Origin of the sequence: Zunongwangia mangrovi (assembly GCF_900112105.1) — a bacterium.
Classification (GTDB): domain Bacteria; phylum Bacteroidota; class Bacteroidia; order Flavobacteriales; family Flavobacteriaceae; genus Zunongwangia; species Zunongwangia mangrovi.
This window is the reverse complement of sequence record NZ_FOKV01000001.1, coordinates 1,035,999-1,093,669: the sequence shown is the minus strand read 5'-3', so window position 1 is coordinate 1,093,669 and position 57,671 is coordinate 1,035,999. Positions and strand designations below refer to the sequence as shown.

Here is a 57,671-nt window from a genome sequence, read left to right as displayed (position 1 = left end):
CAACCAACACCACTCATATTTACATGACTAAAACCGGTTAAAAACTGATTTTCGTGAACGTATGGATTCGATAACCACTGACTATCTTTCTCTAACGGATTTAGATCTATTCTCCCGGCAACGTTGAACGGCGATACACTTGCCATACCTCTTGGCGCAATTGCACCGGGATTTGTAGCCCCATAATTTGAAGTTCCTATAAAAGGATTCACATAAGGAAGCGGATCGAATCCTGTTTGTGCCGAAGCTATCTGAACACCAATTAATACAACTACTACTGAAAGAATATTTCTTACTAAAAACATCGAATTTTATATTTTAAAAAAAGTATTTCACTGCTCATTTCTTTTGTCACCCTGAACCTGCCCGTCCAACGGGCGGGTTCAGGGTCTCACATAGAAACTTCAACTACAATTTCTGTGAGATTCCGGATCAGGTCCGGAATGACGTAGAGTCGCAAAGAAAACTATATTATTTTACCTGAATTTCATCTAAAAACAACCACGCACCGCCTCCATTAGGAGTTTTTGCTAATGGTTCTATACTTACTCTTACAAACTGAATATTTTCCTGAGTCTCAAATTTCAACTCAAAATTCTCGATTTTCGCCCCGGGATTGGTTTGATAGTCTCTTTCTAAGGAAGCTACTTCTTCAAAGGTTTTTCCATCTTTAGAAACTTCCACTTTTAAGTGCTGCGGAAAATAAATCCCGGTTCCCTGTTCCTCTAAACTTCCTACAACCACTTCATTTACCGTCGTTGTTTCTTCCAAATCGATAGTTACAATCGCAGGATTTCCTATCCATCCCTGCCAGCGGCCATCTTTAAAATACTTACTCCCTTTTAAAACATTTACAAGCGCTGTTTCGCCTGTAGAAGCATAACTTTTATTAAAAGGATATTTGTAAGTCACCGGTTTTCCAACAGCTTTGTGAAATTGAAAAGTTTTATCCATTACCGGCCCCATAACTTTAGAATTACTAAAAACAGCAGCTTTAATTTTAGTATCGGTATCTACTTTTATTTCGCTTTCGTAAAGACTGGATTCGGCAGTAAGTTCTTCTTCGTTTAGGGCATACCTAATTTCAGTATTTGGAAACTCAGATTTTAATTTGATTGTAATTTCTCCGGTTCCCAGATCAATATCAGATTCTGGCTGAATTGCATAAGCACTTTTCGCATAATTAATACCCATCACCTCAAAACGCTCCATCATTCTGCGTATTCTTACTGAAAAACCTTCCCAGTCTAGTTGTTCTTCAGGACTCCAAACCACTTCAGCCAAAGCCGCTAATCTTGGAAATAACATATATTCAGAATGTTCTTCTGTAGGCACATATTCTGCCCAAAGATTGGCCTGCCCACCAAGCACATGTTTTTTCTGCTCGGCACTCATCGAATCTAAAACTGGTCTAAATTCATAAACTCGCTCTAGCGGAGTGAATGCGTTAAAAGCCACCGGCTCGTGATCTGGGCTTCCCTGGTAATAATCGAAATACAAATGACTGGTTGGCGTCATGATCACATCGTGACCTTCTTTTGATGCTTCCCATCCTCCTTCAAAACCACGCCAGCTCATTACCGTTGCTTCTTCTGGTAAACCACCTTCTAAGATCTCGTCCCAACCAATCAGCGTTCTGTTGTTTTCATTTAAAAATTTCTCGATACGCTTCATAAAATAGCTTTGTAGCTCATCTGCATCTGCAAGACCTTCTTCTTTAATTCGGCGTTGGCAGTCGGGACAGGTTTTCCAATTGGTTTTAGTTGCTTCGTCACCACCAACATGAATATATTCTCCCGGAAACAATTCCATCACCTCGGTAAGCACTTCTTCTAAAAACTCGAAAGTCGATTCTTTCCCGGCACAATAAATATCTGTAATTGGCCAAACTCCGCCTGAAGGAACCGCAATTGGTTCTCCCGTGCATGATAACCATGGATAAGCCGCGATCGCACTCATCACATGCGCGGGCATTTCGATCTCTGGGATTACGCGTATTCCTTTTTCCTGAGCGTAAGCCACAATTTCTTTAATATCTTCCTGAGTATAAAATCCGCCAAAAGTTGCTTCGGCATCAGGATCATTTTTGGTTCTCGCGTTCCAGTGGCTATCTTCCTGGTCGACTCTAAATCCGCCGACTTCAGTTAATTTTGGATATTTTTTGATCTCAATTCTCCAGCCCTGATCGTCCACTAAATGAAAATGAAACGTATTCAGTTTTAAAAACGCTAGTCTATCGATATGTTTCTTGATGTAATCTTTTCCGAAGAAATGACGTGAAACATCCAGCATATTCCCGCGATAAGAATATTGCGGCGCATCGCTAATTTCAACATTAGGGATATACCAGTCGATATTCGATACTTTCGAGCCACTTTCTATTTCCTTCGGAAGTAATTGACGAATCGTTTCTAATCCATATACAAATCCCAGTTTAGAATTTGCCTCTAAAATCACGTTTTCTGAAGTTACTTTAAGTTGGTAAGCCTCTTTAGCGATTTCTGAATTGATTTTTAGCTGAATACTATTTTCTGAAGTTGCTTCTGCTGAAGTTTCCAACTCAAATCCGGCAGCTTTTTTAAAAAGATCGTTCAAAATTGAAGAAACTGAGGCTAAACTATCCTGCGGAATGACAATTTTGGTGCTTTTGGTCACTTCGAAGCTTCCGTTATTAAGTTTTAGTGACTTTGGCTGAGGAATTAGCACTAAGTCATCTTTAGCATATGAAGGATTTTCTTTCTGTGCACAACCAATTGTGGCCAGCGCTATAAAAAGAAGTAAAATTTTAACCAATTTCATATCATCTTGATTTAAAGTATATTTTATTTATAAATGATCGTACTAAACCAAACTTTCCGTCAGTCATGCTTGATTCAGAGTGACATTTACTTTTTGTTTTGAAATCAATATATCTTATTAGGCTGCGGAGTTTCTAAAACACTGTCTACAGGTTCGCTGCTCATTTCGAATAACAATTCGCCTCCATCAACAATTTCTTTATGAGTGATGTACGCACGATCCAGCTCTTTTCCGTTCAATTTCACCTTTGCAACAAACTGATTTTCTTCAGCGAAATTCGATGTTTTTATACTGAATTTTTTACCGCCCGGCAGATTAATTTCAGCAGATTCAAATAAAGGAGCGCCCAACATATAAGTTCCCTGCGCCGCATTTACAGGGTAAAATCCCATCGAACTAAAAATATACCAGGAAGACATTTGTCCACAATCTTCATTTCCGCAGTGTCCGTTTGGTTCATTTTTATATTGCTCGGTTAGAATTTGCCGAACCAGTTTTTGTGTTTCAGAAGGTTTTCCCAGGTAATCGTACAAATACGCCACGTGATGACTTGGCTCATTTCCATGCGCATATTGCCCGATCATTCCCGTACTAAAAATTGGCAATTTATCGTCTGCAGCCGGATTAAAACTAAACATCGAATCCAATTTTTGCGTAAAACGCTCTTCGCCTCCGGTAGTTTTTATTAAACCCGGAATATCCTGCGGCACAAACCAGTAATATTGCCACGCATTGCTTTCACTAAAATAATCGGAGTATTCCTTGCTATTAAATCCAGCGATAAATTCACCATTTTCGTCTTTTGCTCTAAAGAAACTGGTTTTAGAATCATAGGTATTTTTCCAGTAGCCAGAGCGTTCTAAGAAATATTGATAATCGTCTTCTTTCCCAAGATCTTTAGCAAACATAGCTATACACCAATCGTCGTAAGCATATTCTAAAGTTTTAGAAACGCTCCAATCGCCTTCCTTTTCTTCAGCCGGCACATAGCCTTTTTCAGCAAAAACATCGATTTTACGTGTGCTGGTCATGGCACTGGCTTTACAGGCTTCGTAAGCTAGTTCAGCATCAAAATCAAAACCTTTAAAATAAGCATCTACGATCACGGGAACCGAGTGATAGCCCAGCATCATATTAGTTTCGTTCCCCTGCATCGACCACACCGGCAGCAAACCGGTTTCCTGGTAATGCGCCAACATCGATTTTATAAAATCTGGCACTCTTTCCTGCTGAATGATCGTATAAAGCGGATGCGCCGCTCTAAAGGTATCCCAAAGCGAAAAGGTATCGTAACGATTAAAACCCTTTGCATTTTCGATGCTATCATTCGCGCCTTTGTAATTTCCGTTAGGATCACTTAATAAAGTTGGCGCCAACATTGATTGATACATCATCGTATAGAATATTGATTTTTGATCGTTATTTGATGTTTCTATTTTTATCTTCTGAAGTTCTTTTTCCCAGGTTTCATTGGCCTCTTGACGGTAATTGTCAAAGTTAAAGTCGAGTGCTTCCTTCTCTAAACTTGCGTAAGCGCCTTCAATATTTGCTGAAGAAACTCCGGTTTTAACCACTATTTGCTCTTCTGAAGTGGTCTCGTAATTCAGGATGATTTTGGTATTTTCAGCAGTGATTTCTTTTGCTGAAATTTTCGCTCCGTTTTCTAAAATTTCAAAATTCTGAAAGGCTTTAGAAAACTTCATCACAAAATATACACGCTGATCTTTTGCCCATCCTGTGGATTTTCGATAACCTTCGATAACCGAATCATTTACTACTTTAAGATGAGTTTCTGTAGCGCGATCCCAGTTTAAAGCATAACCAAGGTCGACATGAATTTGTGATAAAGAATCCTCTGGAAAAGTAAATCGCTGAATCCCGGTTCTTGGTGTAGCGGTAAGTTCAGCTTTAATGTCGTAATCTAAAAGTTGCACCGAATAATATCCCGGTGAGGCTTCTTCCTGTTCGTGATTAAACTTTGAAAATGGCTTATGATTATTTTCCGGAATACGTTCTGAAAACTTACTATTGGTTGGCATCACCAAAATATCATAAAGATCGCCGGCACCCGTACCTGTTAAGTGCATATGTGAAAAACCGGTAATGATCGAATCCTGATAAAAATATCCGGCGATACGATCCCAGCCGCCAACACCAATATCCGGACTTAACTGCACCATTCCGTATGGAGTGGTCGCACCGGGATAAGTATTTCCCGGCCCATCTGTCCCGATAAACGGATTTACAAATTGCGTAAGTGGCTCTTCTGATGTTTTACCGACTTTAGTTTCCTCTGTTTTACAGGAAAAAATCGTCATTAAAACAGCGATTCCTAAGAATTTTAATTTCATTTTTTTAAGCGATTAGCCTATATTTTAAGCAGTAAGCTGACAGCTTTTAGCCATCAGCTTCTAATTTCCCTTACTTAAGTAAGTTTTCTGAAAGTGTAAAGCTACAAACCGAGAAACCTCAGCTTATAGCTTATTAATTTGTTTAATAAAAGCAAGTAGCTAAAATTCAAAATTCAGCATTCAAAACTTAAAATGATAAGTCCTGGTTCTTGCTTCCTATCTCTTCTCTAGTCTAGTTTCTATAATCTAAATTCTAACATATAACAGCGAAGCGATCTAAAATCTAACTTCTCAATTCTAATTATTCTTCACTTGCTGCTTTAACCGCTGCCAGTTTTTCTGGAGTAAATGCATTTCCGTCAAAGAAAGAAACACCTTTTGCTCCGTTTGCTTTTGCCTGGTTGATGGCTTCGGTCACTTCCTCAGGAGACATTTCAGGAATATAGATTCCGGTATGTAATTCGGTATTCTTAGCTTCCAGATCCTGTACACCTTGTTTTGTAGCAAAACCAATCCAATCTATTTCTTCGTTATAGAAATTGTTGTAGATCATTGGCAGCACATAGTCGATATCCCATTTATCCCAACGCTGGCGAACCATATGATCTGCCATTTCTGGATAAGGGAATACTGCCGCGCTAAGCTCTTTGTTATTTTCGTGAACGATTTTATAAGCATCGTTTACCAGATCTCTTATTCTGTTTAAACGGAATTGTTTCCACTCCATATCGATCTGAGGATCGTCTGTATCTCTAGGATCTTTGTGATGCATCTCTTTAAACTTAGCTATACAAACATCACAATAACAGAAATCATATTCTGGCATTTCCGTAGTTTGATCCAAATCATACTTAGGTAGCAAAGCAATCGGAAGGAAGATATCCGGGAACCTTATATAATCTAAATGTACCGTTTCTACATCTTCTACTTTTGCCAGTCCTTCTACCAAACTTAAAATATGGTTTCGTGATTCTTCTTTGGTTGGGCATAACCACTGGTAATAATCTACATAAGGGCGATTATCATAACAAGATTCACCATTACGGCTTACCTGGTACCAATCTGGATGTTGTAAAGCAACTTCGTCCCCCGGGCGATTTACTGCCATGATCCAGGCATGAACTTCTAAACCTTCAGCTTTGGCAAGTGGCGTTAAACGAGAAAGTAATTCTGGATCTGTATCAGTATTAATTAAAACTGCATCCAATCCATTCTCTTTATATTTTTTGAATTCTTCAGTATAAGATTCATCTGTTCTGCTGGCATCTGCGGTGATCCATGTCCAGTATTTAAAATCTGAATCTTCAGTAGTTGTTTCTGCAGTTTCCGCGTTAGCTTCCGCAGTATTTGCTTTCGCCTTTTGCATATTATCTAAACACGAAATGGTCGAGAAAGCGACCAATATCGAAAACAATAAAAATCTAAATTTCATAGGATTAAGGTTTGTTGAAATCGCCCAATCTGAGCGGTAATTATTTGGTTAATTGAATAAAGGATCCATCTTCTTTAATTAGGTATTTTTCTCCTGAAAAAGGACTTTCTACACTAATATTATATCCTGAAGAATGGACTTCTATTTTCGGATTTAATTCTTTATTTAAAACTGAAACAGGCGAATCCTGAAGTTTACCTACAGTATTTGCCCATTTTTGATGTTTTGAGTAATAATTTTTTTGTGCTCTGTACAACGAATACATCGCCCAGCGAATATGCTCGTCTTCAGGGATCTGGAATTCGATATTTTCTGAAGCTTTTTTGTCGCTAAAAAACACATATCCCCAATGCTCTGGCTCGTGCATATTAATTACACCCTGTGGTGACCAAACCCAGTTATATTCTGGCAGATATTGGCCATTTTCACCTTTCTTTCTTGAATAGCGACCATCTCTAAGATCGTGATCCCAGTTTACACGAGAAAAATTAACACGCCAAAAGTCATTCTTCGGAATTTTACCATTTGCACTCGCTTCGGTTAAAGCATCCCAGGGCATGGCAATTTCTACTTCCCAATATTGATCTTTATCTGAAGCATCGTTTAAAGTACCTTCAATATTTACGGCAGATTTAATTCTGTTAATATCCCAATGATCGATCGCCGGCCCGCCTTCGCGATATGCCTCGATAAGCATTAAATCCCAAACAGTATTTAAAGCATTTACTTCAAACTCCATGTATTTTTGGGTATCACCATCAGGATCTATAAAAACTTCAAAATCGTTATTATAGAAAATCACCGTATCACGCTGCTTTAAAGTTCCCCAAATATGTGGCTCTTCTAATTTGGCGTAGATATAAAAATACTGGTCGTCCCAAAGCATTTTTGCATTGGTTTTATACTTTGGGACCTTATCACCTTCAATATCTATAAAATCGGCTGTCCATTTAGCCTCTTTCCAGCTTGCTTCATCTGCTTTACCGTCTATAACAATTTCTTCTGAAGTTTTATAGGACACGTAAGAACGTGGCGGCTCTTGCGCAAAAGCATTTATACAAAAAAGAGATCCAAAAATGGCTAAAATCGATTTCATTTTATAAGCTGTTATTTTTTACAAAGTCTACTACTTCGCTAATTTTACCATAAGCAACGCCTGTGCAGGTATCTGCTGCCCCGTAATACAAAGCTAACTTATCCTCTTCATGAGAATGCAAGGTAGCGCAAGGAAAAACTACATTTGGCACATCCCCTGTCATTTCGTAAAGTTCAGCTGGAGCTAATAAATAAGGCTGCGAACGGTATTTTACTTTATTTGGTTCGTTTTCATCTAAAATGGCTGCACCAACCGAATATCTAAATCCGTTACAGGTAGCGATAACACCGTGATAGAATAACAACCAACCTTCATCTGTTAAGATCGGCACCGGGCCAGCGCCGATCTTTGTGCATTGCCATGCACTTTGTTCAAACGGAGCAACTTTCATAACACAACGATGTTCGCCCCAGTATTTCATATCTGGGCTGTAGCTAATGTAAATATCACCAAATGGCGTATGTCCATTATCACTAGGGCGGCTTAACATTGCATATTTACCGTTGATCTTTGTAGGGAACAAAACTCCGTTTCTGTTAAAGGGCAAAAAAGCGTTTTCACACTGAAAAAATTCTTTAAAATCGAAAGTGTAAGCGATACCAATTGTAGGGCCGTGGTAACCATTACACCAAGTAATCCAATAACGATCTTCGATAAAGGTAACACGAGGATCGTATTTATAATCTGAATCGATCATTTGGGTATTTCCTGCCTGCATTTCGATAGGCTCGTGGTTAATATCCCAATTGATACCATCTTTACTAAAGCCTGCAAAAATATTCATTTGCACAGCTTTGTTATCACATCTAAAAACCCCGGCAAATCCATCTTCAAAAGGCACAACAGCACTATTAAAAATACTATTTGAAGTAGGGATAGCATATCGATCGATAATAGGGTTTTCGCTATGTCTCCAAAGTACATCGTTACAATTCTCAGGTTTATCCTGCCAAGGTATATTCTTCATCATCTGCTTTATTTTGCTCGAATCTTCGAGATTTCTATTATTTTCTTCCTGATGTCTTATCAGGATACTTTTACTTCTTAATTAAATTTCTTCTTCGCTGGTCTCCAGATTTTTCACTTTATCCAGCCAGGTAAACTTCAGTATTAAACTGGTTAATACAAAAACGGCTACAGCCATCCAGGTTTTACTATAATCTCTCACCACCAAAAATATTGGCAATAAGATCATACTCGATTGCCAGATGATCCCAATTATACAATTGAACATATCCAGCCAAAATTCGTTGTTTTTCTCTATTTTTTCTTCGGAATAGTGATCTCTAACCGGCTTCCACCAACCCCAGGGATGTACATTAGTATAAAATGAATTTAAGGTCGCCATATCTGTAGGCTTAGTTAAGAAAGTTCCTAACAAAGAACCTAATAGCGAGAAGCCAAGAATTATTGGAAATAAATAGATCGCTGGAATTTCTGAAAGGTCATGCAGTAAAGTTCCTGCTTCTAAGTTCGCTTTATTTTGATCTAAGAAAAACTGAAGCGTTGCGATAATCAAACCTGCTAACATTCCCCAAAAATATCCCCAGCCATTAAAACGCCACCAAACCCATTTTAAAAAGTTTGCGGCAACGTAACCACCATAAAGTGCACTGGTGATCCAAAGCGTAATCGAGTTTATAGAATCTGCAAAAAAGCCCATAATAACTCCTAGGGTAACTACACCAAAAGATGCAATATGACTCGCTTTTACATAATGCCTGTCTGAAGCTACCGGTTTAAAGTATTTCTTATAAATATCATTTACTATATATGCTGGCCCTGCGTTAACAAAAGCAGAGAATGTAGACATGAACGCCGCTAATAATCCTGCAAGCAACAATCCTTTGATCCCAACCGGAACATGATTATTGATCACTTTTGGTAAAACAACTTCCAGGTCGTTACCGGTTACTGCTCCAGTTCCTACCATTTGTGGCGCGATAAATACCAGCCCGATCAAAACGATACCACCTATTAAAAGATAACGCGGAATAAATAAAACCAGGTTTGTAAAACCACTCATATATGCTGCATCTTTTACATTTCTGGTAGAAAGAATTCGCTGCATATCGTAACCCGGTGTTGGCCCTGCTACACTCGAAAAGAAACCTTTAAAAAGCGTCATCCCAATAAAAGCACCAAACATTTTATAACCCTGTGTATCTATAAGTCGGTTAAATTCTTCGTAATCCCCAGACCAAAACCCGGTAAGTTCATTTCCGAAGAAAACATTTTTCCACTCATCAGGAATCAATTGATTCACCTCTGTATCTGTAAATGCATAAAACGTATACCCGGCAACTAAAATTCCGGCAACAACCATAATTAGATATTGCAAAACTTCAGTAGTAACTACAGAGAACATTCCTCCTTTTATGGTATAGATCGTTGTAAAAAAGATGATCAATAACGCATAAGTTTGTTCTGAAGTTAGCAAGGTAGTTTCAGCAATAGAGAGACTCATATCCCAAGGAAGGATCACGGTCATAAATTTCCCGGCACCTTCAAAAAAATAGGCAATAAAACCTATCGAAGCGACTACAGCAAAAATGGCTACGATCAAATGCGAAGCTCTTCCTGCTTTATCGTCACCAAATCGGGTTAAAATCCACTCAGATCCCGTCATTACTTTAGATCGCCTAATCCAAACCGCCAGGAACATCATTACAAAAACCTGGTTCCAGATAGGCCACATCCACATAAACATGAAACTTTTCACCCCGTATAAGAACAGGATTCCTACCATCCAGGCGGTACCGGAAACATCGAACATCCCAGAACCATTACTTAATCCCAGATAATACCATTTTATAGTTTTTCCTCCTAAAAAGTAAGAATCTAAACCTTTGCTGGCTTTTTTAGAGACCCAAACACCTACTCCCAATGTTAGCAGGATATAAAGGACAATTATAATTACATCTACTATATGCATTAATTCTGTTTATTTTTTGGCTACACCCCAGTTTTTATTCGGTTCGCTTCCCATTACAAATTCTAAAGTTCCACCAGCAAGGATCTGCTCGTGAGAAATTGTGGTAGTATTAAATTCTTCTCCGTTAAGTTTAGCCGATTGGATATAAAAATTTTCTGGAGAAACATTTTTAGCTGTGATCACAAACGTGCCACCATCTTTAAGATTGATCGTTGATCTTTCGAAAATTGGTGTTCCAATTTCGTAGACCGCACTAGCTGGACTAAAAGGATATAATCCCATAGAACTTAAAACGTACCATGCAGACATTTGCCCGGCATCTTCGTTACCTGAAAGTCCGTTTGGAGTGGTATTGTATTGTGTATTTAAGATCTCGTGAACATAATATTGAGTTCTCCACGGTTTACCTGCTTTATTGAATAAATAAGCGATATGATGACTTGGCTCGTTACCATGAGCATATTGCCCAATTAATCCTGAAATATCCGCGGAAGTATGCTCTCCCGTAATTTCTGAACTTTCGTTAAAAAGCTGCTCTAATTTTTCAGTAAATGGCTCGGCTCCACCATGAAGTTCAATTAAACCTTCTGGATCGTGAAGTACGAACCAGCTGTGCTGCCAGGCATTACCTTCAGTATAATCTGTATTTACACGGTGCTGCGAATGCTTAGGATCAAATGGTAAATGCCATTCTCCTTTAGCAGACTTTCCTCGCATAAATCCGGTTTCAGGATCAAAAAGTTTTTTATAAGATTCTGCTCTTTCAGAGAAATACTCATAATCTTCCTGCTTATCTAAAGCTTTGGCCATTTGCGCCACACACCAGTCGTTATAAGCATATTCTAAAGTGCTGGTCACAGATTCGTTTCCTAGATCGAACGGAATATAACCATGCTCTTTTAGTTCTTTAAGTCCGCGTTGATCTTGCATCATTGTAGATTTTAGAGCTTCAAAAGCACGCTCTGGATCGAAACCTTCGATTCCTTTAAAATAAGCTTCAACAATAACGGGAACCGAGTGGTAACCGGTCATGGTATTAGTCTCGTTTCCATAAAGCGTCCAAACCGGTAAAGTTCCGCTTTCATCATAATACGCCAACATAGAGTTGATGATATCTGAAACTTTTTCTGGCTCAGTAATCGTTAGTAAAGGATTTTCTGCTCTAAAGGTATCCCAAAGTGAAAGTGTAGAATAAGTTGTTCCTTCAGCACTGGAAATACTATCGTTCTGTAATCGAAATTCGCCATTTTTGTCACTAAATGTTACCGGCGATAATTTGGTGTGATAAAGTGCAGTGTAGAACATTTCCTTTAAAGAATCTACCGGAGTCTCTACGATAATATCTGAAAGTGCTGCGTTCCAGGTTTCTTTAGATTCGGCTTTAATCTCTTCAAAATCGAAATTAGCATCGCTATCAAGGTTCTCTTTAGCATTTTCTAAGCTTACTGAAGATAAAGCTACTGCAACCTGAAGATTTTTATCTGCTGTATCGAAGAATAGTTGCGCTGAAGTTTTCTTTCCTTCAACTTCAGATGCTTCAGAAAGTTTAGCTTCAGCATACATTTCAGAATTAATTATCGGCTTAGAAAATTTAGCTACGAAAAATACTTTTTGATTTTTTGCCCAACCTGTGCTGTGACGATATCCAGTAATGGTAGTTTCGTCTTCAATTTTTATTGAAGTCTCTGTTGGCTCGTCCCAGTTAATTGCAAACCCAAGATCGATCACTACAGATTGTTCTTCTCCTTCTCCATAAGTATAATTATGGTATCCAGTTCTTAACGATGAAATAAGTTCTACATTAATATCGAAATCTTCTAAAAACAACTGGTAGTAACCAGGTTTAGAAGTTTCGTTATCGTGAGAATATTTAGAAAGATAAGGAATATCGTTTCGTTCTTTTACCGTTGTTGTAAGGTCGATCTTTTTATTTACCGGCATAAAAAGAAGATCGGCAAGATCTCCAATCCCTGTTCCCGATAAATGTAAATGACTAAAACCTGCGACTAAAGAATCTGAATAATGATAGCCAGAGCACCAATCCCATCCACTTGTTCCGTTATCTGGACTTACCTGTACCATCCCAAATGGCCGGCTGGCTCCCGGAAATGTGTGACCATGTCCTCCGGTGCCTATAAATGGATTTACAATACCAACTAAATTTTCATTTTTTGACGTTTTTTTTAGATTTTCTTCTGCCTCATTTTTACAGGAAATTAAGAGTAGAAAAGAGGCGGTTAGTGTGCAAAATCGTTTTATCACAACTTTAGTTTTTTCGGATTAATCGTTGAGTTACCCCAACTTCTAAGCTAAATATTTATATATTCATCAATTATTAAAAAGATATTAGACCAATGACATATCTGAACGGACAAACAACGAAATAGTTAAGAAAAATATAAAAATTGGCTGACACAAAATCCATAAAAAACCTGTTTAGGCTTTCTAAATTTTCTGATTATGAAATAAAGAGCGTACATCATCTCATATTTTGGAGTACCTACTTTATGTTCAACACTTTAAGATGGGGAAGCTACTACGAAGATTATGCGCTTTCTATAAAAGGAAATCTACTAGGATTCCCTATCCATATGTTTTTGTGTTATTTCACCATCTATTTCTTAATTCCCACGTTCATTTATAAACGCAAGTTCATACTTTTTACTATCACGCTAATAGCTACAATTTTTTGTATGGTAATCATCAAATTTGAGCTTACCTACTTTTTAATTAGCAATAACGTATGGCCAGAAGGGCCAGAAACACATTCGCTCACGGCCAATTATGTAATCCAAATGATGCTGGGAGAGCTGTATGTTATTTCTTTTGTGACTGCCATAAAGATCACTATCGATTATATTTCTACTAACCAAAAAGCAGCAAAACTAGAGCAGTCTAAATTAGAAACCGAACTTCGATTCTTACGATCCCAGATCTCTCCGCATTTCTTTTTTAATACTTTAAATAACATTTATGCGTTAACTCTGGAAAAATCGAATAAAGCTCCAGATGTGGTTCTCAAACTCTCAGAGCTTATGCGCTACCTGCTTTATGAAACAAAAAATAAAAGACAAAGCCTAGAAAAAGAAATTTTGTGTATCCAGAACTATCTAGACCTGGAACGCATTAGGTACGGAGATAATCTTGATGTAAAAATGGAAATCTCTGGAGACATTCAGGGTAAAGAACTTTCTCCCATGTTATTGATTCCTTTTGTAGAAAATGCATTTAAACATGGGGTTAATGAAAATATTGGTAATGTTTTTATTAAGATCATACTGAAAATCGAAGAGGATTTTCTTTATTTTGAAGTCGCGAACACTATTTCTCAAAAAAGGAAGAAGAAACTCCCAAAACAACTTAAACCTAGCGGAGGAATAGGCATAGCAAACGTGAAGAAGCGTTTGGAACTTGGGTACACCAAGGAAGAATACAAGCTTGAAATTGGTCAAAATAACGGTCAATTTTTAATTCAATTAAAACTGAAACTAAAATGAGTCTTTCCTGTATCATAATTGATGATGAACCTTTAGCAATAAAGGTGATAAAAAACTATGTGAAACAGATCAAAGAGCTTTCCCTACAAGCTACATTTACAAATGCTGTAGACAGCATGAATTTTATAAAAGAGAACGAAGTAGATTTACTTTTTCTAGATGTAAATATGCCGCTTTTGGATGGATATAGCTTTTTGGAAAGCCTGCCACACAAGCCAAATGTAATTATCACAACAGCACATGCAGAGTATGCTGTAAAAGGCTATGAATTAGAAATACTGGATTTTTTAATAAAACCCATCCCATTCCCTCGATTTTTAAAAGCAGTAAATAAAGCTTTAAAACTGAAAAACGAGAGTCAAAATTTAACAAAATCGAATACTGAAACGCTAGAACATATTTTTGTAAAGGTCGATAAAAAACGCATGCATAAGATCTACCTAAAGGATATTCTAGTGATCGAAAGTTTAAAAGACTATATAAAGATCATCACCGCTACAGATAAACATATCGTTCATCAAACCTTAAGCAGTTTTACTGAAAGTTTACCACAGGATCGATTTATAAGAATACACCGTTCGTACACGATAGCAATTCCAAAAGTTGAAGCTATAGAAGGAAACAGTTTAGAAATTGGCGGAAGTCGCTATACGATTGGTAGAAGTTACATTAATGAAGCCAAAGAGGCGATCTTAAAAAATGGAGATCGGGATTAATCTAGATCTTGTTTAGAACCCGACTTTAAAAAGTACTTGGGACTTACCCCATATTTCTCTTTAAAGATCTTAGAAAAATAGCTTCGGTTATTTAAGCCTATGGCCACCACGATTTCAGAAATATTCTTATCGGTGCTCATCAACATTTGCTTAGCTGCTTCTAGTTTTCTATGCTGAATATATTTATTTACCGTAAGATCGTAAACATGCTTAAAACCTTCCTGTAATTTATTTACGTTGGTACCGGCTTCTTTCGCTAAAGCTTCAACGGTAAGATTAGAAGCCAGATCCCCTTCAATTCGTCTTGCTACATAATTTACTTTTTCGATATCAGATTTTCTAAGGATCTGTGGTAATTTATCTTCAGCTTCATCATCCTGATATTGGGCAATTTGCACCACCAACATTTCAAAAGCTTTTCCTTCAAGAAAGATAGAACGTAAAAATCCGGTAAATTCTTTAGTGGCGATCTCATCCATAAGATCAGCCGATTTGATACTGTAATTTCCCTGATAGAAAAATTCTTTTTCAGAAACCTGATCTTTAAAGATCTCTTTTAGCTCTGGCTCTATATCCTGAAACTGATAATTATCTCGATGCGAAAAAATAGAGCGTATAATCTCTAAACTAGAGACATGGGTTGCTACATTTTTTTTAAAACTAAGCACATGCCCCCTGTAACCACTACTGGACACAATGATATTTTGAAAACTATCTATCTTGACTACATTCTCTGAATTTTCAAAACAATGATCTACACTTCCCTGAGAACAAAAAATAAACTTTAAAGGATGAACACTATTTAAGGTAAAATGAATATTAATATCCTCGTAGAACTTACAATTATAAGTAATAATACCAATCCCAGAATCAAAACTGCATCCTCTAATATAACCTTCTCCCAATTCTGACGGAATTTCGAGCATAAGTTCACCTGCTCCATTTTTTACAGGTGCATCTATACATTTTGAAATATCGCCTATTATGTCATTAACCGGTAAAGTATTAACGTCTATTCTCATAAATCTGCAGCTCTTTTAAAAACAAGCAGCCCGTGTTTTGATGGTTAGTTTTCTATTTGTAAACGCTTAAATAAGCGTTACAACAGGTAAAATTAATATTTGAAGACAATTATTCTTAGCGTTTGTTAAAGTTGTGTGTTATCAACTATTAGTTATGTGAAAAACGTTATTCATCGCCATATGTCAATAATACCGGCACATAAGCCGTCATCTTGACGAAATCTATTCTAATGATGTTCGATTTGTATTCTTGTCTCCGCTCTAATATAGTTAAAATTAATCCAACATTAACAGTTTTAGTGCAGCTTTCATTAACTTTTACTTAACGGTTTACCATATTTCTGCTTATCAAAGCATCAAATTTTATTGAATTCTGAATAAATTTTCAAGACCTGTGTTTTATAATTTCCCATTGCACTTTACTGTTAATCTTGATATCGAGTTGCTCTTTTTAATGATGAGAATGCATAAATTGTATCTTTACGCAAACTAGCTCGAGGCAAGCCCTCGACGCACTCGTTGGAAACAAATTTTTAATTTCGAGGCAGGCCTTGGGGCATTAAACCCTTTGGCGGTGCCAATAAAAACTATTTTATGTCTAAATCTTATTATGATCCGGCCGACTTAAGGAAATTTGGTGAAATTACAGAATGGAGCGAAGAGCTTGGGAAAAAGTTTTTTGATTACTACGGAAAAGTTTTTGAAGAAGGAGCACTTTCTGCCCGTGAAAAATCACTTATCGCTTTGGCTGTTTCGCATGTGGTAAAATGCCCCTATTGCATCGATGCCTATACCAAAGATGGCTTACAACGCGGCATTACAAAAGAAGAAATGATGGAAGCCGTTCATGCCGGTGCTGCCATAGAAAGTGGCGCGACTCTTGTGCATGGTGTACAAATGATGAATAAATACAAAAAGCTTAGCATGTAAACCAAAGCTAATCTTTTCGTCTAAACCAGCGTACAACATTTTTATATGTCTCTAAAATCCCTAAAAGCAAGAGAAGACGATCTATCCAGCCCGCAACGACAACTGGAACTATTAAGTGAAGGAATTTTTGAAGAAGGAGAGCTTCCAACTTTTAAAGATAAAATTGCAGAAAGTGGTCATTTTCCGCTTAAACCCAAAAAACTGGAAATATTGCAACTAAACCTTGGTTATATGTGTAACCAGGTTTGTTCGCATTGCCATGTAGATGCCGGGCCAGATCGTAAAGAAGTAATGACGAAAGAAACCATGCAGCAATGCCTGGAAGTCATTAAAAATACCGGAGCGCATACTTTAGATCTTACCGGCGGTGCGCCAGAAATGAATCCCAATTTTAGATGGTTTGTAGAAGAAGCTTCTAAAGCAGGGATCAAAGATTTTATCGCAAGATCTAATCTTACCATCATTTTAGCGAATAAAAAATATCACGATTTACCCGATTTCTTCAAGAAACATAATGTTCATGTGGTTTCTTCTCTTCCTTTTTACAAGCGGGAGAAAACAGACAAACAACGCGGAAACGGAGTTTTCGATAAATCGATAAAAGCGCTTCAGCTTTTAAATGAAGTGGGTTATGCACAACCGGGCAGCGATCTCAAATTAGATCTGGTTTATAATCCATCAGGTGCATTTTTACCTACCAACCAGGCAGCGATGGAAAATGATTTCAAGAAAGCGCTAAAAGAAGATTTCAATATCGATTTTAATAGCCTTTTTGCGATTACGAATCTTCCGATAAGCCGATTTTTGGAATATCTAATTGCTTCAGAAAATTACGAAGATTATATGTATTCTTTGGTAGATGCTTACAATCCCGCTGCAGTCGAAAATGTAATGTGTACCAATACGATTTCGATTAGCTGGGATGGATGGCTTTATGATTGTGATTTTAACCAAATGTTAGATCTAAAGGTGAATTCTAAAGTAAAACACATTAGCGAGTACAACGAAGATTTGCTAAATGATCGAAATATCATTATTTCGCAGCATTGTTACGGTTGTACCGCCGGTGCGGGAAGTAGTTGCCAGGGATCCACGATCTAATTTTTTTGAATTAATTAAAGAAATATCTCCTGAATTTCTCTGATGTAATTTAATCCTGAAATTGTATAAAATCGGCTTCTTTTTCTTGGCAAAACGAGCAAGTTCAATTTCTAAAAATTAAGCTGAATATATACAATCTCGGCCTTTATAAATTTCACAAAAAATTAGTCGAGATTTTCATATAATCATAGTATATTGCTAGGAATGCAATACATCTGAAGGCTTTGTAAAAAGCATTAAAAATCAGCTTTTCAGATACAAAATATGATTTTTTGAGAGAGACAAATACTTCAAAAAACTTACTTTTAATTTTTACTCGTAATCCCAAATTTGGCAAAGTAAAAACCAGACTTGCCAAAGATGTTGGAGATCAGGCTGCACTAGATATTTATAAATTTTTGCTGGCGCATACGGCAAAGATTTGCGCTCCGCTAAACACTGATAAAACGGTATATTATTCCGAAGAAATAAAAGAAAATGATCTATGGGATAATGCTATTTTTAAGAAGAAAAAACAAAAAGGAGAAGATCTGGGCGAGCGAATGAAAAATGCTTTTGCTGAAGGTTTTAAAGCGGGTTACTCGAAAATCGTCATTATAGGATCTGATCTTTATGATATTAAAACCGAAGATTTAGAGCAGGCTTTTAAAATGCTGAACGAAAATGAAGTAGTGATTGGCCCGGCTGAAGATGGCGGCTATTATTTATTGGGAATAACCCAACTTCAGGAAAATCTCTTTCAAAATAAAAACTGGGGAACCTCAACGGTACTTCAGGATACATTAAACAATCTTACAAAATCAAATTATAAATTATTAGAAAAGCGGAATGATGTAGATCTGTATTCAGACATTAAAGATCATCCTGCTTTTATTCCATTTTTTACAGAACGACCATGACCATGACAGACGCAATTCAGGAATCAACCGATTATCTAAAATCTAAAGGATTTGAGGCTCCAGAAATCGGAATTATTTTAGGAACCGGACTAGGAAAACTTGTAGACGAAATAGATATCGAACACGAAGCCAGTTATAATCACATTCCATATTTTCCAACCGCTACGGTAGAGTTTCATAAAGGAAAATTGATCTTCGGAAGCCTTGAAGGCAAAAAGGTAGTGGTGATGCAGGGACGTTTTCATCTTTACGAAGGTTATACATTACAGGACGTCACTTACCCGGTGAGAGTAATGAAAAGACTGGGAATAAACAGATTATTGGTTTCTAACGCGGCAGGATCTATAAATCTGGATTACAAAAAAGGAGAGTTAATGTTAATCGACGATCATCTTAATTTTCAGGGAGGATCGCCATTAGCTTTTAAAGGCGTAGCGCAACTTGGGGAACGATTTGTGGATATGGCGCAACCTTACGATCCAGACATGAATGCCGAATTAGAAAAGATCGCAAAAACAAACAATATCAACCTACATAAAGGAGTATACGCTTCAGTTTTAGGGCCACAATTAGAAACCAGAGCTGAATATCGCTTTCTTAAGATCGCCGGAGCAGATGCTGTGGGAATGAGTACGGTTCCAGAAATTATTGTAGCGAATCACTTAAACATTCCGGTTTCGGCAGTTTCAGTAATTACCGATGAAGGAAATCCAGACGATTTGAAACCGGTAGATATTAGTGAAATCATTGCCATGGCTGAAAAAGCCGAACCTCAAATGATCGTTCTTTTTAGAGAACTTATCAAAACGCTTTAGTACAAATGAGCAGTTATTTAGAAACCACAAAAAACGTTTATAAAGATGCAGCACTTACTCCAGATGTTGGGCTTTGCTGCACAACAAATCCTATTTGGGAACTGCCGGGATTAAAGATCCCAAAGATCATGCAGGAAATGAATTATGGCTGTGGAAGCACTGTTCATGCACGTGATCTTTCTAACAATCCGCGTATTTTATATGTTGGTGTTGGCGGCGGAATGGAATTATTACAATTCGCTTATTTCTCAAGACAAAAAAATGGCGTAATTGGGATCGATACCGTAGATGAAATGTTGGAAGCCTCAAGAAAAAACTTCAAAATTGCTGAAGAACAAAACGAGTGGTTCAACTCAGATTTTGTGGATTTGAAAAATGGCGATGCGCTTCATCTTCCGGTAGAAGATAATTCGGTTGATGTTGCTGCTCAAAATTGCCTGTTCAATATTTTTAAAGCTGAAGATCTTAAAAAAGCGATCGAAGAAATGTACCGTGTTTTAAAACCACATGGCAAACTGGTGATGAGCGATCCTACCTGCGAGCAGGAAATGAATAACGAGCTTAGAAATGACGAGCGATTAAGAGCATTATGCCTTAGCGGAAGTTTACCAATTAAAGATTACGTAAAAGCTTTAACCGATGTTGGCTTTGGAACCATAGAAATTAGAGCCAGAAAACCATACCGTATTCTGGATCCAAAACATTATCCAACCAACGAATTGATTTATATTGAATCTATAGAAGTTGCCGCCATTAAAGATCCCATGCCAGAAGATGGACCTTGTATCTTTACAGGAAAAGCAGCAATCTATTATGGAGAAGACGATCATTTTGATGATAAAGAAGGTCATATTCTTCTAAAAAATCAGCCTTTAGCGATTTGCGATAAGACCGCAAAAGCTTTAAAAGATCTAGGCCGAGACGATATTTTTATTAGCGAATCTACCTTCCATTATGATGGTGGCGGTTGTTGCTAAACACCAAATTTAAACTGAAAAATGCGCAGCATGAAAAATTTCAACCTACTTAAACGAATATTGATAATGGCCATTTTCCCTATTGGTTTAAGCAGCTGCGCGTTATTTTCAGCGGCTGGATTTTCCAGTAAGGGTTTACCCCATACACGGGTAAAAGGCGAGTTAATTTCAACGATTTCTAATACTTCTACCAATATTGATCATTCTACCTGGCATAATTTGCTTCAAAAATATGTAGATGAAAGAGGACTGGTAAACTATGAAGGCCTGAAAAAAGACCGAAAAGCATTCGATAAGTACATCAAAATGCTTTCAGAAAACAAACCAGATCAATCCTGGTCTGTTCAGGAACAATTAGCTTATTACATTAATACTTACAATGCCAATACTGTAAAGATCGTTCTGGATAATTATCCTTTAAAAACCATTCAGAATGTCGATGGTGCAACCACAAAAGAATTTGTTAGCATGGGTACAAAGCAAATTTCTTTGGGCGCTTTAGAAAACAGTATTTTAAGAAGAATGAACGAACCCCGAGTTAATTTTGCAATTTGTAAAGCGGCAATTTCCAGCCCAAGATTATTAAACGAAGCCTACACCGCCGGAGCTATCAATGAGCAATTAGAATTTGCAACCCGATCTTTTATAAATTCATCTAAGAATCTTATAAAACCAGAATCAGCCCATCTTTCTAGAATTTTTGACTGGTATAGTGGCGATTTTACCAACGGTAGTATCACTATTGGTGAATACATAAATCGCTATAGCGAGGTAAAAATGAAGAATTGGAATAATATTTCTTTTAGAGATTACAACTGGAACTTAAACAAGCAATCCTAACCAACGAATATCGTTAATTCACATACTTGCCGTAATTCACTTTTACGGTTTTTTCGGCCAGTTTATTTTGTGGAGTGAAACGGTCATTTTGTTTTCCGCCGGCACGCTCGTGATCGTGATGCCATTTCCAAAGAAATCCGCCGGCAAACCAATTCTCTTGCCAAAATTCATCATAAATTACCTGTAAAGCCTTTGCTTGCAATTCTTCATTTAGATTTTCAGGAAGCTGATCACCTCTTCTCCTTGTAGAAGCCTGCCAGGGTTCTTTTGTGGCAAAATCGACATTTCTATAACCATATTCAGTAAATAATATCTGCTTTTTATATGTTGAAGATAATTGCTGAAGCATTTTTTTATGTGATTTCCAACCGGCGATCAATTCGGCTTCTGTTGGATCTTTTGATTCACTTACCGGGAAATAAGCATCTACGCCAATAAAATCGAGTTCGTCCCAAAGTTCAAACTGATCTACTTTATCCCAGTTTTCAGCATAAGTGATTTTTCCGGAATAAACTTTGCGCACTTCTGCGATCATCTTTTGCCAAAATTCAGGTCTTTTTTCAGTAAAATTATAAAGCTCGGTTCCTATGCAAAAAAGTGAAATTTGCTCTTTTTCGGCCAGTTCAGCATACAATAAAATATATTCCAGATAGCTATTTTCGAAAGTTTGCCAGTGTTCTTCTGAAGTCATATTAAGATCCCCGGTAAATTCGCCATGCCAGATCCAAATTTGAGGTTTTAGCATGATTTTTATTCCATTTTCCTGAAGTACCTGGATATTTTGCTGAACACCATCTACACGTTCTCCCCACCATTGCCGCTCGTGATTAAAATGCAACTCGGGACTATTTAAATCCTGAAGAAATGCAAAAGGCATTAAGGCCACGGTATTCGCATTTACGTTTTTAAGCGGAAGAATATGCTCGATTTTTAACGAATCTCGGGAAGCAACTAAACTTGATCCGTTATATTTTAGTTTAGGGAAATCTGGCTGGCAGCTGTAATGAAAAAGAGTAACCGCGATAATTAACCAAAAATTAAATTTCATTGAATCCAACCTGTTTTTTTGAGCCTAAATTAAAGAAAATCAGCATCTGTCTAAAAAATTAAATAAACATACTCAATTTTAAAATTGCTTTTCGACATTATAAGTTAAGATACTTCTTTATTTTCGACTAACTTTTAAATTGCACTTCGAATTGAAATCATAAAGCAATATCTGCAAAAGTATGGAGCACATCGTTATTCTTGGTAACGGAATTTCTGGAATTACCGCTGCACGGCATATCCGCAAGCGATCGGATAAAAAGATCACGGTAATTTCTGCGGAAAGTGATTACTTTTTTTCTCGTACTGCGCTGATGTATGTTTACATGGGCCACATGAAGTGGGATCACCTGAAACCTTATGAAGACTGGTTTTGGGAGAAAAACCGAATCAATCTAAAAACCGGCTGGGTACAGCAAATCGATTTTAGCGAAAAAACGCTTCATTTTAAAAATGGCGACAGACTTAATTACGACAAACTGGTATTGGCTACAGGATCGACCCCCAATAAATTCGGGTGGGAAGGTGAAGATTTAGACGGAGTGCAGGGATTGGTATCAAAACAGGATTTAGAATTACTCGAAAAAAACACGAAAAACTGTAAAAAAGCAGTCATTATTGGTGGCGGATTAATTGGCGTAGAACTTGCCGAAATGCTTCGCACCAGGAATATCGAGGTAACGATGCTGGTTCGAGAAAAAGCTTTCTGGCATTCAGTACTGCCTTTTGATGATGCGAATATGATTTCTGAACATATTAAATCTCATGGCGTTGACTTACGAACAGCAACTGAACTCGATAAAATAATTCCGGATGAAAACGGGAAAGTCAGTTCTATAATCACCAAAACTGGTGAACAAATTGATTGCCAGCTCGTCGGACTTTGTGCCGGTGTACACCCAAATATTGAATTTTTAAGAACATCTGAATTAGCGATAAATAGAGGAATTTTAGTAAATCACTACCTAGAAACCAATATTCCAGATGTTTATGCTATTGGCGATTGTGCTGAGCAAAAGAAGGTAATTGGCCAACGAAAACCCGTAGAAGCCGTTTGGTATACCGGCCGCATGATGGGCGAAACTCTAGCACTAACGCTTACCGGAGAACGATCTCGATATAACCCGGGGAATTGGTTTAATTCGGCTAAATTCTTTGATATCGAATATCAAACCTATGGTTGGGTTTGGCCTGTCCCTAAAGAAAATGAGCAGCATTTTCACTGGCAGCATGAAGAAGGTACCAAAGCCATAACGATAAGTTTCGACAAAAACACGAAGCTTTTCTTAGGAATAAATAGCTTCGGAATCAGAATGCGACACGAAGTTTTAGATCGTTGGCTTACCGAAAATCGAGAGATAACTTACGTATTTGCTAATCTAAAACAAGCTAATTTTGATCCTGAATTTTATACTCGGCATGAGGCAGCAATATTTGAAGGCTTTAAGAAAAATCTCCAAAACGCATAAACTACATGAGTAACATCGAACATAATATGTCTATCACCGGGGATGCTCCAAAAAGTATTTCCACTACTCAAAAAATAGCAAGCGCTGTCGGCCTTACCGGTCTATTGATTTTGGTGCTTGCCATCGCAAATTTCAACTTTCCGAATAAAAGTTTATTTCTAAGTTTATCGCTAGGACTGATTACACTGGGAACGGTAATTTTTTCTATCGACGCCTATTGGGGAAAGCATGCAGGAATCAAAAACGATGGCGTTTGGTTTAAATCCCTAAGTGGCAAAGGTTTTTGGGCCTGGATTCTTGGGATTAGTCTAACCTTATTTTATGTAGTTTTATATTGGTTTCCGCAGTATTTGGGATTAAACAGCGAAGGTACGAATAGAGGAATTATCGCCTTATTCGATCCTTTAAGTAAATTTATTAATGGCGGTCCCGCCAGCCAATGGTTCGTTTACGGAACTTTGTATACGGTTGCGATCTGTATATTCGGATTCAAATTTATCCTGAAATATCGCCATAATCGCTACGAGATCATTAGAACCTGTTCAGTGATGTTTTTTCAGTTAGGTTTTGCGTTTTTAATTCCTGAAATTCTTGCCCGACTCAACAAACCTTATTTTGCACCGGCAACAATTTGGCCTCTCAACTACGATCTTTTTGCCGGCTATCGATTAGATTCATTTTTATCTACCGGGAATTTAGGTGTGGCCATGCTTATTTTTGGTATCATTTCGATCTTTGTGATCACTCCTATCCTTACTTACAAATACGGAAAAAGATGGTATTGCAGCTGGGTTTGTGGTTGTGGTGGTCTCGCCGAAACTGCCGGTGATCCTTTTAGACAACTTTCAGATAAATCTCAAAAAGCCTGGAAGATCGAACGTTGGGTAATTCACAGTGTATTGGTTTTTGTTACCGTAATGACCATCGCCGTAGTCTATTCCTATCTTGGTGAAAATTCAGATCGATTTTGGTTAACGAAAGATGTTTTTCTTTGGGGAAGCGCAGGATTTCTTACGCTGATTTTTGCCCTGATCATGATCTTTAAACGCGACCAGATCCAAAAGGATGCGAAATATGGAGCGATTGGATATTTGGTGGTGATATTAGCGATTATTGGCATTAATTATTTTAGCGGAAACTGGAATATCTTTTTCTTCCCTGCCTACAAGCTTCGGGAATGGTATGGTTTCTTGATTGGCGCAGCGTTCTCTGGAGTAATTGGTGTTGGCTTTTACCCGATTTTTGGAAGTCGCGTGTGGTGCCGTTATGGTTGCCCAATGGCGGCAATTCTTGGGATGCAACAAAAATTGTTTTCAAAATTTAGAATTACGACAAATGGCGGACAATGCATTAGCTGCGGAAATTGCTCGGCTTACTGTGAAATGGGAATCGATGTAAGAGCCTACGCTCAAAAAGGACAAAATATTGTACGCTCTAGTTGTGTGGGCTGCGGAATCTGTTCAGCGGTTTGTCCTCGTGGGGTTTTAAAATTGGAAAATGGCAGCACCAAAGGCAGAATTAATGAAAATGAGGTTTTACTTGGGAACGATGTAGATCTTTTGGATCTTTTAAATCAGAAATCTCAATAAAAAGACGTGATAAACCTCACAGGTTTTAAAAACCTGTGAGGTTTCGAAATTGATTAAAAAGCCTAAAGAATTTGGAGAAAAATTCAATCATAAAAGTTATTATCCCTGCCTATAACGAAGCAAATTCGATTGCAAAAGTTATTGCTGAAATCCCCAATATCGTTGATGAAGTTATTGTGGTAAGCAACAATTCGACTGATGATACCGAGAAAAATGCTTCAACTGCCGGGGCGACCGTTCTTCAGGAAAAACGCAAAGGTTATGGGTATGCCTGTTTAAAAGGAATGAATCATATCGCTAATCAACCTCAAAAACCTGAAATCATTGTATTTCTGGATGGCGATTACAGCGATTATCCTTCAGAATTAACGAATATCATTGCGCCCATTCAGCAAAAAAATATCGATATGGTGATTGGTGCCCGGGTTAAAAAATGGCGAGAAGATGGCTCGATGACGCTTCCGCAGATCTTTGGAAACTGGCTTGCCACCACTTTAATGCGTTTATTTTTCGGCGCAAAATTTACCGATCTTGGTCCTTTTAGAGCGATAAAATACGAGAAACTGCTTCAGCTAAATATGCAAGATAAAACTTATGGCTGGACGGTAGAAATGCAACTTAAAGCCATAAAACAGGATTTTACGTATGTAGAAGTGCCCGTGCATTACAAAAACAGGATTGGTGTCTCTAAAGTTTCTGGAACGCTAAAAGGCGCTATCTTTGCAGGCGTAAAGATTTTGGGGTGGATTTTTAAGTATAGCTTTAAATAGATTAGAAAATAGATTGGATTTAGCGATTATCATAATATACACACTGGCGTTGCTGGTGATCTTCTTTTACAGTATTTCAGAATTACAATTATTGCTGAATTACTTAAAAGCGAAGAAAAGTGTCGATAATGCTGAAAAGTTCGATCTAAATAATCCTGCTGAAATCCCCAAAGTAACCATACAATTACCGCTGTACAACGAAATGTATGTGGTAGAACGATTGCTGTGGAATATCGCGAAGATCGATTACCCTAAAGACAAACTTGAAATCCAGGTTTTGGACGATTCTACCGACGAATCGGTTTTAAAAACCACTGAAATTATTGCTGAAATTCGGCAAAACGGAATTGACATTCAGCATATCCAACGTGAAAACCGAAGCGGATTTAAAGCTGGCGCACTAAAAGAAGGATTAAAAATCGCCAAAGGAGAATTTATCGCCATTTTTGATTCCGATTTTATGCCGAATCCAGATTGGTTGCAACACACGGTTCCTTATTTTAAGGATTCTGAAATTGGCGTGGTGCAAACGCGTTGGGCGCATCTAAATCGGGATTATTCGCTGCTAACAAAAATTCAGGCTTTTGCTTTAGATTTTCATTTTATATTAGAACAGACCGGCAGAAATTTTGGTAGGCACTTCATTAATTTTAATGGAACGGCCGGGATTTGGCGCAAGGAATGTATTCTGGATGCCGGCAATTGGAGCGGCGACACACTTACCGAAGATTTAGATCTAAGTTATCGCGCTCAGCTTAAAAAATGGAAATTCAAATATTTGGAAGATGTTGAAACTCCGGCTGAACTTCCTGTAGTGATCAGTGCAGCGCGTTCGCAGCAATTTCGATGGAACAAAGGTGCAGCTGAAAATTTCAGGAAAAATTATCTAAGATTGGTTAAAGATCCTAATGTTTCTTTGGGCACAAAATTTCACGGATTTTTCCATTTGCTAAATTCCAGTATGTTTTTGATCGTGTTGTTACTGGGAATTTTAAGTGTTCCCGTTTTATACATTAAAAATAACAATCCTGCATTTAGCTGGTATTTTAATGTGCTTGCCGGGTTTGGAATTAGCACGATCATTTTCTTTTTCTGTTATTATATTCCCTACAGCAAAATCTACGGAAAAGGGATCAAATCTTTTTTTAGTTTTATCGGAATGTTCATCACTTTTTTTGCGGTGGCAATGGGGTTTTCTGTACATAATTCTTTAGCGGTTTTAGAAGGCCATTTTGGAAGAAAATCGGAGTTTATTCGCACGCCAAAATTCAACGTGAATACACTTAAAGACTCCTGGAAAGGCAATAAATATTTATCCAACAAATTTTCTGCGAACATACTTATCGAAGCTTTGCTTTGCCTCTACTTTGCCTTTGCATTGTACAGCGCTTTTGCGCTAAATGACTTCGGATTAATTGTTTTCCACCTTATGCTTTTTGGCGGATTTGGTTTTGTGGCTTTTAAGAGCATGTTTTCGAAGGGTTAGATTTTAGACCGCTGCGCTGCGAGATATTAGAATATAGACTAGAGACTGGTAGAATCTAAATACATCGGGAAGTTTATCTCAATTCGTTTTTTTTGTCATTCCGGACTTGATCCGGAATCTCATCTTTTACTGAAAAAACATAACATTGTAATAAAACCCTGAGCCTGAATGCAGGAAGGGCAGGTTCAGTGTGACCACTTCTCTTGAGAATATATTAAGGACAGACTTATTAGCTTTTCTATAACTACATCTACAGAGAAAAGCTGAAATTATATTCTTACCCCTATTTTTAAACCACCCCAATCTTCAGGATTACCCGATTTGAACTCACGAGTCATGGAAGTTTGATAATATTCCAAATAGAAGAAACCAGATTTAATTACCAAGCCATAATAATATTGAGCTGTAAAACGATCTACATCATTTGCTGAAATAGTGTAAGGGCTGTTTCTATTAAATACACCTCCTTGCAACAATGAATTATATCCAACAAGATTGGTTATCCCACGAGCAAATAAATAAACCTGAAAATTACTGCTACGAGAATTTCGTATTAGTGGCGAATTCACCAAGCCCAAAGTTGCACTAGCTCCCACATTAAAGTCTGTAAACATTGTACCTAACCTCACCCTTGATTCACCATAAAAAGAAAAATAATTACTAAGCTTAATAAGTAATTTTTCAACACCAATACTATAATTTAATATTACATCATCTTTTATTTGATTATCCCAACCTCGTGGCCTCCAATTTCCGGTAGCTTCATGTATCCAGATTTGTCCAGCACCTCCCAGCGATGAAGGCCCAATAATTCCTAACCAGAATGAAGATTTAAGTCGTAAACCTTTACTCTTCCAATCGCTAACCTTCATCGACTTCAAAGCCAATGCAGATGCATATGGCCTATCTCCGTATCTTATCTCTTCATCACTTATGACATCTGGAGTAAAAGCCGAATGTTCTACAACCAATCCAAATTTATCTTCTGTATCTTCAGTTTTTAAGAAAAGATGATTTATTGGATTCTTTTTTAGCCACGGATTGAAAAACTCAAAACTTAAACCCTGAGTATAATCATCATCGGAGTACATGAAAAAATCATTGTCATAATTTAGCCTGAAATAACGCTTGCCTTCGAAATCGTGGATAACGCCATTAGAATTGATGGCCTGGCCAAATAATACAATTGGCAACATCACTAAAAATATACTCCAAAAATAATGCAACCTAAATTTTTGAGGATTTTTTATCAAGGTCAGAGAGTTTGAGAATTTTTAAAAATATAAAATTATAATTTATTATTATGTTATCTCATAATTCCGAAAAAAGATATCTCTATCCATTTCATTTGTACGGATAGTCTACTATAATTTTCTCTATTTTCGTAATCTCACTTAAAATCTCCGGCTGTTTTGCTCCAATTCCTGAAATTCCATAAAATTCCGTTGCTTTTATTTTTAACGGCGGCTGTTTTTTACTGGAGTTTTGTTTACGATTTAGATCGTGCTGATTTCCCGAAAATGCTTATGCTATATGCGGGTTTGTTTTTTCTAAGCTTTAAAATCATTCAGCTTTTAAAAACACGATTTTGGCTTTTGGCAGGTGCAGCATTGATTTTCAGGCTTATCTTTTTAATTGCTTTGCCCGATCTTTCTCAGGATTTTTATCGCTTTATATGGGACGGTAGATTATTAGCCAACGGAATTAATCCATATCTATCGACTCCGGATCTTTTAATGAAATCAGCACATTTTGGCAATATTTCTCAGGCTCAGGAATTAGTAAACGGCATGGGTGCTTTAAGTGCTTCTAATTACACAAATTATCCGCCTATAAATCAGCTGATCTTTGCTGTTGCAGGTAAGCTTTCAGAAAACAGTATACTATTTTCGGTGACCATTTTCAGAGTTTTTATTCTTTTAGCTGAAATCGGAATTCTTTTCTTCGGAAGAAAACTTTTAAAGAAACTTAATTTACCCGAACACTATATTTTCTGGTTTATACTGAATCCTTTTGTGATTATCGAATGCTTCGGGAATCTACATTTTGAAAGTGTGATGGGCTTTTTTATTCTGCTGAGTTTTTATTTTCTATGGAAACGAAAATGGATAATTTCAGCTATAATTTTAGGAATATCGATTTCAGTAAAGTTGCTTCCGCTTATGTTCTTGCCGCTTTTCCTGAAGTTTTTCAGCAGTAAAAAAAATGATTCAGAAAATATCGAAAATCGACATTCAACCACTCAGTTTTCAGAAAAAATAACCGATCTAAAATCGATAAAATGGGCAAAACTCATTGGTTTTTATGCTATTGTATTGCTTACTGTAGTTTTAAGCTTTCTTCCATTTTACAATTCGGCTTTTCTGAGTAACTTTTCTGAAAGTGTCGGACTTTGGTTTCAGAAATTTGAGTTCAATGCCAGTATTTACTACATCGTTCGCTGGATTGGCTTCCAAATTAAAGGTTACAACATTATTGCAGATGCAGGTAAAGTTCTTCCTGTTGTAACTTTTATCATTATCCTTACGATTAGTATTTTCAGAAAAAATAATAGCTTAAAATCGCTAATTTCGGGTTGTGTTTTTGCACTTGCTTTTTACTTTTTGCTTTCCACAACCGTGCATCCATGGTATATCGTAACTCCGCTTTTACTTTCAGTATTTACGAAATATCGATTTCCTATCATTTGGTCTTTTATGGCAATTTTGAGCTATAGTGCCTACGGAAATGCAGAATTTCATGAAAATTTATGGCTGGTGGCTTTAGAATATATAGTCGTAATTAGCTTTGCGATCACTGAAGTTTTCTTTCCGAAGAAATTAAGCTTTAGCCTGCTTTCTTGATTTTTGAATCAAAAACAAGTTTCTAACATATACGATTCCGCCAAAAAAATGTGCCGATAATAACACGGGATCTGTTCTAAAACAGGCATATGTAAATATAATTGCAGACCCGGTTAAGCTCATGATCCAGAACCCCCATGGCAAACTGCTTTTATCATGCTGCTCTGAATACCACCATTGATAGACAAATCTACCGGTATAAATAATTTGTCCAACAGTCCCCAGTATCACCAACCATATCGCAATATTATCTCCGGTAAACAGCCTTCCCCAATCGAGATCGCTGAAAAACACTAAATAAGCTGCTATAACTATTGGCGATAAAATAACCGCAAGCTTAAATATAATTTTTGAAGGTTTCCATTTTCCCTGTAGCTGTAAATTTCGAAAATAGATATAATAAATAAGCGCCTGGCCGATCATTATCGATAGATCTTTCCGTAAATAACCGTAAACAAAGAACAGTATGGCACCCAGTAAACTTAATTGCCAGAATAGGGTTGGAGTTTGTACTTTATTTTTTTTCTCTGAAAGTATCCATTGATTTATAAGGCGAGCAGAGAAGCATAACTGCGCTAAAAATCCAATACCATAAACTACCCACATATTCATACTTCAGGATTAAAATAAAAAAGCTGTCCAAAATACGCCAAAATCGACTAGAGGACAGCTTTACTCTTTTGTAAATCTTTGTTAATACTTTTGTCTACAAAACTAAACAGCTTACATATCTAACAAATAGGCAAAAATAAGTGGCGCTACAATAGTCGCATCACTTTCGATTATATGTTTAGGTGTATCGATATCTAATTTTCCCCAGGTAATCTTTTCATTAGGCACCGCACCAGAATACGACCCGTAACTTGTGGTAGAATCTGAAATCTGGCAAAAATAACTCCAAAACGGCGTATCAGTTCTTTCAAGATCCTGATACAACATAGGCACCACACAAATTGGGAAATCGCCGGCAATACCACCACCTATCTGGAAGAAACCAATTCCGTTTTTAGAATTTTCGGTATACCAATCTGCAAGGAAGGTCATATACTCGATTCCAGATTTCATTGTGGTTGCTTTTAATTCGCCTTTAATCACATAAGAAGCAAAAATATTTCCAAGCGTAGAGTCTTCCCATCCTGGCACTACGATAGGTAAGTTTTTCTCTGCCGCAGCATACATCCACGAATCTTTAAGATCGATCTCGTAATATTCTTCTAATACTCCTGAAAGTAACAATTTATACAAATATTCATGCGGAAGGTAACGTTCTCCCTTATCATCTGCATCTTTCCAGATTTTATAAATATGCTCCTGAATTCTTCTAAAAGCTTCTTCTTCTGGAATACAGGTATCTGTTACCCGGTTTAAACCACCTTCTAAAAGCTCCCATTCTTCTTTAGGCGTAAGATCACGATAATTAGGAACACGCTTGTAATGTGAATGCGCCACAAGGTTCATCACGTCTTCTTCCAGGTTTGCACCGGTACAGGAAATGATCTGTACTTTATCCTGGCGAATCATTTCGGCAAAGATTTTTCCAAGCTCGGCAGTACTCATTGCTCCGGCAAGAGAAACTAACATTTTGCTGCCGCCTTCTAACTGCTTTTCGTAATCTTTAGCAGCATCTACAAGCGCTGCGGAGTTAAAGTGTAAATAATATTTTTCTATGAATTGCGAAATCGCTCCTTTATTCATCGTCGTCTTCTTCGTTATAATTTTGATATTTGAACTTGTAGCTTAGCATTTTGTAATAAAGTTTTGCTGCCAAAAAGTCTGAAGATTTCTCATCTTCTTTTGGGCAAAGCTCTACAATATCAAAACCTACTACATTCTTTTTCTTGAACATTAATTTTAGAAACTCTAAGGTTTCGTACCAAAACAAGCCTCCAGGCTCTGGAGTTCCAGTAGATGGTAAAATGGAAGGATCAAAAGCATCCAAATCGATCGTAATAAATACGTTAGGCGTCATCTGGCCAATGGCATCGTCCATCCAGTCTTCGTAAAGATCGTGACCAAAATACACCTGATTTTCGTCCATATGCTCTGTTTCAGAAATATCCATAGAGCGGATTCCTACCTGAATTAGGTTGGTCTTTTTACTTGCTTCGTGCATTGCACAGGCATGATTACATTTAGAACCTTCATATTCTGGTCGTAAATCAGCATGTGCATCAAGCTGAACCACCGTTAAATCGGCAAAGCTTTCGCTAAAAGCTTTAATACTACCAATAGAAATGCTATGCTCCCCTCCAAACAAGGTCACAAATTTATCCTGTGCGATATAGTTTTTGGTCGTTTTATAGACCGCTTCTACCATTTTTTCTGGTGAAGAATCTTCGGTAACAGCTGGTGCTAAATACACGCCTTTTTTATAAACTTCAGATCTGGTTTCGATATCATAAAGCTCCATATTTTCTGAAGCTTCTAAAAATGCATCTGGTCCTTTATCTGCTCCCTTTTGCCAGGTACTCGTCCCATCATAAGGAACGGGAATTAATACCACTTTTGCCTCGTCGATACGAGCATATTTATCTGGTATCCCGGCATAATTCTTTTTACTCATTTTAATCTAATTGGTTTAATAAGAAATAGTTGATTGTATTAAAGATAAAAATTTTAATGATCATAATTAGTCATAACCTAAAATATCCAACATATCCTCTGCCTTTTGCTGCTCTTTAAATAATTTGGTTACAATTTTACCATTCTCATCTTTATCGATAAGCAAATGTTTTGGCTGCGGAATTAAACAATGTTGTAATCCTCCAAAACCTCCTATGGTTTGTTGATAAGCTCCTGTATTAAAGAAGCCGATATATAAAGGTTTATCTTTTTTAAACTTAGGCAAATAAATAGCATTGGTATGCTGTTCACTATTGTAATAATCGTCGCTATCACAAGTTAATCCTCCTAAAAGAACACGCTCGTATTCATCATTCCAACGGTTTATCGCCAACATCACAAATTTCTTACTGATCGCCCAGGTATCTGGCAAAGTGGTTATGAAAGAGGAATTGATCATATTCCATTTCTCACGATCGTTTTGCTGTTTTTGATACAGGATCTCATAGATCGCTCCACCGCTTTCTCCAACTGTAAAGCTTCCAAATTCAGTAAAGATATTAGGAACATCAACATCGGCCTCTTCACAGGCTAGTTTGATCTGATTGATTATTTCTTCAACCATATATTGATAATCATAATCAAAGGCCAAGGAGTTCTTTATAGGAAATCCTCCACCAATGTTCAAACTATCCAGCGTTGGGCAAATTCGCTTCAGATTAATATAAACCTTAAGACATTTGTTTAATTCGTTCCAGTAATAAGCCGTATCACGAATCCCGGTATTGATAAAAAAGTGAAGCATTTTAAGATTCACTTTATCATTATCTTTTATTGACTGATTATAAAACGGAACAATATTTTTATACCCAATACCTAATCTTGAAGTATAAAACTCGAATTTTGGTTCCTCTTCTGAAGCAATTCTAATCCCAACTTCAAAATCATCATTTATTCGATCTTCGAGTAAACTTAATTCTTCATAATTATCAATGATCGGGATACAGTTCTTATGCCCGTTATTGATCAATCGGCCAATATTCGCAACATATTGATCGCGTTTAAAACCATTACAGATCACATACGCATCGTCCTTTAGTTTGCCAGAAGCCTTTAGCTTTTCTACAATATTGATATCGAAAGCTGAAGAAGTCTCGATATGAATATCATTTTTAAGCGCCTCGTTCATCACATACTGAAAATGCGAACTTTTAGTACAATAACAATAATTGTAAGTTCCTTTGTAATCGAGGTTTTTCATGGCCGTGTTAAACCAGCCCTTGGCGCGATTAATGTTTTCTGAAATTTTTGGCAGATATGTAAATTTTAATGGTGCACCGTATTTTTTTACCAGCTCCATTAAATCTATATCATGAAATTGAAGCTCACTACCCTCTAATTTAAATTCTTCCTGAGGAAAGTAGTAAGTCTGATCGATTAAATCCCTGTACTTGGTATTCAATTTTATAAAAGTAGATTGGTTAAAAATTAAAAATTAGACATTAAATCAACGGTCTGAAAATTCAGATTGATAAAATATTGTTAAGAAAATAATTCGAATAAATTACAAATAGGCTAGAATAACTTCTAAACCCAACAACCGACTGACTTAGCGGCAAACTGAAGAAATAAATGTTTTTCAATCTAAAAACACTAAAAAATAAAGCAATTAATCAAAATTTTTATCGCCGAATGGCCATTGCAAAATTGCTACCACCCGTAACGAAACAGGTGGTAAATGTAAATAAAAAAGTAATTGAAAATTTCAAAAAAATCGACTACAAATTTCCAAGGTTAATCACCTCTTGTTTGGTAAGTGTTCTAAACCTTCCTCGTGGCAGGTCTTTCTTGGTTAAGCCTCCATAAACCACACGATCCAGATTCAATATTTCGTATCCTAAACTCTTAAATATCTTTTGTACAATATGAGATCTTGTACTGGTAATTTCCATACCAACTTCAGATTTAGGGCGATCTTTCACATAGCTAATATCTGTGGTATTAACTTTTTTACCTTCGATAAAAACTCCTTCTCTAATCTTTTCCAGATCACCTTGTGATAATGCGTGATCTAATTTTATATGATAAATCTGGCGAATTCCGTTTTTAGGATTAGCCAGTTTTTTAGCTAATGCGCCATCATTCGTAAAAACAAGCAATCCTGTGGTTTGAGTATCTAATTTCCCGATAGGATCTAATTTAGACTTAGATGCTTTTGCCATAATATCCATTACGGTTAAACCACCTTTATGTACACTTCCGGTCACAAAAACACCTTTAGATTTATTCAGCACAAAATATTCTGGCTTATCTGGAGTGATGCTACGACCATCAAATTTCACCTCATCTGTTAACTGTACTTTATATCCCATCTCTGTAACAACTTCACCGTTTACAGAAACATTACCAGAAGCAATATAAATATCGGCATCTCTACGCGAGCAAATACCAGCATTAGCAATGTATTTATTTAAACGCATCCCGTCTTCACGCTTTTCTAAAGCCGTGTTCTTAGGTTTTATAGGCGCGTTGCCTCGAGCATACGATTTCTTACGACCACTGCCGCCCTGTCTTCCACTAAACTTTTTTCCTGAAGAATTATCCCTTCTGCTCATATCGCTAATTTTTTGCAAAGATACTGGTTCGTATCGGTGTTAAAAAATGATTATTAAAAGATTTTGATTTATTTTGAAGTCAACTTACTAAAATCTAGTAGTTTGCTTTTAGAACACTCTATTTAAAAGCGTGTCTGGATCGATAAGTAAGATACTAAAAACCCCAGCTACAATGATAAACTTCAGGATATTGTGTAGTATCAGATATTGCCATTTTGCCTTGCTAAAATATAGTATCAGCATAAATAAAATTAGCAGTAAAAAGCTGGCATAGAAGTAATAATCCATATAACCAACATCAAATTTTTGCGTAAGCAGCAGGTTTGGAAGTATCGATATTATAAATAGTATCCCTAAAAAAAGCTTACTCCACTTCTCGCCATAAACCACCGGAATGGTGTGATAATTTAAAGCAAGATCACCTTTAATATTTTCCAGATCTTTTACCAGTTCTCGCATCGCGATCATTAAAAACAGGAAGGCAGCATGGATAAAAATCACGGTTTCGGTATTACGATAATATACAAATACCGCAAAAAAAGGAACGATCGCTATGATCGATGCCACCAAATTTCCTACGAACAATATTTTCTTCAGTCGGTGCGAATAAAACCAAATAGCAAAAATATACAGCGAGAAAAAGACAACGGTTTTAAAAGAAACATAGCTGGCAAAAAATACCGCAAACATATTCAGAATAAAGTATACTGAAAGTTTTGTTCTTTGCCCCACAATCCTGTCTAACATCGTTTTTTTAGGCCTATTGATCAGATCTTTTTCACTATCATAAAAGTTATTTATAATATATCCTGAAGCAATTACGGTTGCTGTGCTAAGAATTAAAAAAAAGAGATTATCATCAAAAAACACTTCTCGTAGCGGAAGATCTGGAGCCAAAATAAAAGCTGATGCCAGATATTGCGCGATAACGATCATAAGAATATTATAACCGCGCACCACAGAAAAGAGGCTTAGCATCTTAAGCAAGAAACGCTTATTCATTAGCGAAGCCATAGGCTGTAAATTTTCAGGTAAACTTAGAAGTTGTAAACTACTTCCAGATTGTAATCTTTTAAGGACTTTCTGGCCTTCTCGATATCCTCAGTAAAACCAAGAATGTAGCCACCGCCACCAGAACCACAAAGCTTAAGGTAATAATCGTTAGTTTCGATACCATTTTTCCAAAGCTTATGGAACTTGGCCGGGATCATTGGCTTAAAGTTATCTAAAACTACGTGAGAAAGACTTTTTACGTTCTTAAAAAGCGACTTTACATCTCCTTTTAGAAAATCGTCTACACAGGCATCGGTATGTTTTACAAATTGATTTTTAAGCATTTTTCTAAACGGCTCCTGTTTCATATTCTCCATAAATATAGAGATCATAGGCGCTGTTTCTCCCGTAGAACCACTATCTAATAAAAATACCGCACCGGTACCATTTTCGGTTTGTGAAGGGATTCCTGCCGGCTCGATATTATCTTTAGAGTTGATTAAGATAGGAATGCTTAAATAGCTATTTAAAGGATCTAAACCAGAAGATTCTCCATGAAAAAAGCTCTCCATTTTACCGAATATCTTCTTCAATTTCAATAATTTATCCCTGGTAAGATTTTCCAGCACCGTAATCTTATCGGTTGCATATTTGTCGTAGATCGCTGCTACTAAAGCACCGCTACTACCAACACCATATCCCTGCGGGATGCTAGAATCAAAATACATTCCCTTTTCAATATCTGCTTCTAAACTTGCAATATCGAATTGTACCAGCTCTGGATGTTCTTTTTGAAGTGTATTCAAGTAATTCGCAAATCGTCTTAAGTGCTCGTTAGACTCTTTTGCCTTTGCTGTAGGCTCTTCTGAAACCTTTAAAGCACCGTTGTAAAAATTGTAAGGGATCGATAATCCTTTGGAATCTTTTATGATTCCGTATTCCCCAAACAATAAAATTTTAGAATAAAATAAAGGTCCCTTCATATAAATTAGCCTTTTAGCATTCAGAAATTGAAAATCTGAATCACAGCCGTTTACGTAAATCTACAACTTTTTTGATCCCTGTCCAATCTCATCGCAAATATAGTGTCCATTTTCACAATAGACAACTAACTCGTTCTTAACAAATTCCAAAATCTCTTCCTTATTTTTAGAAGGATATAACATATGCACATTTGCACCGGCATCTAAAGTGAAACAAACCGGAATATTGCTTTCTTCACGCTTTTCCCAAATTTTATTGATAATTGCCAGGGTATTGGGTTTCATTAACAAAAAATACGGGTCGCTACTCATCATCATTCCATGCAGCGTGAGTGCTTCACGTTCTACGATCTTAATAAATTGCTCTAAATCGCCCTTCTCGAAAATAGGAATCAATGCATTTAGGTGATCATGCGCTTGCTTAAACCTAGCTTCAGCAAAAGGGTGACCATGCATTAAATTATGACCTACTGTACTACTTACTTTCTTTTTGCCTTTATCTACCAGTAAAATAGTATCCTGAAAATCTTTAAAAACATCGGCAATTTTAAACGGATATTCTATACCGTATTCATCGCTGCTTAAAAGAATTTCTTTATGCTTCCCCCAAACCACAAGATCGCCTTTTACACTTCTACAAGCGCTACCGCTACCTAATCTTGCTAAAAATGATGCTTTTTTGTAAAAATAATCTTCAGTAATCTTAGGAAACAACTCCTTTTCGAGGCTCATTACACAAAGTGCCAAGGCACTCATACCACTAGCCGAAGAAGCGATCCCACTACTGTGCGGAAATGAATTCTCTGAAACCACTTCAAACTTAAATTGCTTCAAATAAGCACAATAAGGTAAAATTCGTTTAAAAAAAGCTGCAATCTTGGGTTTAAAACTTTCTTTCTTAACGCCTTCGAAGATCACATCGAACTCGATTTCTTCGGAATTTTGATTATCCTCAGAAACTTTAACATAGTTCAATGTAGTGGTGGTTTTGCAGTTTTTTAGCGTAAAACTTACTGAAGGATTCGCCGGAATTTGATTATCTTTTTTTCCCCAGTATTTCACTAATGCTATATTACTTGGGGCTTCCCAGCTTACCGATCCACTTTCTGCAGTAGTTTTCAAATCTGCTGCAACAAACTCCTTATCAGGCATTTTTTTATAAATTTTCAGCAAATATATGCTTTTAAATTTTTCCGGATAAAGGACTTAAAATTCATTTTTTTTGCTATTTTTAGGTTCAAACCTAGCCTAATTTATGAACTCTAAGCTGCTCATTCGCAGCGTAACAGCAACCGCGGTTTGTCTTGTTTTTGGATTTTTGGGAATCATCGCCCTTCAAAACGGACTCGACTCCTGGTATGCTACGTTGCAAAAACCATGGTTTACACCGCCAGAATTTTTATTTGGCCCGGTGTGGACGATCATGTATATCCTTATCGGGATATCAGCAGGTATGGTTTGGAGTAAAGGCTTTTATCACAAATGGGTTAAAACAGCCCTTTACCATTTTGGCTTCATTTTACTGCTCAACGCGTTTTGGTTTCTATTTTTCTTTGGACTTCACGAACCAATGATCGCACTAATAGCGATAAGCGCTGTGTTTATCTTTCTTCTTATTACCATTAAATGGTTTAAGATCGTAAATGTAATTTCAGCCTATCTTCTTATTCCTTATGCGGTTTGGGTGCTTTATCTTATTGCTTTTACCTTCGAGTTTTGGCGAATTAACTAATCCCAGCAATCGCTTTTGCCGCTATAAATCCACCCGTCCAGGCATTCTGAAAATTAAAACCTCCGGTAATCGCATCAATATTCAAGACTTCTCCTGCTAAATATAGATTTTCATATTTTTTACTGCGGAAGGTTTTAAAATCGATTTCCTTTAGGTCTACGCCACCTGCCGTTACAAATTCATCCTTAAAGGTACTTTTTCCATTTACGCTGAATTCTCCTTTACAAAGCTGAAGTGCTAATTGATCAAGTTGCTTTTTTGAAATATTTGCCCAAACCTCATCTTCTGGAATTCCTGAAGCTTTTACCAATTTAATCCAAAGACGCTTTGGAAGTTCAAATTGGGCATATTTTACCACCTTTTGCTTTGCTGAAGAATCTTTGAGTAAGATTAACTCTTCGTTGATTGATTCAATATTATAACCTGGCACCCAATTCACCAATATCGAAAATTGATAATTACAATCGTTTAGATCTCGTGCTCCCCAAGCTGAAAGTTTTAATATTCCCGGGCCACTCATCCCCCAATGCGTAATAAGCAGCGCACCTTCGCTTTCTAATCCTGAATTTGGGATCTTTACTTCAGCAAAAGTAGAAATACCCGCTAAATCTTTAATTCTTGGATCTTTAATATTGAAAGTGAATAAAGACGGAACTGCATCGACCATTTTATGGCCCAAATCCTTCAAAATATCCCACATTTTGGGATTACTCCCGGTAGCAATTACCAGTTGATCACAACCAAAATTGGTTTTTGTACTTTCTACAACCCAAGATTCGTTATTTTTTTGAATGTTTTTTACTGCCTGCCCGGTAAGCACTTCAATCCCTAAACGCCTGGTTTCAGAAAGAAAACAATCGATTATCGTCTCAGAAGTATTAGTTACAGGAAACATTCTTCCGTCGTCCTCAGTTTTTAATTCTACTCCGCGATCAGCAAACCAACCTATGGTATCACCCGTCATAAAACTATGAAACGGGCCAAGTAATTCTTTTTCTCCCCGCGGATAATTAAGACTTAGATCTTTCGGAATAAATTCGGCATGAGTAACATTACAGCGCCCACCACCCGAAATTTTAACTTTAGACAATACATTTTTACCACGCTCTAAAATGGCGACTTTTAATTTGGGATTAAAAGTCGCCACATTTATCGCGGTAAAGAAACCGGCTGCTCCACCTCCTACGATCAACACATCATAATGCGCCATAACTTCTTTAAAATCTATATTTTTTAATTATAATCTATCTGGGAAATCTGTAAAAATACCATCGACACCAAGCGTTTTCATTTTCTTGATCTTCTCTGGCTTATTTACGGTCCAAACATTAACCTTTATATTATTTCTATGGCAATCTGCGATATAATCTCTAGTCACTAATTTATAATATGGATGAATTGCAACCGCCTTTAAATGTCTTGCCTGTAAGAAAGCGATACTTAGATCGTCGTCTGTTAGCACCGCAACCGGAATTTCTGGATTAAGGCTTCTAAGACTCATTAATTCGTTAAAATTAAAGCTAGAAATAAGGATTTTTGATCCCGGATATTTTTGAAGACATTTTAAAACCGGCTCGGCCGTACCGTCACCTTTCAATTCTATATTTAAGATCACTTTATCCTGAACAAGATCCAGTACTTCTTCTAAAGTCGGAATTCGATATCCTTCTTTAGTTCTTAAAGATTTAATTTCGGTAAGACTTTTATCGCCTACCATCCCGATTGCAGAGGTTGTCGTTTCTAATTCTTCATCGTGTATTACGACCAGTTCCCCCGTTTTACACAGATGCACATCGATCTCGATCATATCTACTCTTAGCAATAATGCTTTTTTGATACTCTCTAGCGTGTTTTCTGCCACGTGACCTTTCGCCCCACGATGCCCAATTTTTAAAGTTGCCATTTGTTTAGTCTGTTGTTAGTTAGTTTGATTCAAATAATTCTTAGTCCAAAAAATTAAAATCGGCATCTCTTTAGAAATGCTTAGGACAACTTAACATTTTTTTTGCGCTCACCATGATTAAATTGACTCGATTTCAAACCACTAAAATGCAAATTTTATGAATGAACCAAAAACCTTTCCGCAACAAGATCAAAAACAACCGGGTGATCAACACAAAATGAATCCCCAACCAATGATCATTAGAGACGATTATAAAGGTAGTGAAAAGTTGAAAGGCAAAAACGCATTAATTACCGGTGGAGACAGTGGTATTGGGCAAAGCGTAGCAGTTCACTTTGCACGTGAAGGCGCAAATATTGCTATTATTTACCTTGAAGAAGATGAGGATGCGCTAGAGACAAAAAAACTTATAGAGGCCGAAGGACAAAATTGTTTTTTACTAGAGGGTGACATTAAAAACCCAGAATTTTGTAAAAAAGCAGTAAATCATGTCGTTACAGAATTTGGCAGTCTCGATATTTTGATCAATAATGCCGCAGTTCAATTCCCAAAAGATGAAATTAAGGAGATTAGTATAGATCAACTTAAAGAAACTTTTGAAACGAATATTTACCCTTATTTCTATATCTTGAAAGAAGCCTTAGATCATCTAAAAGAAAATGCAAGCATTGTAAATACTACATCTGTAACTTCTTATCGTGGTAGTTCTCATTTATTGGATTATGCCAGCAGTAAAGGTGCAATTACAAGCTTTACAAGAAGTTTATCGTCGATGCTGGTTTCTAAAGGAATCAGAGTAAACGCAGTTGCACCAGGCCCAATCTGGACACCACTAATCCCTGCTACTTTTGACGATGTTACTGAATTTGGGCAAAAAGTGCCGATGGGACGCGCGGGACAACCGGGAGAAGTCGCGCCAGCTTATGTTTTCCTAGCCAGTGAAGATAGTAGCTATATTACCGGGCAAACAATTCATGTAAATGGTGGTGAATTAATTGGCGGATAAATTAACGAAATACAGAAAATAAAAAATATGGAAAAATGGTTTGAAGCGTCAGAAACTAGTTTAGTCGCAATCACCTTAAGCGCTATAGGAATTTTTATCTTAGTCATCTTATATACAAGAATCGCAGGAAAACGAAGTTTTTCTAAGATGTCTAGTTTTGATTTTGCGATGACCATTGCAAGTGGGAGCATCTTGGCTTCAACCATTGTATTAAAAAATGTAAGTTTAGTTCAGGGTGCCATAGCACTACTTGTTGTCTATATTTTACAGCTGGTCACTGCTTATTTAAGAAGATATCCGGCTTTTCAAAAAATAACTGATAACGATCCTATTCTGCTAATGAAAGACGGAGAGATTTATTACGATAATTTGAAGAAGGCCCGGGTAACCGAATCTGATCTTCGCGGAAAACTTAGAGAAGCGAATGTGATCCAACTTTCTGAAGTAAGGGCCGTTGTTTTTGAAACCACAGGTGATGTGTCTGTACTACATTCCGCAGACAAAAAATTAGAAGATTGGATAATTAAAGATGTTAATCGAAAATAGTAATTTGCGCAGGTAATTTTTACGTAACAGGCTAGAATAATCTTTTACTCTAAAAAATGTACCAGCCAAAGAAATATATAAAGGATGATCCTGAATTCATCTTTCAATTCATACAACATCATCCTTTTGCAACGATGGTAAGTAAGTCGCAGCATTTTATTGCTACGCATATTCCGGTTTTGGTTGAAGGCAGTGCCGAAAACTTCAGATTATATGCTCATATTGCTAATCATAACGAGCAATTAGAAACCTTAAAAGACGATGCTGAAGTTTTACTGATTTTTAGTGGCGCACAAGGCTATATAAGTTCTTCCTGGTATGCCGAAAAAGACATTAGCACCTGGGATTATTCAGCCGTACATATAAATGCTCACATAAAACTTCAAACTAAAGAAGAATTAGAAAGCTCTTTAAAAAAACTGGTAAATACTTTCGAAAATCGACAAAAATCGCCTTTGTTTTATGATGAAATTCCGCAGCAAATGCTTTTGGATCACTTGCCGCTAATCACCGGGTTTTGGGCTAAGCCTTTTAAAATACAAGGAATCGCAAAATTACACCAGGGCTATAAAAAAGAAGATATAGCATCTTCTATAGATCATTTAGAAAAAGGTGATTCACAGCAAAAATCACTTGCTAAGGATATCAAGGAAGAGAATAATTTGTAAATGTACTTTTTATAAACTAATTCTTACATATTCAGCAAGAGCACAGTTCTCAAGATAAAAACTTAAAAAAGGTTCATATTAAATGAAGTGATTTTTTCGAGAAATTACACATTCTTTTTTCGATACCGCATATTTAGCATTTCTATAGCCAGAGAAAAGAAAACTGAAAAATAGATATAGCCTTTAGGTACATGATAATGCAAGGCTTCTACAATAAGCATCACTCCAATTAAAATTAAAAAACTTAAAGCCAGGATCTGGATCGTAGGGTGTTTATTTACAAAATCACTTACCGCTTTGGCAAAGATCATCATTACCAAAATAGAAATAATTACAGCGATGATCATTAAAGTAACCTGAGTAGTTAATCCTACTGCGGTTAAGATCGAATCGAAAGAGAAAATAATATCTAGCATAACGATTTGAGAAATGGCAAGGCTAAAGGATTTTACCTTAATTGCTTTTTCGGCTTCATGCTGTCCTTCTACTTTATGATGAATTTCCAACGTACTTTTTACTAAAAGAAAAATACCCCCGGCTAAAAGGATAATATCGCGCCAACTAAGCTCAAAATCCCAAAAACATAATACTGGTTTTGTTAACCCAATGATCCAGGTAATTCCTAAAAGTAACAGTACTCTTGTCAGCATCGCAAGTGCGAGACCTCCAACTCTTGCTTTCTTTTGCTGTTCTTTTGGTAATTTTCCTGCTACAAGCGAGATGAATATTATATTATCGATACCCAAAACAATTTCCATAAATGTTAGCGTGAACAAAGCTACCCAGGTATCTGCCTGAAGAAATATTTCCATGTAAAATATTGGTTAGTGAGATGAAATTAAATAATAAACTGATTCCTAATAGATAAAAAAAGATTAAAATTCGGTTTAAAAAGAATTAGTTTTTGATGTTAAATGCTGAAGAGAAAAGGACCTGAAATGATTGAATTTCAAAAAATAAAAAGTGAATTCTTCAGAACAGAAGGCTTAATCTGGGATTAATCTTCAGTTAATACGGCTAGAAAAAATCTTATCTATTTTTATCGAAATTCAATCCTAACCGAATAACCTAATGAAAAGAAGATCTTTGATAAAAGGACTTGGTGCGGCTGTAATAGCTCCTTCCCTTTCATTTACTGGTCCCAAAAAAATTAAAGAACCACTTCTAAGAGTAGCACATATAACCGATGTTCATCTTAAAGATGATCTAGATGCGCCTAAGAAATTTGAGCGTTGCCTACATCACATTCAGCAACATTCACCAAAAGTGGATCTTATTCTTAATGGCGGAGATATCGTTTTTGACATGAACAAAGAAAAACTTAGCAATATAGATGCCCAGTGGAAACTGATGGAATCGATGATGACGAGTGAAAATAATATTCCAGTTAAATATTGCTTAGGAAATCATGATGTTTGGTGGAACGAAGGTTCTAAAGATGACGTATTCTACGGAAAAAAATATTCTTTAGATCGTTTAGAGTTAGAGAAACCCTATTATAGCTTTTCACAAAACGGCTGGAAATTCATCATTCTAGACAGCACCCATCAGGATATCGACGACACCTGGTATATTGGTAAACTTGGTGACAAGCAGATGGAATGGCTTAGTTCAGAATTAAAAAATACCCCTGAAAAAACACCAATATTGATAATGTCTCACATTCCAATATTAACTTCGGTTTTAATGATTCAGGATAATGTGGTAAACCGTTGGGAATTTTTTGGAGGTGATATGCATACCGATTGTGCCCAGTTAACAAATTTATTTTATCAATACCCTAATGTAAAACTTTGCCTTAGTGGGCATATTCATATGCGTGATAAAGTGGTGTATAATGATGTCACTTATATTTGCGATGGAGCAGTTAGTGGCGCCTGGTGGAATGGTATTCGTCGCCAAACCAAACCGGGTTACGGTTTGATCGATCTATATGCAGATGGCAGCTTTAGCGAGAGCTACATCAATTATTAAAAAGCGAATAGTATAAAATAAAAAGCTCCTTTAAAAGGAGCTTTTTGTTATCTATCACCAGCGGTTGCGGCTAAATAGCCAATTCCTTGCAGTACATCTTCTTTTTCTTCAAGATCTGTGATCTTCAAGGTCTTGTTGCTGATGTCGTATTTTTGGTCGAATATTAAAAATGCTTTCTCTAGGAACAAAGCGATATAAAACTTTGATGGCCTGTGGAGACGAGCCGAGTTTATATTGATCCCATTTTTATCGATATAGATAAAACGTTTAGAAAAAGGTTTCCAATTTGAAGAAACTTTGATTTCTACATCAGAATCCTTTAAACGCTTTAAAAATTCGGATACAACATTCTCATTATAATGTTGATCTAAAAAGCTTTTTAAATCATTATAAAAATGAGAACTATTAATAATCTGATTGGAGCGAGATACCATATTGTGCACCTTTAAATGCGCCCCGGTGTAGGTTAATTTCATAGCTATTCTTGGTTAGTTTAGTAAGTTCAAAATTAAACAGTTAAGATTAAAGTCTATGAAATTTAACATTAAAAATTTATCAATAAATTGATAATTATAGATTTACCATAAATTCAATATTTAAATTAAGTATTAGATAAAAAAGGCTCCTTAGATTAAGGAGCCTTTAATTAAATTGTAGGTAGTTCTTTGCGAATTTGTTCCCAAAACTCTGGATTAAAGAGATAAGCCGCTCCTACAACACCAACTTTTTCTGCTTCAGTAACAATTCTTATCTTGATTTTAAGTCCTTCAGAATCAATACAATTTTCAAGTTTATCTAGAAAGTAAACTGAAGCTTTTGCAATATTTCCTCCTATAAACAAAACATCAGTATCAAATGCTTTTAAGTGCGGAACTAAAAATTCACACAAATTATCTGCAAAATCAGCAAAAACCTGTTTCATATTTTCAGGATCCCTATCAATCAATTCTTTCACTCCGCAACCAGAAGTATTCTTATCGGTTAGGTCACTATAATGTTTAATAAGCCATCGCGTAGAGAAATAATCGTCTGCAATTCCATCTTTAAACTCTTTATCCCAAAGACAGCCATTCTCTGGCACTCCTTTTCCTTTAATTAAAGGAACTTTGTTTTGTAGAAAAGTAGCTCCAAAACCAGTTCCCAAAGTTATAGCTATGGTATTATCTTTATTTAAGTTTTCTAAAAGATCGCTACCTAAACCAAAAGAAGAAGCATCATTTAAAAACCGAAGCTTAATTTCTTCATTTTGGATCTCTCTGGCAAGACCATCGATTACCGAGACATTATAAAGACTCTCGTATTTATCGTTTCTTTCGTATTTACCAATCCCTTTAGCATAATCAAAAGGCCCAGGAATAGCAATACCAACGCCCAAAATATTATTACTACTAACCGCCTTTATAGAGTTATTTAAACAGGAAGCCCATTGTTTAAAAATAACGTCTTTTGGCGATTTGTTGTCAATTTTTTGGTTGTAATAGCTATTCTCTATTACAGAAAAAGAATCTAAGTCTATGGCTGCACTGGTGATATGGGTACCACCAATATCTGCGCCTATGGCTATATTCATTAAATCTCGATTTTCGAATTACTTTTCATCACCATTTAATGGAAACTTGCACTCCCCTAGGATCATTCTCGAACTGTAAAAGCAGTGTCTTACTGTCTTTATCGAATTCCTGATTTGTATTTGGTGATCTATCTAATGGTTTGTTATTTATCAAAACCGATTTTGGTTGCTGCGGAAGTAAAATTCTCATACTATTATTTGTATCGAGCGGACTCTTACTCACAAAAGAATAGGACTTAGCACTTATTGCTTCATCATAAATTCTACTTGCCGAGGCTAAAACCTGTGGTTTATTTTTATCTTCTACACTATTAATATTGTATAAATAACTTTGTTCTCCCGGTTTTGTAATCTTTTCTGAAAGAACCGGCAACTCTGGATCGAACAAATCGATATAACTTCCTTTAGTAACTACTGGTTCTTTAGAAACGCTTTCATCTAAAGTTGCAATAAGCTCGTAGGCACCTCTCACCAGTTCAAAATTATTTTTATACTGAAGTTTCTGCCCATTATTCACTTCGGCATAAGCGGTATTAATGGTATTTAAAAAAGCTTCATCACCACTTTCTTTCATCACAAAATCCTTTGGATTCTGCTTAATAAAATAGACTTTACCTTTTCCCGCCTCATAAACCTGATTTTCCTCTGGATACTCAATATTCAGTAGATCGGTTAAATGTTCTATTGGTTTTTTATAATTAAAATCTCCAGTATTCCACCATTCTTCTACATTTTGATATGGATCATTATCTGCTGCCGCATAAATTAAGACCCCACCATTTTTAACCCATTTAGCTAGATTTTGGTGTTCTTCAGGATTATTAGGTTTCATATTAGAATAACTAAGTATCAACACTTTTTTATCCTGAAGACTTGGCTTATAACCTAGATTCTCTAAATGAACTGTTCTTACCGGAATTCCTCTCTTCAGCAACGGAAAAGTTTGTCCGTAAAAATTGGAAAAATTAGGATCTTCGTAGCCATCGTGATTTGGAAAGGTTTGAAACATCAATGAGTTACTCATCGCTACTGCGATCCCCTGGTCTCCACTAACCTTATTTTCTGAAACCTGAATATCATTTAAGGTATTCACCATAATCTGCATTTGGGTAGAATATGGCTTAGGAATAAGGATTTTCTTATCTGTTCCGGCAACGCTATACGGTCGAGTATAAATGCGCTCTGGCCAAGGCATCACTTCGTAATTCGCGTTGCCCGGGTATAGAAGTTTTGCTACAAATGTTGCCTGATAGTTCTTTTTATAGTCTTCCCAACTTTGGTTACGATCCTCGATAGGATCTGTTAGAAAGAAAATTTTTCGATTGGTTGGCGCCGTCATCGAAACCATAGAACCATACTCTAAAAATGCATTTTCGAAAGTTCGCTCTTTTAGGTTTCCGTTAAAATAATTTGGGGTTCGAGAAGTTCCCGTCCATACCTGCGCAATATATCCATCGATCCCTTCTAAAGATGCAAGGCTAGCCTCTGGACTCACAATATTCCAAGCCGAATAATTAATCAAAGAATGTGTAGGAATATAAACTTTTACATTAAGCCCTTTTTCTTTTCCGTAGGACTTTGCATATTTTGAAACCTCATCGATAGCATTATAATAAAGCTGATATTTTAATTTATTAGATAACCATGTGCTTTCTGGCGATTGATGCTGTGGTTGCCAGGCAAACCCATAGTGATCTTCCCATTCTTTTTTAAATTGAGAACTATAACCGGCTCTTGTCCAAAACTCTGGTTCTTCCAGGTAAATAGAACTTATACCTGCATCGATCACTTTCTCTATAATTGCCGTTTTCATGTAATTTAAAAACGATTTGTTAGGCACTATGTAAGGAACATTTTCACCATGCCAAATGGTATCACCGCTTTGTTCTACCTGTCCTTCATTAAGATGTGATTTTCCGTCCCAGTTACCTAAAAAATAATCCTGATAAGAACCCCAGGCGATACCGGTCATAAAATGCGTAGTATAACCTTTTTCTCTCCAGGATTTTACTCTATTTAAAAATGAAGATGAAGAATCGTGATCTGAAGGATTTCCATTTACACCATATACAATAGCAATATCACTACGTACATCTATTTGTGGCATCCAGCCGGTACTGGTTTGGAAAGCTGTCTTTGCTTTTGTTTTAGCACTATCAGTTGATTGTGCTGTAGTAATCGAAGTAAAAAAAACAGAACTACATAATAATCCTATTTTCAAAAATTTTGAGTGCATTCTCATTGATTAGAAATAATTAATAATTGTCTTTAAACTTCGATCGTTTCTGTTTTAAAATTCTGTAGTTAGTACTTCTTCCATGTATAGATAAAAGAAGTTCTCGAATATAATAAAACGTTTTAGCAAAATAAAGCATTTTCGACGAATAATTGAAATCTTATGTCTAACAACCATTACTACACTATAAATGGACAAGGTTTACCTATAAACCAAGCTGTTAATGCTTCATAAAGAAGATTACATAATATTCACCACTTTCTATCTCACAAGGCATTTTACACACTAAAAAACCGAAAAAACTGAATTATTTTCAACGTTAAAGTTAATAAAGTATAAACTAATGATAATTTTAAGTTAAAAATAACATATAAGAATATCTAGCTTAGCCATTATTCCTCAACAACTAAAAATTAATATATGCTTCAAGAAACCAATTCTCACCCACTCCCCTTAATGTTTAAGCAGAAAATTCATATTCTTTTTTTGATGCTTTTTATATCGGGAGCAAACCTGTTTGCTCAAAATCAAATCACAGGTAAAATTATTGACAACAATGGTATGCCATTACTAGGCGCTACAGTTGCTGTTAGAGGAACTAATAATGGAACACAATCTGATATGGATGGAAATTTCACGCTCCAGGTTGCGAATCCACAAGATGCTATTTTGGTTATTTCTTACGTAGGTTTTTCTACAAAAGAAGTACCTATTAACGGAAAAAACTCTATTGAAATAACATTAGAAGAAGATTCTGAAGCTCTTAGCGAAGTAGTCGTAACTGCTTTAGGTATTAAAAGTGAAAAAAGGGCGTTAGGTTACGCTACTGCAGAAGTTGATGGTGATAATTTAAGCAACGTAAAAGCAACTAATAATTTTGTAAATGCCTTGAGTGGAAAAGTCGCTGGGGTACAAATTTCCAGTTCTTCTAGTCAACCAGGTAGTGGTGCACGTATCGTAATTAGAGGTGGCTCTTCGATTACAGGTAATAATCAACCACTTCTGGTAGTTAACGGTGTACCATTCGATGCTGCTAACGGAAGTAGTTCTTCTGGACTTGCTGATATCGACCCAAACTCGATAGAAAGCTTAAGTGTTTTAAAAGGTGCTGCAGCATCTGCACTTTATGGTAGCGAAGCCGCAAACGGTGTCATATTGGTAACTACAAAATCGGGAACATTCAATATGAAGCCGGTTATTACATTAAGTAGCTCTGTGAGTTTTGATGACATTTATGAGATTCCTCTCCAGGATCAATGGTCACAAGGATATTGGGAAAATGATGATTGGGTCTATATAGACGGTAATTCTTCTTTTACCTCTACCAGCTTTGGACCAAGGATTTCAGAAGTTCCAGGCGCCGAACTATATGACCGATGGGATATTTTTGAAACCGGAATCACTAATGAAAACAGCCTTAGCATCACTGGTGGTGGCGATAAAGCTTCCTATTATGTTAGCTACAGCAATCTAATTAACAATGGTATTCTATCCCCACTTGAATTTAGAAGAAATTCTATAAACGCAAATACCTCATTTAAATTCACTCCTAAACTTACCGTTTCATCAAACATTCTTTATACGACTCAAAAGAACGAACGACTTTTTGAAGACAGCTCTAACAGCTCCTTTATGAATACTTTAATGTCCACACCAAACACCTGGAATCCCTACCCTATATATGCGGAAGATGGAAGTCTAAGATCTTATAGAGGCGGTTCCAGAGATCCATACACATGGGTTTTGGATAATGTTGGCGCTAACAACGAAAGAGATCGTTTTGCAGGTACATTCATCATCGAGTATGAAGTCCTGGATAATTTAAAATTTAGATCTGTAACGGGTATTAGTACTACAAGTGCACATTCAGACTCCTTTTACAATCTTGGTGGTTACGCATCTGTACAGGGGAGCTATAGCTCTTCAGAGAGATTTAGTCGTGATATCGAATCTACAGAAACAATCACCTACGACAATGATTTTGGTGATTTTGAAGTAAATGCTATGATTGGTCATAACATTCAGGAAAATAAATGGCGAGGTAACTATTTTAATGGAAACGGACTAATTCTTCCAAACATCTATAATTCTGCCAATGTAAGCGGATATTCTGCTTATGATGACCGCGGAATGTTTAGATCTTACTCGTTTTTTGGGCAGGCTATGATTGGCTATAAAAAAATGCTGTATTACACCGTAACTGGAAGAAACGACTGGGCGTCTAGTTTAGCAGATAGCTTCTTCTACCCTAGCCACAGTTTAGGTCTTGTGTTTACAGAACTTTTCCCAAAAAATGACATTTTAAATTTCGGAAAACTAAGAGCCAGTTATGCAAAAGTAGGCTCGCCTGCCGGCGCCTATGCAAGAAACAATCCTTTGGTTTCTGCCGGTGGAGACGGTGTAATGTGGCCGTTTAACGGGCAACAAAGCTATCTTTCTTCTGCGCGGATTCCCAACCCCAACCTTACCAACGAGTTTAAGAGTGAAGTAGAGCTTGGTTTAGAACTTAGAACACTTAAAAGCCGTTTAAATTTCGATATTGCCTATTACCACAACTGGAGTGAAAACCAGATTTTATCTGAACAATTTTTAGCCTCTACAGGATACACTTATGGCTCAGTAAATATAGGAGGAATTACCCACAAAGGAGTTGAAGTTGGTATAAATGCCACTCCAATCCAATCTGAATTTTTCAATTGGGATCTTAGTCTAAACTGGTCTAAAGATAATTCTAATGTAGATCGTTTGGGTACTAACAACGAACCTATTAGTGTAGGCTCATATGGCTATGCCATTGTAGACCAACCTTACCCGGTAATTTTTGGATTAGGATTTCTAAGAGACGATCAAGGCAGATTAGTTTTAGATGACACGCCTGGCTTAAGCTACGGAAGACCTTTAGCTGATAATAGAGGAAACCAAATCCTAGGACAAACCGCACCAGAGTGGATTAGTAGTTTAAGAAACACATTTAACTATAAAAACCTCTCTTTAATGTTTCAATTTGATATGAGTAGAGGTGGAAATCTTTACAGTCTTAACGATCATTATCTAACGTATTATGGTATGGCAGAGCATCAGAATGATCGGCCAGATAATAATATGACCACTTTCGATGGAGTAATGGGACATTATGATTCGGCTACCGGAGAAGTAGTAGTAACAAGCGAAACACCAGAACCAACCAGATACGATCTTTATTATCAAACTGTAGCACAATCGGTCTTAGAAGATAATATAATGCCTAAAGATTATATCAAGCTTAGGGAAGTACAGCTTGCTTATAATTTACCAAATAAAATTGTAGCTAGTGCTGGTTTGCAAGACGTGCAGATTGCGTTCTCCGGAAGAAATTTATGGAGAAGCTTTCACGATGATTTTGAAGGTCCCGATCCAGAAATAAACACAGATGGTATCACTAACGGAAATGGATATCTAAGTTACAGCTTACCTACTACAAAAACATATTCTATAACATTAACTGCAAAATTTTAAAATGAGAATTATGAAGACGATAAAGCAATTATATACGATTCGATTTTTAATAATTTTTAGCACTTTTTTTATAAGTGGGTGCGAATCATGGACAGATATAGATACCGATCCAGATAGTATTACTGCTGGACCAGCTATCACTGAAGATATTATGCTTATTGGAGTTGAGTCCGAATGGGTTGCAATGGCCAACGAGAAATTCGAAACCTGGTATGGCTATCCTACCTGGCTATCATGGTTTGCTATTGAAGGTTCTAATGCGATCGTAAACGTAGATCCCAGTTTTGGAAACGAGGTTTGGAACTCTTACTCTTACTCCTTAAAACATGCAGTAGAATTATATGATTTTGCTGAAGAAAATGGAAACACTCACTACCAGGGAATCGCTGGGGTAATTGCCGCACATCACTGGTTTTATATTGCAGATGTTTACGACCAGGCTCCTTTAGAGCAGGCAATGACAGGTTTAGAAAACCAACAGCCAGAATTGGCTACACAGGACGAATTATACGCTCATGCTAATGCGCTTTTAGATGAAGCTATCGATCTTTTTCAAAACACAGATGGCGGTGAACTTTTACCAGGAACTGACGATTATATGCTTAATGGTGATATTGATAGCTGGACGCGTTTTGCCTATTCCTTAAAAGCAAGACAAGCCATGAGAAGAATTTATGCACCAGGTATAGATCAGAATACACAAATCACTCAAATTCTATCTTATTTAGAAAATGGGATGTCCTCTAACGATGACAATGTGATGTGGAGACATCTTGAAGATCTGGCAAACGCAAATCCGTTATATAATTACATGACCAGAGCTTATAGTGGTGGACGCGGACTCACACCCGGAAACTTTCTTATCGATATGATGAACGATTTTGAAGATCCCAGAAGACCTATCATGTTCACCAATGCTGAAGCAGATCCAGATGGATATATGGGGCATTATGCCGGTTCAGCGGTACAAGCAGGAAATAGGCCAAGCCATTATAGGTTCGAATATCTTTCAATGTCTTATCCAGATCATATAATGCTTTATTCTGAATCTAAATTTTTAGAAGCTGAAGCTTATGCGTTTAGAGGCGAATGGGATTTAGCTGAAGTCGCCATGAAAGAAGGAAACCGCGCAGATATGGAATATATGGAAGTTCCCGATGCTGAAATCACAAGCTACAACACACAGGCTTCTTTAGATATGCCTACAAATCTTGAAGATGCACAGCAATTAATTATTCAGCAAAAATATTTATCGAACATCTTTAGAACAGGAGAAACTTACTTTGATTATGTAAGAACCGGTTATCCAGAATTCGATTTCGAATACATGATCCAAAACGCAAATGCCAACAACACTTTTGCAAGAAGGTTTCCTTATCCATTAAATGAAATCGAAAGAAACCCAAATGTAACCGCCGTTGGCCAGCCAGATTGGTTTAACGAGGGAACCACCTGGGATAATAAAAACTAATTAAAAATTGCTAAATCTTATATAATGCTCAAATTCGATAAAATGAAAGGCTTTTTTTCAGCCATAATTCTCTCTAGTCTGGCACTGTGCTCTATAGATGCACAGTCTCAGGACGACAGTTTTATTCCCTGCCAGGTAATGCCTATGCTAATTACCAATCACGAGGCAGATATGGGCGATTTGGTACGCTATTATTCTCCTTCAAATAGTTTTAGATGGGGAAGAATTTCAGATTCTGGAGGTTCTCAGGAAAGACGGGACCGTATTGTTGAGCTTAAAGAAAAATATCTTGCAGAATTATCTAAAATCGACTTTGAAGAACTTCCGCAGGAATGTAAAGTAGATTACATTTTATTTAAGCGCGATCTAAACAACGATATTAATGAAGCAAAACAGCATGATGAAACTTATGCTGAAGTTAAAAGCTGGTTTCCGTTTTCAGATAACATCTACAAATACCTAAAATTAAGACGAAGAGGCTACCAACTAAAAGCTAAAGAAGTGGCCAAAAACTGGAACACTTCAGCAAAACAAATAGACTCTTTACTACCTATTTTAAAAGAAGATCAATCATTCAATAAAGATCAGGTTCAGGAAGCTATTTTAGCAGTAGAAGACATTAAAAATTCCGCTGCCAGTGTTTTCTCATTTTATAACGATTACGACCCAATTTTTACGTGGTGGGTTCCCAGCACTTATAAAGCTTTGGATTCTAGCCTGGCGAAATATAAAATTGCTTTTGAGGCTAAATTGGAAAATAAAAGGCCTGTTGATGAAAGCGGAATTATTGGTTATCCCGCCGGAAGAGAAGAACTGGTAAAACAGTTAAAATACGAGATGATTCCGTACACTCCTGAAGAGCTTATTGAAATTGCCAATAAAGAGTTTGCCTGGTGCGATAAAGAACTTTTAAAAGCTGCTGAAGAGATGGGCTTTGGTAAAGACTGGAAAGCAGCACAGGAAAAAGTAAAAAATGCTTATGTAGAACCAGGACTTCAGCCAGAAGCGATGTTAGATCTCTATAACGAATCTGTTGAGTTCCTAAAAGAAAATGACCTTATAAGCGTTCCTCCATTAGCTGAAGAAACCTGGGGAATGCAAATGATGTCTCCAGAAAGACAACTGGTAAACCCATTCTTTACCGGTGGCACAAACATTACCATCTCCTACCCTACCAGCGGAATGACATACGAACAAAAAATGATGAGTATGCGTGGTAATAACCCACATTTCTCTAAAGCTACCGTGCATCACGAATTAATTGCTGGTCACAACTTAGAAGGTTTTATGAATAGCCGCTATAGAACGTATCGCAATTATCGCACACCATTTTGGACAGAGGGCTGGTCGCTTTACTGGGAATTATTACTGTGGGACGAAGGTTTTCCTAGCAGCCCAGAAGATCGTATAGGAATGTTGTTTTGGCACATGCATCGTTGCGCACGTATTATTTTCTCTCTAAACTATCATTTAGGAGAATGGACGCCACAGGAATGTATCGATTTCTTAGTAGATCGTGTAGGTTTTGAACGTGCTAATGCTGAAGGTGAAGTAAGACGATCTTTTATTGGAAGCTACCCACCTCTTTATCAATTAGCCTATTTAACCGGAGGAAGACAATTTTATGCACTTCGCGAAGAACTGGTAAAAACTGGTAAAATGACCGATAAGGAATTCCACGATAAAATAATGCAACTTAACTCTATGCCAATAGAGATGATAAGAGCAATTCTAACCGATCAAGATTTAAAAGAAAATTTCAAAACATCCTGGAAGTTCTATGATTCTATCGATTAGTTTAAAAATTAAAATTGTTTGATGACCAACCCGGGATATTGTTTACTCACATAGGTAATATTTCGGGTTATTTTTTACCAAGAAAGCTAAGTATCAAAATAGATTAGTTTCAGCTCTATTATTTCTCTCTTCATTGTCTTGGAGCTCGATCTACATTTTTGCCTAATTCCCGTAAAACTGCAACCAAAGCAGGCAAGAAAACCGAGCCATGGTTTTCGTTAGAAAATTCGGCTGAATAAACTTTCACCTCATTTTTATTCAAAAATTGGATGAGATTTCGTGCATTTTCAGCATTATGTTTAGCGCCATTTTGAAATGCAATATAATATTCGAGATTTGCTCTATTTTTTATTGCTGAAATAGCATTCGACAAGGTTCTTGCCACTTCGCCATCACTATACCATAAACTAGGATCGATCGCAATGATCTTATTGAATGTTGAAGCATCTGCACTTTGCATCAAAGCAAAATAGCCGCCAAAGGAATGACCAAGCAGGCTAAAATTGTCTTTTTCTACGGAATGATTTTTGGCTAAAAACTGAAATAGCTCGTCATTCATAAAATTGAAGAACTCTTTTGCATGTCCCGAATTTTCCACGGAATACCTTGACGTTTTTTCGCCCTTTTGATCAACTTTTGAAATACTGAAGGTCATATTTCTAGAGCGCTCCTGCATAGTTGGATTAGGAATCCCTACGATAATTGAAGCTAAAAACTTACCGTATTTTTCACGATTTTCGATTAGATCTAGCGTAAGATCGAAGTACATTTCAGCATCCAGCACAACTAAAACAGGATATTTCTTAGTGTTATTGTAATCTTCAGGAAGATGTATCCAAACTTCTCTTTCAGCATTTAAAGCGGTACTGAAAATGTGTGATTTATGATAGGTTTTATGCTCCTGGGCATTTATTTCCGTAGAAAAGAAAAAATACAGAATAAAAAGAAGGCTAATTTTATATAATCTCATCACTATAAAAAAAGAGGTTTCTCGAAAAACTTGAGAAACCCCTAATCTAATTAATTCAACTTAAATAATTACTCGTTAGATAATCTTCCAATCGCGCTGATGCTTACCGCTTCAACCTCTTTCCCGGCGCTCATTGTCGCATTATCTGCATTTAGGATATATAATTGAGGATTTCCGTTGGTTTCAATTGGGAACACCACTTCGTTAGCGGCTGCATCTATAAATGGCTCTCCTATTCCTGCAATTTCAGAAGGTACTCCAGCTTCAACCCAATCAAATGTTTGATCTTCTACATTTACTACCGCAAATCTATTTCTAGATACATTTGGAGTCGCACTAGCTTCTCCCTGTTCAGAAAACATTCTTAACACAAAAGTATTTTCGCCAACATAATAAGTTCTATAAAGGTTATAGCCTCCTGAAGCTTCTGTAATATTGAAGAAATAATCCTGGTCGAATTCCGTTGTACCATCATTAATTCTTAAAACTCCAGATGGAACTTCACCATCGGTATCGATCGCTGAAGAAAATACATA

The 57,671-nt window shown here is 36.7% G+C and carries 48 protein-coding genes (2 of these 48 cut by a window edge); 21 read left to right on the top strand and 27 right to left on the bottom strand.

Annotated elements, in window-relative coordinates:
* From BM201_RS04930 to BM201_RS04895, 8 genes are all read right to left on the bottom strand, one after another.
* Positions 1 to 305, bottom strand: partial view of a GH92 family glycosyl hydrolase gene (locus tag BM201_RS04930; RefSeq protein ID WP_092540239.1) — the start only. 1,933 nt of this gene lie to the left of the window's left edge; the window shows 305 of its 2,238 coding nt (coding positions 1-305); it begins with the start codon at positions 303 to 305; the stop codon falls past the left edge of the window.
* A gap of 166 nt (positions 306 to 471) precedes the next feature.
* A complete protein-coding gene (locus tag BM201_RS04925) occupies positions 472 to 2,799 on the bottom strand; it encodes a glycoside hydrolase family 20 protein (protein WP_092540238.1) in 2,328 nt (775 codons plus the stop codon).
* Positions 2,800 to 2,903: 104 nt separating this feature from the next.
* Complete coding sequence (locus tag BM201_RS04920; protein ID WP_092540237.1) at positions 2,904 to 5,150, bottom strand: GH92 family glycosyl hydrolase; 2,247 nt, start codon at positions 5,148 to 5,150, stop codon at positions 2,904 to 2,906.
* 301 nt (positions 5,151 to 5,451) lie between these two features.
* The gene (locus tag BM201_RS04915) at positions 5,452 to 6,582 is read right to left on the bottom strand and encodes a family 10 glycosylhydrolase (protein WP_092540236.1); all 1,131 of its coding nucleotides are present in this window, start codon (positions 6,580 to 6,582) and stop codon (positions 5,452 to 5,454) included.
* A 40-nt stretch (positions 6,583 to 6,622) separates the two neighbouring features.
* On the bottom strand, positions 6,623 to 7,678 hold the full coding sequence (locus BM201_RS04910; protein WP_092540235.1) for a carbohydrate-binding family 9-like protein: 1,056 nt from the start codon (positions 7,676 to 7,678) through the stop codon (positions 6,623 to 6,625).
* Between the two features lies 1 nt (position 7,679).
* Positions 7,680 to 8,645: a glycoside hydrolase family 130 protein gene (locus BM201_RS04905; RefSeq protein WP_092540234.1), complete on the bottom strand. Its 966-nt coding sequence runs from the start codon at positions 8,643 to 8,645 to the stop codon at positions 7,680 to 7,682.
* Positions 8,646 to 8,726: 81 nt separating this feature from the next.
* On the bottom strand, positions 8,727 to 10,613 hold the full coding sequence (locus BM201_RS04900; RefSeq protein ID WP_092540233.1) for a sodium:solute symporter family protein: 1,887 nt from the start codon (positions 10,611 to 10,613) through the stop codon (positions 8,727 to 8,729).
* A 9-nt stretch (positions 10,614 to 10,622) separates the two neighbouring features.
* On the bottom strand, positions 10,623 to 12,872 hold the full coding sequence (locus tag BM201_RS04895) for a GH92 family glycosyl hydrolase (RefSeq protein ID WP_394333732.1): 2,250 nt from the start codon (positions 12,870 to 12,872) through the stop codon (positions 10,623 to 10,625).
* 146 nt (positions 12,873 to 13,018) lie between these two features.
* Here BM201_RS04895 and BM201_RS04890 point away from each other — a divergent pair, with 146 nt between their 5' ends.
* Together BM201_RS04890 and BM201_RS04885 are read left to right on the top strand one after the other, a co-directional pair.
* Positions 13,019 to 14,110: a sensor histidine kinase gene (locus tag BM201_RS04890; RefSeq protein WP_245758575.1), complete on the top strand. Its 1,092-nt coding sequence runs from the start codon at positions 13,019 to 13,021 to the stop codon at positions 14,108 to 14,110.
* Positions 14,107 to 14,826 (top strand): LytR/AlgR family response regulator transcription factor, encoded by a 720-nt coding sequence (locus BM201_RS04885; protein WP_092540230.1) that lies wholly within the window; start codon positions 14,107 to 14,109, stop codon positions 14,824 to 14,826. Before BM201_RS04890 ends, BM201_RS04885 begins: the two co-directional genes overlap by 4 nt.
* On the opposite strand, the gene BM201_RS04880 is transcribed toward BM201_RS04885, so the two are convergent.
* The gene (locus BM201_RS04880; protein ID WP_092540229.1) at positions 14,823 to 15,848 is read right to left on the bottom strand and encodes a helix-turn-helix domain-containing protein; all 1,026 of its coding nucleotides are present in this window, start codon (positions 15,846 to 15,848) and stop codon (positions 14,823 to 14,825) included. The genes BM201_RS04885 and BM201_RS04880 overlap by 4 nt on opposite strands.
* Positions 15,849 to 16,442: 594 nt before the next feature.
* Here BM201_RS04880 and BM201_RS04875 point away from each other — a divergent pair.
* From BM201_RS04875 to BM201_RS04850, 6 genes are all read left to right on the top strand, one after another.
* Complete coding sequence (locus tag BM201_RS04875) at positions 16,443 to 16,778, top strand: arsenosugar biosynthesis-associated peroxidase-like protein (RefSeq protein WP_092540228.1); 336 nt, start codon at positions 16,443 to 16,445, stop codon at positions 16,776 to 16,778.
* Between the two features lie 45 nt (positions 16,779 to 16,823).
* A complete protein-coding gene (gene arsS / locus BM201_RS04870; protein WP_092540227.1) occupies positions 16,824 to 17,879 on the top strand; it encodes an arsenosugar biosynthesis radical SAM (seleno)protein ArsS in 1,056 nt (351 codons plus the stop codon).
* A 272-nt stretch (positions 17,880 to 18,151) separates the two neighbouring features.
* On the top strand, positions 18,152 to 18,778 hold the full coding sequence (locus tag BM201_RS04865; protein WP_092540226.1) for a TIGR04282 family arsenosugar biosynthesis glycosyltransferase: 627 nt from the start codon (positions 18,152 to 18,154) through the stop codon (positions 18,776 to 18,778).
* 2 nt (positions 18,779 to 18,780) lie between these two features.
* Complete coding sequence (locus BM201_RS04860; protein ID WP_092540655.1) at positions 18,781 to 19,593, top strand: purine-nucleoside phosphorylase; 813 nt, start codon at positions 18,781 to 18,783, stop codon at positions 19,591 to 19,593.
* A 5-nt stretch (positions 19,594 to 19,598) separates the two neighbouring features.
* On the top strand, positions 19,599 to 20,570 hold the full coding sequence (gene arsM, locus BM201_RS04855; RefSeq protein WP_092540225.1) for an arsenosugar biosynthesis arsenite methyltransferase ArsM: 972 nt from the start codon (positions 19,599 to 19,601) through the stop codon (positions 20,568 to 20,570).
* 30 nt (positions 20,571 to 20,600) lie between these two features.
* Positions 20,601 to 21,410 carry a DUF547 domain-containing protein gene (locus BM201_RS04850; protein ID WP_245758574.1) on the top strand — a complete coding sequence of 270 codons (810 nt, stop codon included), beginning with the start codon at positions 20,601 to 20,603 and terminating at the stop codon, positions 21,408 to 21,410.
* Positions 21,411 to 21,423: 13 nt separating this feature from the next.
* On the opposite strand, the gene BM201_RS04845 is transcribed toward BM201_RS04850, so the two are convergent.
* A complete protein-coding gene (locus BM201_RS04845; protein ID WP_092540223.1) occupies positions 21,424 to 22,458 on the bottom strand; it encodes a glycoside hydrolase family 113 in 1,035 nt (344 codons plus the stop codon).
* Between the two features lie 181 nt (positions 22,459 to 22,639).
* Between BM201_RS04845 and BM201_RS04840 the strand changes: the two genes are divergently transcribed.
* The 4 genes from BM201_RS04840 (at position 22,640) to BM201_RS04825 (ending at position 27,771) form a co-directional block, all read left to right on the top strand.
* Positions 22,640 to 23,926, top strand: coding sequence for an NAD(P)/FAD-dependent oxidoreductase (locus tag BM201_RS04840; protein ID WP_092540222.1), 1,287 nt, complete (start codon positions 22,640 to 22,642; stop codon positions 23,924 to 23,926).
* A 5-nt stretch (positions 23,927 to 23,931) separates the two neighbouring features.
* Positions 23,932 to 25,515 (top strand): 4Fe-4S binding protein, encoded by a 1,584-nt coding sequence (locus BM201_RS04835; RefSeq protein ID WP_092540221.1) that lies wholly within the window; start codon positions 23,932 to 23,934, stop codon positions 25,513 to 25,515.
* 71 nt (positions 25,516 to 25,586) lie between these two features.
* Positions 25,587 to 26,285, top strand: a complete 699-nt coding sequence (locus BM201_RS04830) for a glycosyltransferase family 2 protein (RefSeq protein ID WP_092540220.1) — start codon at positions 25,587 to 25,589, stop codon at positions 26,283 to 26,285.
* A 13-nt stretch (positions 26,286 to 26,298) separates the two neighbouring features.
* Positions 26,299 to 27,771 (top strand): cellulose synthase family protein, encoded by a 1,473-nt coding sequence (locus BM201_RS04825; RefSeq protein WP_092540219.1) that lies wholly within the window; start codon positions 26,299 to 26,301, stop codon positions 27,769 to 27,771.
* Positions 27,772 to 28,040: 269 nt separating this feature from the next.
* On the opposite strand, the gene BM201_RS04820 is transcribed toward BM201_RS04825, so the two are convergent.
* Positions 28,041 to 28,997: a lipid A deacylase LpxR family protein gene (locus BM201_RS04820; protein WP_139219135.1), complete on the bottom strand. Its 957-nt coding sequence runs from the start codon at positions 28,995 to 28,997 to the stop codon at positions 28,041 to 28,043.
* A gap of 186 nt (positions 28,998 to 29,183) precedes the next feature.
* Between BM201_RS04820 and BM201_RS04815 the strand changes: the two genes are divergently transcribed.
* Positions 29,184 to 30,614, top strand: a complete 1,431-nt coding sequence (locus BM201_RS04815; RefSeq protein ID WP_092540217.1) for an MptA/MptB family glycosyltransferase — start codon at positions 29,184 to 29,186, stop codon at positions 30,612 to 30,614.
* Here BM201_RS04815 and BM201_RS04810 read toward each other — a convergent pair.
* From BM201_RS04810 to BM201_RS04775, 8 genes are all read right to left on the bottom strand, one after another.
* Positions 30,591 to 31,226 (bottom strand): lipid-A-disaccharide synthase N-terminal domain-containing protein, encoded by a 636-nt coding sequence (locus tag BM201_RS04810; protein ID WP_175486980.1) that lies wholly within the window; start codon positions 31,224 to 31,226, stop codon positions 30,591 to 30,593. The two genes, BM201_RS04815 and BM201_RS04810, sit on opposite strands and share 24 nt — an antisense overlap.
* 111 nt (positions 31,227 to 31,337) lie before the next feature.
* Positions 31,338 to 32,309 carry a deoxyhypusine synthase family protein gene (locus tag BM201_RS04805; RefSeq protein WP_092540215.1) on the bottom strand — a complete coding sequence of 324 codons (972 nt, stop codon included), beginning with the start codon at positions 32,307 to 32,309 and terminating at the stop codon, positions 31,338 to 31,340.
* Positions 32,302 to 33,177 carry an agmatinase gene (speB, locus tag BM201_RS04800; protein ID WP_092540214.1) on the bottom strand — a complete coding sequence of 292 codons (876 nt, stop codon included), beginning with the start codon at positions 33,175 to 33,177 and terminating at the stop codon, positions 32,302 to 32,304. The genes BM201_RS04805 and speB overlap by 8 nt, the downstream gene beginning before the upstream one ends.
* 66 nt (positions 33,178 to 33,243) lie before the next feature.
* Complete coding sequence (locus BM201_RS04795) at positions 33,244 to 34,638, bottom strand: arginine decarboxylase (protein WP_092540213.1); 1,395 nt, start codon at positions 34,636 to 34,638, stop codon at positions 33,244 to 33,246.
* A 316-nt stretch (positions 34,639 to 34,954) separates the two neighbouring features.
* A complete protein-coding gene (locus tag BM201_RS04790) occupies positions 34,955 to 35,791 on the bottom strand; it encodes a pseudouridine synthase (RefSeq protein ID WP_175486979.1) in 837 nt (278 codons plus the stop codon).
* Between the two features lie 108 nt (positions 35,792 to 35,899).
* Positions 35,900 to 36,805, bottom strand: coding sequence for a geranylgeranylglycerol-phosphate geranylgeranyltransferase (locus tag BM201_RS04785; protein ID WP_092540211.1), 906 nt, complete (start codon positions 36,803 to 36,805; stop codon positions 35,900 to 35,902).
* A 23-nt stretch (positions 36,806 to 36,828) separates the two neighbouring features.
* Positions 36,829 to 37,767, bottom strand: a complete 939-nt coding sequence (locus BM201_RS04780; protein WP_092540210.1) for a mevalonate kinase family protein — start codon at positions 37,765 to 37,767, stop codon at positions 36,829 to 36,831.
* A 60-nt stretch (positions 37,768 to 37,827) separates the two neighbouring features.
* On the bottom strand, positions 37,828 to 38,919 hold the full coding sequence (locus BM201_RS04775) for a diphosphomevalonate decarboxylase (RefSeq protein ID WP_092540209.1): 1,092 nt from the start codon (positions 38,917 to 38,919) through the stop codon (positions 37,828 to 37,830).
* 103 nt (positions 38,920 to 39,022) lie between these two features.
* Between BM201_RS04775 and BM201_RS04770 the strand changes: the two genes are divergently transcribed.
* Complete coding sequence (locus tag BM201_RS04770) at positions 39,023 to 39,499, top strand: TspO/MBR family protein (RefSeq protein WP_092540208.1); 477 nt, start codon at positions 39,023 to 39,025, stop codon at positions 39,497 to 39,499.
* On the opposite strand, the gene BM201_RS04765 is transcribed toward BM201_RS04770, so the two are convergent.
* Together BM201_RS04765 and BM201_RS04760 are read right to left on the bottom strand one after the other, a co-directional pair.
* Positions 39,492 to 40,709 carry a BaiN/RdsA family NAD(P)/FAD-dependent oxidoreductase gene (locus tag BM201_RS04765; protein WP_092540207.1) on the bottom strand — a complete coding sequence of 406 codons (1,218 nt, stop codon included), beginning with the start codon at positions 40,707 to 40,709 and terminating at the stop codon, positions 39,492 to 39,494. The genes BM201_RS04770 and BM201_RS04765 overlap by 8 nt on opposite strands.
* A gap of 27 nt (positions 40,710 to 40,736) precedes the next feature.
* Positions 40,737 to 41,402, bottom strand: a complete 666-nt coding sequence (locus BM201_RS04760; RefSeq protein ID WP_092540206.1) for a glycerophosphodiester phosphodiesterase — start codon at positions 41,400 to 41,402, stop codon at positions 40,737 to 40,739.
* Between the two features lie 157 nt (positions 41,403 to 41,559).
* Here BM201_RS04760 and BM201_RS04755 point away from each other — a divergent pair, with 157 nt between their 5' ends.
* Genes BM201_RS04755 through BM201_RS04745 form a run of 3 tightly spaced genes read left to right on the top strand, consistent with a single transcriptional unit; the run spans position 41,560 to position 43,622 of the window.
* Positions 41,560 to 42,408 carry an SDR family oxidoreductase gene (locus tag BM201_RS04755; RefSeq protein WP_092540205.1) on the top strand — a complete coding sequence of 283 codons (849 nt, stop codon included), beginning with the start codon at positions 41,560 to 41,562 and terminating at the stop codon, positions 42,406 to 42,408.
* Between the two features lie 27 nt (positions 42,409 to 42,435).
* Complete coding sequence (locus tag BM201_RS04750) at positions 42,436 to 42,954, top strand: DUF421 domain-containing protein (protein ID WP_092540204.1); 519 nt, start codon at positions 42,436 to 42,438, stop codon at positions 42,952 to 42,954.
* A gap of 56 nt (positions 42,955 to 43,010) precedes the next feature.
* Positions 43,011 to 43,622, top strand: a complete 612-nt coding sequence (locus BM201_RS04745) for an FMN-binding negative transcriptional regulator (protein WP_092540203.1) — start codon at positions 43,011 to 43,013, stop codon at positions 43,620 to 43,622.
* A gap of 104 nt (positions 43,623 to 43,726) precedes the next feature.
* Here BM201_RS04745 and BM201_RS04740 read toward each other — a convergent pair whose 3' ends face one another.
* Positions 43,727 to 44,434 carry a TerC family protein gene (locus tag BM201_RS04740; RefSeq protein ID WP_092540202.1) on the bottom strand — a complete coding sequence of 236 codons (708 nt, stop codon included), beginning with the start codon at positions 44,432 to 44,434 and terminating at the stop codon, positions 43,727 to 43,729.
* Positions 44,435 to 44,693: 259 nt separating this feature from the next.
* Between BM201_RS04740 and BM201_RS04735 the strand changes: the two genes are divergently transcribed.
* On the top strand, positions 44,694 to 45,596 hold the full coding sequence (locus tag BM201_RS04735; RefSeq protein WP_092540201.1) for a metallophosphoesterase family protein: 903 nt from the start codon (positions 44,694 to 44,696) through the stop codon (positions 45,594 to 45,596).
* Positions 45,597 to 45,643: 47 nt separating this feature from the next.
* Here the strand turns inward: BM201_RS04735 and BM201_RS04730 are convergent, their stop codons facing one another.
* The 3 genes from BM201_RS04730 to BM201_RS04720 all read right to left on the bottom strand — a co-directional run bounded on the left by BM201_RS04730 (position 45,644) and on the right by BM201_RS04720 (position 49,387).
* Positions 45,644 to 46,072, bottom strand: coding sequence for a hypothetical protein (locus BM201_RS04730; protein ID WP_092540200.1), 429 nt, complete (start codon positions 46,070 to 46,072; stop codon positions 45,644 to 45,646).
* Between the two features lie 170 nt (positions 46,073 to 46,242).
* Positions 46,243 to 47,166, bottom strand: coding sequence for an ROK family protein (locus tag BM201_RS04725; RefSeq protein WP_092540199.1), 924 nt, complete (start codon positions 47,164 to 47,166; stop codon positions 46,243 to 46,245).
* A 28-nt stretch (positions 47,167 to 47,194) separates the two neighbouring features.
* Complete coding sequence (locus tag BM201_RS04720) at positions 47,195 to 49,387, bottom strand: hypothetical protein (RefSeq protein ID WP_217643045.1); 2,193 nt, start codon at positions 49,385 to 49,387, stop codon at positions 47,195 to 47,197.
* Between the two features lie 435 nt (positions 49,388 to 49,822).
* Between BM201_RS04720 and BM201_RS04715 the strand changes: the two genes are divergently transcribed.
* From BM201_RS04715 to BM201_RS04705, 3 genes are read left to right on the top strand one after another with little or no spacing between them, the layout of a single operon-like run.
* A complete protein-coding gene (locus tag BM201_RS04715) occupies positions 49,823 to 52,897 on the top strand; it encodes a SusC/RagA family TonB-linked outer membrane protein (RefSeq protein WP_092540198.1) in 3,075 nt (1,024 codons plus the stop codon).
* 10 nt (positions 52,898 to 52,907) lie between these two features.
* Complete coding sequence (locus tag BM201_RS04710) at positions 52,908 to 54,368, top strand: SusD/RagB family nutrient-binding outer membrane lipoprotein (RefSeq protein WP_175486978.1); 1,461 nt, start codon at positions 52,908 to 52,910, stop codon at positions 54,366 to 54,368.
* 42 nt (positions 54,369 to 54,410) lie between these two features.
* Positions 54,411 to 56,165, top strand: coding sequence for a DUF885 family protein (locus BM201_RS04705; protein ID WP_245758573.1), 1,755 nt, complete (start codon positions 54,411 to 54,413; stop codon positions 56,163 to 56,165).
* Positions 56,166 to 56,295: 130 nt separating this feature from the next.
* Here BM201_RS04705 and BM201_RS04700 read toward each other — a convergent pair whose 3' ends face one another.
* Both BM201_RS04700 and BM201_RS04695 read right to left on the bottom strand, forming a co-directional pair.
* Complete coding sequence (locus BM201_RS04700) at positions 56,296 to 57,135, bottom strand: alpha/beta hydrolase (protein ID WP_092540195.1); 840 nt, start codon at positions 57,133 to 57,135, stop codon at positions 56,296 to 56,298.
* A gap of 68 nt (positions 57,136 to 57,203) precedes the next feature.
* Positions 57,204 to 57,671, bottom strand: partial view of a DUF4374 domain-containing protein gene (locus BM201_RS04695; protein WP_092540194.1) — the final stretch only. The gene runs 798 nt beyond the window's last position; 468 of the gene's 1,266 nt are visible here — the last part of the coding sequence; the start codon falls outside the window, past its right edge; its stop codon occupies positions 57,204 to 57,206.

Coding starts and splice junctions, on each gene's coding strand:
- BM201_RS04925 (WP_092540238.1), bottom strand. CDS start 2,799: ATGAAATTGGTTAAAATTTTACTTCTTTTTATAGCGCTGGCCACAATT.
- BM201_RS04920 (WP_092540237.1), bottom strand. CDS start 5,150: ATGAAATTAAAATTCTTAGGAATCGCTGTTTTAATGACGATTTTTTCC.
- BM201_RS04915 (WP_092540236.1), bottom strand. CDS start 6,582: ATGAAATTTAGATTTTTATTGTTTTCGATATTGGTCGCTTTCTCGACC.
- BM201_RS04910 (WP_092540235.1), bottom strand. CDS start 7,678: ATGAAATCGATTTTAGCCATTTTTGGATCTCTTTTTTGTATAAATGCT.
- BM201_RS04905 (WP_092540234.1), bottom strand. CDS start 8,645: ATGAAGAATATACCTTGGCAGGATAAACCTGAGAATTGTAACGATGTA.
- BM201_RS04900 (WP_092540233.1), bottom strand. CDS start 10,613: ATGCATATAGTAGATGTAATTATAATTGTCCTTTATATCCTGCTAACA.
- BM201_RS04885 (WP_092540230.1), top strand. CDS start 14,107: ATGAGTCTTTCCTGTATCATAATTGATGATGAACCTTTAGCAATAAAG.
- BM201_RS04880 (WP_092540229.1), bottom strand. CDS start 15,848: ATGAGAATAGACGTTAATACTTTACCGGTTAATGACATAATAGGCGAT.
- BM201_RS04875 (WP_092540228.1), top strand. CDS start 16,443: ATGTCTAAATCTTATTATGATCCGGCCGACTTAAGGAAATTTGGTGAA.
- arsS (WP_092540227.1), top strand. CDS start 16,824: ATGTCTCTAAAATCCCTAAAAGCAAGAGAAGACGATCTATCCAGCCCG.
- BM201_RS04860 (WP_092540655.1), top strand. CDS start 18,781: ATGACAGACGCAATTCAGGAATCAACCGATTATCTAAAATCTAAAGGA.
- arsM (WP_092540225.1), top strand. CDS start 19,599: ATGAGCAGTTATTTAGAAACCACAAAAAACGTTTATAAAGATGCAGCA.
- BM201_RS04850 (WP_245758574.1), top strand. CDS start 20,601: ATGAAAAATTTCAACCTACTTAAACGAATATTGATAATGGCCATTTTC.
- BM201_RS04845 (WP_092540223.1), bottom strand. CDS start 22,458: ATGAAATTTAATTTTTGGTTAATTATCGCGGTTACTCTTTTTCATTAC.
- BM201_RS04840 (WP_092540222.1), top strand. CDS start 22,640: ATGGAGCACATCGTTATTCTTGGTAACGGAATTTCTGGAATTACCGCT.
- BM201_RS04835 (WP_092540221.1), top strand. CDS start 23,932: ATGAGTAACATCGAACATAATATGTCTATCACCGGGGATGCTCCAAAA.
- BM201_RS04810 (WP_175486980.1), bottom strand. CDS start 31,226: ATGAATATGTGGGTAGTTTATGGTATTGGATTTTTAGCGCAGTTATGC.
- BM201_RS04805 (WP_092540215.1), bottom strand. CDS start 32,309: ATGAATAAAGGAGCGATTTCGCAATTCATAGAAAAATATTATTTACAC.
- speB (WP_092540214.1), bottom strand. CDS start 33,177: ATGAGTAAAAAGAATTATGCCGGGATACCAGATAAATATGCTCGTATC.
- BM201_RS04790 (WP_175486979.1), bottom strand. CDS start 35,791: ATGAGCAGAAGGGATAATTCTTCAGGAAAAAAGTTTAGTGGAAGACAG.
- BM201_RS04785 (WP_092540211.1), bottom strand. CDS start 36,805: ATGGCTTCGCTAATGAATAAGCGTTTCTTGCTTAAGATGCTAAGCCTC.
- BM201_RS04780 (WP_092540210.1), bottom strand. CDS start 37,767: ATGAAGGGACCTTTATTTTATTCTAAAATTTTATTGTTTGGGGAATAC.
- BM201_RS04775 (WP_092540209.1), bottom strand. CDS start 38,919: ATGCCTGATAAGGAGTTTGTTGCAGCAGATTTGAAAACTACTGCAGAA.
- BM201_RS04770 (WP_092540208.1), top strand. CDS start 39,023: ATGAACTCTAAGCTGCTCATTCGCAGCGTAACAGCAACCGCGGTTTGT.
- BM201_RS04765 (WP_092540207.1), bottom strand. CDS start 40,709: ATGGCGCATTATGATGTGTTGATCGTAGGAGGTGGAGCAGCCGGTTTC.
- BM201_RS04760 (WP_092540206.1), bottom strand. CDS start 41,402: ATGGCAACTTTAAAAATTGGGCATCGTGGGGCGAAAGGTCACGTGGCA.
- BM201_RS04755 (WP_092540205.1), top strand. CDS start 41,560: ATGAATGAACCAAAAACCTTTCCGCAACAAGATCAAAAACAACCGGGT.
- BM201_RS04750 (WP_092540204.1), top strand. CDS start 42,436: ATGGAAAAATGGTTTGAAGCGTCAGAAACTAGTTTAGTCGCAATCACC.
- BM201_RS04745 (WP_092540203.1), top strand. CDS start 43,011: ATGTACCAGCCAAAGAAATATATAAAGGATGATCCTGAATTCATCTTT.
- BM201_RS04740 (WP_092540202.1), bottom strand. CDS start 44,434: ATGGAAATATTTCTTCAGGCAGATACCTGGGTAGCTTTGTTCACGCTA.
- BM201_RS04735 (WP_092540201.1), top strand. CDS start 44,694: ATGAAAAGAAGATCTTTGATAAAAGGACTTGGTGCGGCTGTAATAGCT.
- BM201_RS04730 (WP_092540200.1), bottom strand. CDS start 46,072: ATGAAATTAACCTACACCGGGGCGCATTTAAAGGTGCACAATATGGTA.
- BM201_RS04725 (WP_092540199.1), bottom strand. CDS start 47,166: ATGAATATAGCCATAGGCGCAGATATTGGTGGTACCCATATCACCAGT.
- BM201_RS04715 (WP_092540198.1), top strand. CDS start 49,823: ATGCTTCAAGAAACCAATTCTCACCCACTCCCCTTAATGTTTAAGCAG.
- BM201_RS04710 (WP_175486978.1), top strand. CDS start 52,908: ATGAAGACGATAAAGCAATTATATACGATTCGATTTTTAATAATTTTT.
- BM201_RS04705 (WP_245758573.1), top strand. CDS start 54,411: ATGAAAGGCTTTTTTTCAGCCATAATTCTCTCTAGTCTGGCACTGTGC.
- BM201_RS04700 (WP_092540195.1), bottom strand. CDS start 57,135: ATGAGATTATATAAAATTAGCCTTCTTTTTATTCTGTATTTTTTCTTT.